This is a genomic window from Pseudomonas agarici (genome assembly GCF_001543125.1).
GTDB classification, from domain to species: domain Bacteria; phylum Pseudomonadota; class Gammaproteobacteria; order Pseudomonadales; family Pseudomonadaceae; genus Aquipseudomonas; species Aquipseudomonas agarici.
The window spans coordinates 4,386,108-4,442,348 of record NZ_CP014135.1 but is presented as its reverse complement, the minus strand read 5'-3'; the positions used below and the strand labels follow the sequence as shown (position 1 = coordinate 4,442,348).

At 59.1% G+C, this 56,241-nt stretch carries 52 protein-coding genes and 1 pseudogene (2 of these 53 running past the window's edge); 24 read left to right on the top strand and 29 right to left on the bottom strand.

Annotation, left to right across the window (positions count from 1 at the left end):
• The 3 genes from AWM79_RS19540 to dnaB form a co-directional block, all read left to right on the top strand.
• Nucleotides 1-435 carry the 3' portion of a YybS family protein gene (locus AWM79_RS19540; protein WP_017133318.1) on the top strand. Its footprint begins 456 nt before the window's first position, so the window shows 435 of its 891 coding nt (coding positions 457-891); its start codon lies beyond the left edge, outside the window; the stop codon is at nucleotides 433-435.
• A gap of 19 nt (nucleotides 436-454) precedes the next feature.
• Nucleotides 455-901 carry a 50S ribosomal protein L9 gene (gene rplI / locus AWM79_RS19535; protein WP_017133317.1) on the top strand — a complete coding sequence of 149 codons (447 nt, stop codon included), beginning with the start codon at nucleotides 455-457 and terminating at the stop codon, nucleotides 899-901.
• A gap of 115 nt (nucleotides 902-1,016) precedes the next feature.
• Nucleotides 1,017-2,414, top strand: coding sequence for a replicative DNA helicase (gene dnaB, locus AWM79_RS19530; RefSeq protein WP_017125058.1), 1,398 nt, complete (start codon nucleotides 1,017-1,019; stop codon nucleotides 2,412-2,414).
• A 60-nt stretch (nucleotides 2,415-2,474) separates the two neighbouring features.
• Here dnaB and AWM79_RS19525 read toward each other — a convergent pair whose 3' ends face one another.
• Complete coding sequence (locus tag AWM79_RS19525; protein ID WP_156430132.1) at nucleotides 2,475-6,134, bottom strand: dermonecrotic toxin domain-containing protein; 3,660 nt, start codon at nucleotides 6,132-6,134, stop codon at nucleotides 2,475-2,477.
• Nucleotides 6,135-6,310: 176 nt separating this feature from the next.
• Between AWM79_RS19525 and AWM79_RS19520 the strand changes: the two genes are divergently transcribed.
• On the top strand, nucleotides 6,311-8,608 hold the full coding sequence (locus tag AWM79_RS19520; protein WP_060784020.1) for a YgiQ family radical SAM protein: 2,298 nt from the start codon (nucleotides 6,311-6,313) through the stop codon (nucleotides 8,606-8,608).
• Nucleotides 8,609-8,732: 124 nt separating this feature from the next.
• On the opposite strand, the gene AWM79_RS19515 is transcribed toward AWM79_RS19520, so the two are convergent.
• Genes AWM79_RS19515 through AWM79_RS19505 form a run of 3 tightly spaced genes read right to left on the bottom strand, consistent with a single transcriptional unit; the run spans nucleotide 8,733 to nucleotide 11,004 of the window.
• Entirely contained in the window at nucleotides 8,733-9,644 is a 912-nt protein-coding gene (locus AWM79_RS19515) for a hypothetical protein (protein ID WP_060783576.1), read from the bottom strand.
• On the bottom strand, nucleotides 9,641-10,093 hold the full coding sequence (locus AWM79_RS19510; RefSeq protein WP_060783575.1) for a hypothetical protein: 453 nt from the start codon (nucleotides 10,091-10,093) through the stop codon (nucleotides 9,641-9,643). Before AWM79_RS19510 ends, AWM79_RS19515 begins: the two co-directional genes overlap by 4 nt.
• Nucleotides 10,093-11,004: an Ssp4 family T6SS effector gene (locus AWM79_RS19505; RefSeq protein ID WP_060783574.1), complete on the bottom strand. Its 912-nt coding sequence runs from the start codon at nucleotides 11,002-11,004 to the stop codon at nucleotides 10,093-10,095. The genes AWM79_RS19510 and AWM79_RS19505 overlap by 1 nt, the downstream gene beginning before the upstream one ends.
• A gap of 190 nt (nucleotides 11,005-11,194) precedes the next feature.
• Between AWM79_RS19505 and AWM79_RS19500 the strand changes: the two genes are divergently transcribed.
• Nucleotides 11,195-11,683: an Hcp family type VI secretion system effector gene (locus tag AWM79_RS19500; RefSeq protein ID WP_060783573.1), complete on the top strand. Its 489-nt coding sequence runs from the start codon at nucleotides 11,195-11,197 to the stop codon at nucleotides 11,681-11,683.
• A 132-nt stretch (nucleotides 11,684-11,815) separates the two neighbouring features.
• A complete protein-coding gene (locus AWM79_RS19495) occupies nucleotides 11,816-12,409 on the top strand; it encodes a hypothetical protein (RefSeq protein ID WP_060783572.1) in 594 nt (197 codons plus the stop codon).
• 1,480 nt (nucleotides 12,410-13,889) lie between these two features.
• On the opposite strand, the gene AWM79_RS25330 is transcribed toward AWM79_RS19495, so the two are convergent.
• The gene (locus AWM79_RS25330; RefSeq protein WP_167375436.1) at nucleotides 13,890-14,063 is read right to left on the bottom strand and encodes a hypothetical protein; all 174 of its coding nucleotides are present in this window, start codon (nucleotides 14,061-14,063) and stop codon (nucleotides 13,890-13,892) included.
• A gap of 504 nt (nucleotides 14,064-14,567) precedes the next feature.
• Here AWM79_RS25330 and azu point away from each other — a divergent pair.
• Complete coding sequence (gene azu, locus AWM79_RS19485) at nucleotides 14,568-15,011, top strand: azurin (RefSeq protein WP_060783570.1); 444 nt, start codon at nucleotides 14,568-14,570, stop codon at nucleotides 15,009-15,011.
• Nucleotides 15,012-15,047: 36 nt separating this feature from the next.
• Here azu and AWM79_RS24560 read toward each other — a convergent pair whose 3' ends face one another.
• The 5 genes from AWM79_RS24560 to AWM79_RS19460 form a co-directional block, all read right to left on the bottom strand.
• Entirely contained in the window at nucleotides 15,048-15,284 is a 237-nt protein-coding gene (locus tag AWM79_RS24560; protein WP_244159576.1) for a hypothetical protein, read from the bottom strand.
• Between the two features lie 49 nt (nucleotides 15,285-15,333).
• The gene (locus tag AWM79_RS19475; protein WP_060783568.1) at nucleotides 15,334-16,356 is read right to left on the bottom strand and encodes a DUF1338 domain-containing protein; all 1,023 of its coding nucleotides are present in this window, start codon (nucleotides 16,354-16,356) and stop codon (nucleotides 15,334-15,336) included.
• A 178-nt stretch (nucleotides 16,357-16,534) separates the two neighbouring features.
• On the bottom strand, nucleotides 16,535-17,362 hold the full coding sequence (gene nadE / locus AWM79_RS19470) for an ammonia-dependent NAD(+) synthetase (protein WP_060783567.1): 828 nt from the start codon (nucleotides 17,360-17,362) through the stop codon (nucleotides 16,535-16,537).
• A 36-nt stretch (nucleotides 17,363-17,398) separates the two neighbouring features.
• Entirely contained in the window at nucleotides 17,399-18,598 is a 1,200-nt protein-coding gene (gene pncB / locus AWM79_RS19465; RefSeq protein WP_060783566.1) for a nicotinate phosphoribosyltransferase, read from the bottom strand.
• Nucleotides 18,599-18,720: 122 nt separating this feature from the next.
• The gene (locus AWM79_RS19460) at nucleotides 18,721-19,626 is read right to left on the bottom strand and encodes a LysR substrate-binding domain-containing protein (protein WP_060783565.1); all 906 of its coding nucleotides are present in this window, start codon (nucleotides 19,624-19,626) and stop codon (nucleotides 18,721-18,723) included.
• A 162-nt stretch (nucleotides 19,627-19,788) separates the two neighbouring features.
• Between AWM79_RS19460 and amaB the strand changes: the two genes are divergently transcribed.
• The 8 genes from amaB (at nucleotide 19,789) to AWM79_RS19420 (ending at nucleotide 29,634) form a co-directional block, all read left to right on the top strand.
• A complete protein-coding gene (amaB, locus tag AWM79_RS19455) occupies nucleotides 19,789-21,279 on the top strand; it encodes an L-piperidine-6-carboxylate dehydrogenase (protein ID WP_060783564.1) in 1,491 nt (496 codons plus the stop codon).
• 81 nt (nucleotides 21,280-21,360) lie between these two features.
• Nucleotides 21,361-22,644 carry an L-pipecolate oxidase gene (gene amaA, locus AWM79_RS19450; protein WP_060783563.1) on the top strand — a complete coding sequence of 428 codons (1,284 nt, stop codon included), beginning with the start codon at nucleotides 21,361-21,363 and terminating at the stop codon, nucleotides 22,642-22,644.
• Nucleotides 22,645-23,005: 361 nt separating this feature from the next.
• Nucleotides 23,006-24,139, top strand: a complete 1,134-nt coding sequence (locus AWM79_RS19445) for a branched-chain amino acid ABC transporter substrate-binding protein (RefSeq protein WP_017130232.1) — start codon at nucleotides 23,006-23,008, stop codon at nucleotides 24,137-24,139.
• A 179-nt stretch (nucleotides 24,140-24,318) separates the two neighbouring features.
• Nucleotides 24,319-25,233: an ABC transporter permease subunit gene (locus tag AWM79_RS19440; protein WP_017130231.1), complete on the top strand. Its 915-nt coding sequence runs from the start codon at nucleotides 24,319-24,321 to the stop codon at nucleotides 25,231-25,233.
• Nucleotides 25,234-25,236: 3 nt separating this feature from the next.
• The gene (livM, locus tag AWM79_RS19435; RefSeq protein WP_017130230.1) at nucleotides 25,237-26,520 is read left to right on the top strand and encodes a high-affinity branched-chain amino acid ABC transporter permease LivM; all 1,284 of its coding nucleotides are present in this window, start codon (nucleotides 25,237-25,239) and stop codon (nucleotides 26,518-26,520) included.
• On the top strand, nucleotides 26,517-27,392 hold the full coding sequence (locus AWM79_RS19430) for an ABC transporter ATP-binding protein (RefSeq protein ID WP_017130229.1): 876 nt from the start codon (nucleotides 26,517-26,519) through the stop codon (nucleotides 27,390-27,392). The genes livM and AWM79_RS19430 overlap by 4 nt, the downstream gene beginning before the upstream one ends.
• Entirely contained in the window at nucleotides 27,389-28,105 is a 717-nt protein-coding gene (locus tag AWM79_RS19425; protein ID WP_017130228.1) for an ABC transporter ATP-binding protein, read from the top strand. Before AWM79_RS19430 ends, AWM79_RS19425 begins: the two co-directional genes overlap by 4 nt.
• Nucleotides 28,106-28,869: 764 nt before the next feature.
• On the top strand, nucleotides 28,870-29,634 hold the full coding sequence (locus AWM79_RS19420) for an SDR family oxidoreductase (RefSeq protein ID WP_060783562.1): 765 nt from the start codon (nucleotides 28,870-28,872) through the stop codon (nucleotides 29,632-29,634).
• Nucleotides 29,635-29,652: 18 nt separating this feature from the next.
• Here the strand turns inward: AWM79_RS19420 and AWM79_RS19415 are convergent, their stop codons facing one another.
• The 4 genes from AWM79_RS19415 to AWM79_RS19400 all read right to left on the bottom strand — a co-directional run bounded on the left by AWM79_RS19415 (nucleotide 29,653) and on the right by AWM79_RS19400 (nucleotide 33,646).
• Nucleotides 29,653-30,786, bottom strand: a complete 1,134-nt coding sequence (locus AWM79_RS19415; protein WP_060783561.1) for an AGE family epimerase/isomerase — start codon at nucleotides 30,784-30,786, stop codon at nucleotides 29,653-29,655.
• Nucleotides 30,787-31,061: 275 nt separating this feature from the next.
• On the bottom strand, nucleotides 31,062-32,132 hold the full coding sequence (locus AWM79_RS19410; RefSeq protein WP_081503006.1) for a heparin lyase I family protein: 1,071 nt from the start codon (nucleotides 32,130-32,132) through the stop codon (nucleotides 31,062-31,064).
• Nucleotides 32,133-32,344: 212 nt separating this feature from the next.
• Complete coding sequence (locus AWM79_RS19405; RefSeq protein WP_017130224.1) at nucleotides 32,345-32,977, bottom strand: TetR family transcriptional regulator; 633 nt, start codon at nucleotides 32,975-32,977, stop codon at nucleotides 32,345-32,347.
• Between the two features lie 165 nt (nucleotides 32,978-33,142).
• Complete coding sequence (locus AWM79_RS19400; protein WP_060783560.1) at nucleotides 33,143-33,646, bottom strand: hypothetical protein; 504 nt, start codon at nucleotides 33,644-33,646, stop codon at nucleotides 33,143-33,145.
• A gap of 360 nt (nucleotides 33,647-34,006) precedes the next feature.
• Between AWM79_RS19400 and AWM79_RS19395 the strand changes: the two genes are divergently transcribed.
• Nucleotides 34,007-36,076: an AsmA family protein gene (locus tag AWM79_RS19395; protein WP_060783559.1), complete on the top strand. Its 2,070-nt coding sequence runs from the start codon at nucleotides 34,007-34,009 to the stop codon at nucleotides 36,074-36,076.
• Between the two features lie 127 nt (nucleotides 36,077-36,203).
• On the opposite strand, the gene AWM79_RS19390 is transcribed toward AWM79_RS19395, so the two are convergent.
• Entirely contained in the window at nucleotides 36,204-36,734 is a 531-nt protein-coding gene (locus AWM79_RS19390; protein ID WP_017130221.1) for a ferritin-like domain-containing protein, read from the bottom strand.
• Nucleotides 36,735-37,011: 277 nt separating this feature from the next.
• On the opposite strand from AWM79_RS19390, the gene AWM79_RS19385 reads away from it, so the two are divergent.
• From AWM79_RS19385 to AWM79_RS19375, 3 genes are all read left to right on the top strand, one after another.
• Nucleotides 37,012-37,902 carry an esterase/lipase family protein gene (locus tag AWM79_RS19385; RefSeq protein WP_060783558.1) on the top strand — a complete coding sequence of 297 codons (891 nt, stop codon included), beginning with the start codon at nucleotides 37,012-37,014 and terminating at the stop codon, nucleotides 37,900-37,902.
• Nucleotides 37,903-38,108: 206 nt separating this feature from the next.
• A complete protein-coding gene (locus AWM79_RS19380; protein WP_017130219.1) occupies nucleotides 38,109-38,405 on the top strand; it encodes a PsiF family protein in 297 nt (98 codons plus the stop codon).
• 235 nt (nucleotides 38,406-38,640) lie between these two features.
• Nucleotides 38,641-39,651, top strand: coding sequence for an AI-2E family transporter (locus AWM79_RS19375; RefSeq protein WP_017130218.1), 1,011 nt, complete (start codon nucleotides 38,641-38,643; stop codon nucleotides 39,649-39,651).
• Nucleotides 39,652-39,733: 82 nt separating this feature from the next.
• Here the strand turns inward: AWM79_RS19375 and AWM79_RS19370 are convergent, their stop codons facing one another.
• On the bottom strand, nucleotides 39,734-40,999 hold the full coding sequence (locus AWM79_RS19370) for an Hsp70 family protein (RefSeq protein WP_060783557.1): 1,266 nt from the start codon (nucleotides 40,997-40,999) through the stop codon (nucleotides 39,734-39,736).
• 299 nt (nucleotides 41,000-41,298) lie between these two features.
• Here AWM79_RS19370 and AWM79_RS19365 point away from each other — a divergent pair, with 299 nt between their 5' ends.
• Together AWM79_RS19365 and AWM79_RS19360 are read left to right on the top strand one after the other, a co-directional pair.
• Entirely contained in the window at nucleotides 41,299-42,255 is a 957-nt protein-coding gene (locus AWM79_RS19365; protein ID WP_017130216.1) for a DnaJ C-terminal domain-containing protein, read from the top strand.
• Between the two features lie 2 nt (nucleotides 42,256-42,257).
• Nucleotides 42,258-42,563 carry a chaperone modulator CbpM gene (locus AWM79_RS19360; RefSeq protein WP_017130215.1) on the top strand — a complete coding sequence of 102 codons (306 nt, stop codon included), beginning with the start codon at nucleotides 42,258-42,260 and terminating at the stop codon, nucleotides 42,561-42,563.
• Nucleotides 42,564-42,633: 70 nt separating this feature from the next.
• Here AWM79_RS19360 and AWM79_RS19355 read toward each other — a convergent pair whose 3' ends face one another.
• Together AWM79_RS19355 and AWM79_RS19350 are read right to left on the bottom strand one after the other, a co-directional pair.
• On the bottom strand, nucleotides 42,634-43,779 hold the full coding sequence (locus tag AWM79_RS19355) for a sensor histidine kinase (protein WP_060783556.1): 1,146 nt from the start codon (nucleotides 43,777-43,779) through the stop codon (nucleotides 42,634-42,636).
• Between the two features lie 187 nt (nucleotides 43,780-43,966).
• Nucleotides 43,967-44,491 (bottom strand): GNAT family N-acetyltransferase, encoded by a 525-nt coding sequence (locus AWM79_RS19350; RefSeq protein ID WP_017130213.1) that lies wholly within the window; start codon nucleotides 44,489-44,491, stop codon nucleotides 43,967-43,969.
• A 224-nt stretch (nucleotides 44,492-44,715) separates the two neighbouring features.
• Here AWM79_RS19350 and AWM79_RS19345 point away from each other — a divergent pair, with 224 nt between their 5' ends.
• Nucleotides 44,716-44,949, top strand: coding sequence for a hypothetical protein (locus AWM79_RS19345; RefSeq protein WP_017130211.1), 234 nt, complete (start codon nucleotides 44,716-44,718; stop codon nucleotides 44,947-44,949).
• Nucleotides 44,950-44,996: 47 nt separating this feature from the next.
• A complete protein-coding gene (locus AWM79_RS19340) occupies nucleotides 44,997-45,248 on the top strand; it encodes a hypothetical protein (protein WP_017130210.1) in 252 nt (83 codons plus the stop codon).
• A 158-nt stretch (nucleotides 45,249-45,406) separates the two neighbouring features.
• Here AWM79_RS19340 and AWM79_RS19335 read toward each other — a convergent pair whose 3' ends face one another.
• From AWM79_RS19335 to AWM79_RS19290, 11 genes and pseudogenes are all read right to left on the bottom strand, one after another.
• Nucleotides 45,407-45,940 (bottom strand): GNAT family N-acetyltransferase, encoded by a 534-nt coding sequence (locus AWM79_RS19335; RefSeq protein WP_060783555.1) that lies wholly within the window; start codon nucleotides 45,938-45,940, stop codon nucleotides 45,407-45,409.
• A 217-nt stretch (nucleotides 45,941-46,157) separates the two neighbouring features.
• A complete protein-coding gene (locus tag AWM79_RS19330) occupies nucleotides 46,158-47,168 on the bottom strand; it encodes a FecCD family ABC transporter permease (RefSeq protein ID WP_026012990.1) in 1,011 nt (336 codons plus the stop codon).
• Complete coding sequence (locus tag AWM79_RS19325; protein ID WP_017130207.1) at nucleotides 47,165-48,115, bottom strand: ABC transporter substrate-binding protein; 951 nt, start codon at nucleotides 48,113-48,115, stop codon at nucleotides 47,165-47,167. Before AWM79_RS19325 ends, AWM79_RS19330 begins: the two co-directional genes overlap by 4 nt.
• On the bottom strand, nucleotides 48,112-48,900 hold the full coding sequence (locus AWM79_RS19320) for an ABC transporter ATP-binding protein (RefSeq protein ID WP_017130206.1): 789 nt from the start codon (nucleotides 48,898-48,900) through the stop codon (nucleotides 48,112-48,114). Before AWM79_RS19320 ends, AWM79_RS19325 begins: the two co-directional genes overlap by 4 nt.
• A gap of 10 nt (nucleotides 48,901-48,910) precedes the next feature.
• Entirely contained in the window at nucleotides 48,911-51,031 is a 2,121-nt protein-coding gene (locus AWM79_RS19315; protein ID WP_017130205.1) for a TonB-dependent receptor, read from the bottom strand.
• A 291-nt stretch (nucleotides 51,032-51,322) separates the two neighbouring features.
• A complete protein-coding gene (locus tag AWM79_RS19310) occupies nucleotides 51,323-51,808 on the bottom strand; it encodes a copper chaperone PCu(A)C (protein WP_017130204.1) in 486 nt (161 codons plus the stop codon).
• A 52-nt stretch (nucleotides 51,809-51,860) separates the two neighbouring features.
• The gene (locus AWM79_RS19305; RefSeq protein WP_026012989.1) at nucleotides 51,861-52,265 is read right to left on the bottom strand and encodes a DUF2946 domain-containing protein; all 405 of its coding nucleotides are present in this window, start codon (nucleotides 52,263-52,265) and stop codon (nucleotides 51,861-51,863) included.
• Between the two features lie 181 nt (nucleotides 52,266-52,446).
• Nucleotides 52,447-52,635: pseudogene (locus AWM79_RS25115) on the bottom strand (transcriptional regulator); the annotation flags it as partial.
• Between the two features lie 2 nt (nucleotides 52,636-52,637).
• Nucleotides 52,638-53,360 carry a cobalt-precorrin-6A reductase gene (locus AWM79_RS19300; protein WP_017130201.1) on the bottom strand — a complete coding sequence of 241 codons (723 nt, stop codon included), beginning with the start codon at nucleotides 53,358-53,360 and terminating at the stop codon, nucleotides 52,638-52,640.
• The gene (locus AWM79_RS19295; protein ID WP_017130200.1) at nucleotides 53,357-54,454 is read right to left on the bottom strand and encodes a cobalt-precorrin-5B (C(1))-methyltransferase; all 1,098 of its coding nucleotides are present in this window, start codon (nucleotides 54,452-54,454) and stop codon (nucleotides 53,357-53,359) included. The genes AWM79_RS19300 and AWM79_RS19295 overlap by 4 nt, the downstream gene beginning before the upstream one ends.
• Nucleotides 54,447-55,658: a bifunctional cobalt-precorrin-7 (C(5))-methyltransferase/cobalt-precorrin-6B (C(15))-methyltransferase gene (locus AWM79_RS19290; RefSeq protein WP_017130199.1), complete on the bottom strand. Its 1,212-nt coding sequence runs from the start codon at nucleotides 55,656-55,658 to the stop codon at nucleotides 54,447-54,449. Before AWM79_RS19290 ends, AWM79_RS19295 begins: the two co-directional genes overlap by 8 nt.
• A gap of 117 nt (nucleotides 55,659-55,775) precedes the next feature.
• On the opposite strand from AWM79_RS19290, the gene cobG reads away from it, so the two are divergent.
• Nucleotides 55,776-56,241, top strand: partial view of a precorrin-3B synthase gene (cobG, locus tag AWM79_RS19285; protein WP_039792104.1) — the 5' portion only. It continues 944 nt past the right edge of the window; 466 of the gene's 1,410 nt are visible here — the first part of the coding sequence; its start codon is at nucleotides 55,776-55,778; its stop codon lies off the right edge, out of view.

The window sequence follows — 56,241 nt, the reverse complement described above, 5'->3', positions numbered from 1 at the left end:
CTGATGATCGTTTCGACAGCCATTTCGTTGCAGGTCTTTAGCGTGCTGTGCCTGATTCTTGGGCGCTATTGGCAGGCGTTGTTGTATAACCCCGGTGGTTTCGGGCGCGAGTTTCGCGCTATCCGACTGCCCAAGAGCGTGGCGTTGTCGCTGCTGGCCGTCATGTGTGTCGCTCCGTTTTTTGGGTTACATGCACTGATTTTGTTGCCGTTGTGCGGCGTGCCGCTGATCTTCGCCGGGCTGGCCCTGATTCATGGGTTGGTGGCGCAGAAACGACTGACCACTTTCTGGTTGGTGGGAATATACGTGACGTTGTTGCCTTTCATGCACTTGCTCGGTCCGTTGCTCGTGGTCCTGGCCATTGTCGACAGCCTGATTGATTTTCGCGGTCGTCTCGCGTCGAAAGACGCCGATAACGCGAACGGTGAAGGTTAAAAGTTAAGAGGATTTCCACATGCAACTGATCCTTCTGGAAAAAATCGCCAACCTGGGCAACCTGGGCGATAAGGTAAATGTTAAGGCTGGTTACGGTCGTAACTACCTGCTGCCTTTCGGCAAAGCCACCGCTGCGACTGCTGCCAACCTGGCTGCGTTCGAGGAGCGTCGTGCCGAGCTGGAAAAAGCCGCGGCGGACAAGAAAGCTTCGGCTCAATCGCGCGCCGCTCAACTGGCTGAACTGGAAGTGACCATCACTGCCACCGCCGGTGACGAAGGCAAGCTGTTCGGTTCGATCGGCACCCACGACATCGCCGATGCCCTGACCGCCTCTGGCGTTGAAGTGGCAAAAAGCGAAGTGCGCCTGCCGAACGGTACCATTCGCAACGTGGGCGAATTCGACGTGGCCGTGCACCTGCACGCCGAAGTCGAAGCAACCGTCCGCGTTGTTGTGGTGGCTGCTTAAGCGGCACTCAATCGTCTGGCGGCTTGCCCGCCAGGCGGTTAACATCGGGCACGACTCTGTTCATTCAGGTCGTGCCCTTTGTTTTTCTGCACTCACCATCTGATTTCAAGTGGCCATGAACGATATCTCCGCTCCCGAGCAATATGATCTGCAAACCGCCGCCCTGAAGGTGCCGCCGCATTCCATCGAGGCCGAACAGGCCGTGCTCGGTGGCCTGATGCTGGACAACAATGCCTGGGAACGTGTACTTGACCAGGTTTCGGATGGCGATTTCTATCGACATGACCACCGCCTGATTTTCCGTGCGATCGCCCGACTGGCCGATCAGAACATGCCGATCGACGTTGTGACCCTGGCCGAGCAATTGGACAAGGAAGGCCAGACCTCGCAGGTCGGTGGCCTGGGCTACCTTGGCGAACTGGCGAAAAACACCCCGTCGGTCGCCAACATCAAGGCCTACGCCGCAATCGTGCGCGAGCGTGCGACCCTGCGCCAATTGATCGGTATCAGCACGGAGATCGCCGACAGCGCCTTCAATCCCGAAGGCCGCACTGCCGCCGAGATCCTCGACGAGGCCGAGCGGCAGATCTTCCAGATCGCCGAAGCGCGTCCGAAGACCGGTGGCCCGGTGAGTGTCAACGACCTGCTGACCAAGGCCATCGACCGCATCGATACGCTGTTCAACACCGACAACGCCATCACCGGGCTGTCCACCGGCTATACCGACCTGGACGAGAAGACCAGCGGCCTGCAACCGGCGGACCTGATCATCGTCGCCGGCCGTCCGTCGATGGGCAAGACCACCTTTGCCATGAACCTGGTGGAAAACGCCGTGTTGCGCAGCGACAAAGCGGTGCTGGTGTACTCCCTTGAGATGCCCGGCGAGTCGTTGATCATGCGTATGCTTTCCTCGCTGGGGCGGATCGACCAGACCAAGGTTCGTGCCGGACGCTTGGAAGACGATGATTGGCCGCGCCTGACCTCGGCGGTCAACCTGCTCAATGATCGCAAGTTGTTCATCGACGATACCGCCGGCATCAGTCCCTCGGAAATGCGGGCGCGGACCCGACGCCTGGTACGCGAGCACGGCGATATCGCCCTGATCATGATCGACTATCTGCAACTGATGCAGATTCCCGGTTCCAGCGGCGATAACCGGACCAACGAAATTTCCGAGATTTCCCGCTCCCTCAAGGCCCTGGCCAAAGAGTTCAACTGCCCGGTGGTGGCCCTTTCCCAGCTCAACCGTTCCCTGGAGCAACGACCAAACAAGCGTCCGGTGAACTCCGACTTGCGCGAATCCGGAGCGATCGAGCAGGACGCCGACGTGATCATGTTCGTGTACCGCGATGAGGTCTATCACCCGGAAACCGAGCACAAGGGCATCGCCGAGATCATTATCGGCAAGCAGCGGAACGGGCCGATCGGCTTTATCCGGCTGGCCTTTATCGGCAAGTACACGCGCTTCGAAAATCTGGCACCGGGTAGCTATAACTTCGACGATGACGAGTAAAGGTTCCACGCCTCAATGGCTTGGCGCTAAAGTCTCCAGTATCTGAATCTGTCGCCGGTTCTAAAGGTCCGTCTCGGGCTCGGCGAATGTGCTACGAATCCCCTCTTCGGTATAACCGTAATTCCAACGCAATTCTTCATCGGCGGGAATGTCCCGAGTGGTGAAGAAAGCGCTGAGGAGGTACGATTCCAAACGATCCTTTGCAATCTCGACATCGACGGGAAATAGTGCTCCCTCGTATTCAAAAATGGAATTGATCCGCGAAATAATATTGTCTCCTGTCAGCACCAGCCGGTCCCATTTCGGCCTGCCGGTCGGAGGGTCGGGCAAGATATCGATCACAAACGGATCCTTGCGGGCACTGCTGACGTGAAACGGGATGAAGTTACCGCCATAGACTCCGATGGCTTCCCCGGCCTTCAAGGGCTTTCTGGCAACAACCATGGCTTGACCGATCATGCTTTGTTCCTGGGGAAACTTGGCATCTTCGGCGGTGAACGCCCGCACCAGTAGCTTCTCCTCGTAGAGCTTGGCGACCCCTTCATGGTTATCCCATCTCAAGTACGGCAGGATGTCCTGGGCCTGGTAATGTAGCCCCGATCCTGTGGGGTCACTCGTTCTCTGGATTCTCTTGATGCGCAACGGCCTGCCCAGCAGGTCCCGCAAGGGATAGCGACCATTGTTCACTCGGTCATATTCGCCCATTCTGTTGGGCTGGTGCTGATAGGATTTGATGGCTTTCATACGCTGTAGGTCTTCGTCAGTGAAGGGCTCGGGCTCAACGTATTCAAGTGCCGTCACCATGTTCGACTCACTTTCCGGCAGCTCGATCTTGCTCTGTACCGGGCCTGGAGCGCCGCCTTTCAAGCCGATGGCGGGGTTGATTTCCCAATGCCCGTCCCTCAGCCGCACCACCGGGCGATAACAGCGGAAAGGATTGCGAGCGTCGATCAGCTTCCAGCCGAAATCTGAAGACTCGACCTGAAAATAGCGCCCTCCCTCTTGGATGTAGTGTCGTGAAAAGGTGTCCTGATAGAGGCCTTCGCTTACGGGAGTGAGCTCGCTCGGTGGTGTTGCCAGCGCGAAGTGAGTGTCCAGTGCGTGGCCAGTCTGGTAAGGCCGCGAGGGTGGGGGGGCGGGAATTCGACGCATGACTGCCGGCGAGGTACTCAGTTGCCTGATTTTGTGAATCAACGCTTGTTTGAGGGCGCTGTTTCGATTGGGGCCTCTAAAGCCCAGATTGTCCAGCTCGGTTTCGGGGAGAGCTTGCCCGATGGCCGAATAAAGGTCGGTCGGTGCGAAGATTTGCAGGCTGTCGGTATCGTAGACCCGATAGCGTGAGCCTTCGCGCAGCAGGCGCTTGACGCTTGCAGCGGCGTGGTTCCCGACGGTGGCGGTGGGAGGTTCAGTTGGCGTGGCCGAATACGGTTCCAGGCGAACGTCGCCCGACCAGCCTGGCAGCGCTTCAAGTGTCTGCAGCACTAACTGGTCCGAGGCCGGATTGAATGTCGTGCGCAGATAAAGGCCTTCATGGACCCGGGCGGTGTCCACGTCCTGCATGAACAGCTCGGCTTCGTCTTTCAGGTAGGGCGGCAGGCTTTTCTGGCCCTGGATCTGCAGGGCCTCAGCAGGGTTGATGGATTTTGCCATAGCTTGGACATAGCTTTTGGGCAGGTCTGGAAAGTCCCGGCGGATCTGCTCAGGCAAGGGGCCTTCGACCTGTTCGCTCTGTTGATAAAGCTCCTCGAAGCGTTTCGATGCGGTTTTCCCGATGGTCCCGGAAGGAGTAGCACCGTCGTTGACGGGGGGGCTGGCATGCAGTTGTTGATGTTGGATTTGCCTGTCGAACTGGAAGCGTTTCAGCGTATCGAGCAATTGTGCCGGCGGCGATTGGTTATCACGATGAAGTTCAAGCAGCAGATTCGAATCGCTGGCGCTGGCGTGTAGGATCGGAGCCAGGTCTTCGGTGGGAGTGTCGGCGGCAATCGGTCCCAAGCGCCGGAGCCGTTTCAGTTCGCTCCAGTCCTGTGGGTTTTCGTGCAGGGTACGCCAGGCGCCGCTGCCGTTTTGCAGTAAAGGTGGTGAGTACGCCCAGGGGTCGTCGGGATGTCGAATGGACCACCCGGACGAGCTGCTATCAGGACCCACCTCATAGAGATGCCCGTCCAGAGACAGATAGTGCTTGCCTTGATAGTCGTACAGGCCCTGCTCATCGGGGAGCAGCGCTTCAGGCAGTTCAAAAGATTGGCGATAGGGCGCCAGGTCCGATTTCCACAAGCTAAACCGAGTGGGTGAGAGCTTCACGCGAATCAGTGAGTTGACGAAGCCGGCGGCCTTGATGGCGCCCGCGCTTGCCCCCATCAGGGCGACCTGTTCGGCGACGTCCATCAGGTAGTTAAGCGCTTCAACCTTATCATCGCGTCTCCAGGCCTCGAATCCCTGGTAGACCCCCTGGAGCAACTGTGCCCCCGTGAAGATCAGCAGAATGTCGCCTACTACGGGGATGAACGACGCGGCGAGGGTCAATGCCCCCAGGCCGGCGTTTTCGTACACCTGTAGCTGGCGTTGACGGGCTTGGCTGTCGATATCCGCCGTGGGCACGACGACCTCCCGCCCGTGCCGTTCGCTCTGTTGTACGCGCCGGTCGCGAAGGCTCTGGAATACGTCGCCGCTGATGGGTTGCAGCGCCAGCCAAAGTGGCGGGGGCAGTGGAATCGGGCCAGACGGTGGTCTCCATTTTTGCCGCATGGCTTGTCTGATCAACTGATTGAGCAATTGTCCCCGATCACTGATCGGTAGGAATCGCGAAAAGAAGCGCTGGTAGCTGCGTGATAACAGCCTGTGGATTAACTCGTCTTCGAAATCCTCGAGTGAGTCGTAGCGTGCCAAGGGGGCGATAGGATCCTGCGGTATGTAGACGATGCACGGATGCGTTCCATCGTTGGCGTCCAAGCCGATAACCAACACCTCACTGACATCCAGATCGAGGAATTCGAGCAACGAGCAGGGTTGAGTATTGCGCCTGACGACATAACGGGCATTCAGTACGTCGAGCAATACTCGGTAGCAGTCCGTCGAGATCTTTTTTTGCAGGATAGCCATGTGTATCGCCACGGCAAAGGCGTCCTTGTAGCTTTTGATCAGGAGGTCTTGAGTGCTGCTTTCGATATCGTCATCGGCTGGGTCGGCTACCCTGAGAACGGACCGAAGGTGAGCCTGATAAAGTCCACCGAAGTCAAGACGGCGGCAGACCAGAGCGAACTCCTCGGGTTTGATCCGGGTTTTGCTGTTTCGATCTCCAGCGGTCAGGTAAATCCCTGAGCCCGCGCCGTAGATGTCGATGCCGGTGAGCGCTTCTTCGAAGTTGCGCAGGCTGGCGGACAAAAGTGTTTGTTCGGTGGTTTGGCCCTGAACCGAGATCAATCCGAAGAAATAGTCGTTTTTGCGCACGTGAACGAAGGTCGCCCGCTCGACATCGAGGGTGAGTCGGAAATTGACGGCGATGACCTGTTCCAGCAGTGGCTTGACGAAGTGCGCGGGCGATAGCAGTTTTGCCATCATCTGCTGGACCTCATGCTGGGAATTGAAACTGGCCAGCAGGTTCTGGCGCAAGGCGCTGCGTTGCTCGCGGGAGGCATCGAGCAGCCATGCCGGCAAATGTTCTTTGATCACGTGGAAATGAGTCTGTGCGTCGGGGAGCGGGAGAGAGGATGGAGTCATGACGGAGGCCTTGCCGGTTCGTTGAGGCATCAGCTAACGCCAAGACGCCTGTGCGATGGCGCTAGATAGTTGTCGGCCCGCACTCGGGGGTGGGTGCAGGTAAAACCGTCAGGCTTGATCAAAATTTGTGCTATATTCCGCGCCCGCGAATTTTCATCTCGACACCGGTCATCGCCATGCAAGCAGCCAAGCCGTTATTTGACTATCCCAAGTACTGGGCCGAATGTTTCGGGCCAGCGCCCTTTCTGCCCATGAGTCGGGAAGAGATGGATCAGCTTGGCTGGGATTCCTGCGACATCATCATCGTCACCGGTGACGCCTACGTTGACCATCCGTCCTTCGGCATGGCGATCATCGGTCGGCTGCTGGAGTCCCAGGGGTTTCGCGTGGGGATCATTGCCCAGCCGAACTGGCAGTCCAAGGATGACTTCATGAAGCTCGGCGAGCCGAACCTGTTCTTCGGAGTCGCGGCCGGCAACATGGACTCGATGATCAACCGCTACACCGCCGACAAGAAAATTCGCTCCGACGATGCCTATACGCCGGGCGGCCTGGCCGGCAAGCGTCCGGATCGCGCCAGCCTGGTCTATAGCCAGCGCTGTAAGGAGGCCTACAAGCATGTGCCGATCGTGCTCGGCGGTATCGAGGCTTCGTTGCGTCGGATCGCCCACTACGATTACTGGCAGGACCGTGTGCGCAACTCGATCCTGATCGACGCCTGCGCCGACATCCTGCTTTATGGCAACGCCGAGCGGGCGATTGTCGAAGTGGCCCAGCGCCTGTCCTACGGCCACAAGATCGAAGACATCACCGATGTGCGCGGCACCGCGTTCATTCGTCGCGACACGCCGCAAGGCTGGTACGAAATCGACTCCACGCGCATCGACCGTCCAGGCAAGATCGACAAGATCATCAACCCCTACGTCAATACCCAGGACACCCAGGCTTGTGCGATCGAGCAGGAAAAAGGGCCGGTGGAGGATCCGCAGGAAGCCAAGGTGGTGCAAATCCTCGCCAGCCCGAAGATGACCCGCGACAAGACCGTGATCCGTTTGCCGTCAGTGGAAAAGGTCCGCAACGACGCCGTGCTCTATGCCCACGCCAACCGTGTGCTGCACTTGGAAACCAATCCGGGTAACGCCCGTGCGCTGGTGCAAAAGCATGGCGAAGTGGATGTCTGGTTCAACCCGCCACCCATCCCGATGACCACCGAAGAGATGGACTACGTGTTCGGCATGCCGTACCAGCGGGTCCCGCATCCGGTGTATGGCAAGGAAAAGATCCCAGCCTACGACATGATCCGTTTCTCGGTGAACATCATGCGTGGCTGCTTCGGCGGTTGTACTTTCTGCTCGATCACCGAGCACGAAGGACGGATTATCCAGAACCGCTCCGAAGAGTCGATCATTCGCGAGATCGAGGAGATTCGCGACAAAGTCCCAGGTTTTACCGGGGTGATTTCCGACCTCGGCGGCCCGACCGCGAACATGTACCGCATTGCCTGCAAGAGCCCGCAAATCGAATCCGCGTGCCGCAAGCCGTCGTGTGTGTTCCCCGGTATCTGCCCGAACCTGAATACCGATCACTCGTCGCTGATCCAGCTCTATCGCAGCGCCCGTGCGTTGCCAGGGGTGAAAAAGATCCTGATCGCCTCCGGCCTGCGCTATGACCTGGCGGTCGAGTCACCGGAATATGTCAAAGAGCTGGTGACCCATCACGTCGGTGGGTACCTGAAGATCGCCCCGGAACACACCGAGGAAGGTCCGCTCAACCAGATGATGAAGCCGGGCATCGGCAGCTATGACAAGTTCAAGCGCATGTTCGAGAAGTACTCCAAGGAAGCAGGGAAAGAGCAGTACCTGATTCCCTACTTTATCGCCGCCCATCCAGGCACCACCGACGAAGACATGATGAACCTGGCGCTGTGGCTCAAGGGCAACGGTTTTCGCGCCGATCAGGTGCAGGCCTTCTACCCGTCGCCGATGGCCAGTGCCACGGCCATGTACCATTCGGGCAAGAACCCGTTGCGCAAGGTTACCTACAAGAGTGAGGCGGTGACCATCGTCAAGAGCGAAGAGCAGCGCCGGTTGCACAAGGCGTTCCTGCGCTACCACGATCCGAAGGGCTGGCCGATGCTGCGCGAAGCGTTACTGCGCATGGGGCGTGGCGACCTGATCGGGCCGGGCAAGCAGCAGTTGATCCCACTGCACCAGCCGGCGACCGACAGCTACCAGAGCGCCCGCCGGAAGAATTCGACGCCGGCTGGCAGTCACAAGGTGGCGAAAGAAACCACCACCAAGATCCTCACCCAGCACACCGGCTTGCCGCCGCGTGCCAGCGACGGTGGCAATGCTTGGGACAAGCGCGAACAGGCCAAGGCCGCCGCGTTCGCCCGCAACAAGCAAGCCGCCAAGGAGCGAGCCGACGCGGCCAAGGGCAAGAAGCCGGCGCGCAAACCGGTGGTGCCGCGCTGAAATCACGCGGCGCCCAGTGGCTCCTCGATACCCGCCACCAGCCTCCTAAGCCCGGCGCAAGCCGCGCTTAGGAGGCTGGTTGGAAATTTCACGAACATCCCCGCCGTACTTGATGACGCAGCCGTCAGCTTTCCTTTCGTTTCGCGGGACTGAGCAACTGTCTTTCAAGCAGCGTCAGTCGTCGACGGACTCTATCTCTGACCAGCATGACGCTGATTGCCCGACGATATTTTCGGCTGCTGATCACCCACAGGCCCAGCACGCAAACACCCAGGGCAAGTAGTGCTACAAGGGTGTATCGGGTCTCCTGCAGCAGCATGAGATTGATGGAAAAGCTGGCAATTAACGATAGAAACAAAATCCATACCGGCCAAATGTGCCCCCTGAACTGTAAGAAACAACACCATGAGAGCACAAGGACAGTGGCCGCTTGGCCACTGAGAATAAATTCGAGTTCCTGAAGATTAAAAGCAAAAAACTGAGGCAGTAAAAGGGGTATCGCAATAACGAGTGAGAGGATCGCCGATAGGCAGACGAGCCCCAAAACCCAGGTAAACCGGGTGATATAGGGCACGAAGGCCATATATTCCGCTAATTTCAGCTCTACAAGTTGCTCGGTTTTTCGTTGCCGTGCCCTGGTGAGGGCCGCGCATGCGGCCATGGCCCGGCTAAAACGCCGGCTGCCCAATAAACCGAGTCCCAGTGCGCCGCCGAGCAGGCTAAATAGGCCGAGCCAGCGATTGCCCTCAAGAAAACCAGTAAAAACTGCTATTACCAGGCCGTTCAGGCCGGTAAAGGTAATCAATAGCTTCTTCGTCTCGACGGTGATAAAGCAGCTGCCGAGAAAGATGACCACGCTCAATAAAACAGAGAGGCGATTGATATCGCGCCATCCCAACGTAGAAAATTTTTCCAGGAATGCTTGAGTCACCAGAACGCCGCATATCCAGGCAATGACTAAGGTGGAAAACGTGGTGATAATGACAGGAAGAAATCTTAAAGCATGGCGGGTTCTTAAAAGTATAAATACATTCATGATTTTGCATGCCCTGCGCAGCGCTGGTGATGGCGCCATAGACGCAACTTTACGACATCCCGTCTCATTGCACGCTGGGATGTGCTATTGAGCAACAGCAACCCCAGAAGAGGCGTGACCAGGCCGAGTATATAAAGAACAGGCGGAGCGCCGTACAGCAGTGTTGGCAAGTTCAGTAACAGACAGCTAACCAATACCGCGACTTTAAACCAAACCCAGTGAACATGCCCCCACAGGATCGCGCTTTCGGCAAAAGAAAAGGCCATTACCACGGCGACGCCCCCGAGAACGACAACCGTGGATTGCACTCCAACAGGGGCTGATGGCAAGTAGGTCAGCATCAGCAGCAGTGCGGTGAATACGATGGAGAAGCACCCCAGTATCACTCCAGCTCCCCCCGTAAAGCTGTAGCGCGAAAGAGCGAGCAGTGGATTGAACTCTTGTCTCATTATCTCGCCTCTTCATATAGGCCAATAGCCAAGGCATTCACATTTCCTGAAAAAGCACTCCCGGAAAAGCTTAGAGTAGCGGCGACAGAGTCTTTGATATGAATCATTGTTGATTGATTGATAGCATTCTCTGAAAAACTTTTTGGTAGTTCTTTGGTCGCTTGCTTCAGTTTTATAAGTTTCCGAGTTAAGCTAGGATTTTTGATCGCCAGTACATCCTTTGTCAACTTTGCCCGCTCCTGGCGACTCATGCCTTTCAATACTTGACGGAAATTTTTGTTGATTGCCAATTTTATAATTTCCGTCACTCTCAAAGTTGTATATCCCGAAGCCCCTGCTCCTAACAAAGAAATATCATCGAGAGCCGCCACCATCCCTTGATACCATTCCTTGCTATCGAGTCGGTCGTTAAGCTTTGGGTTCACTAACTCTATAGCCACTCTGGTACCTCCGATGAGACATTGAGCGGAACTGGCGCTAGCAGCGGAAAGGCCGATAAAAGCAATGATTGAACTGGCACCTGAAGTGAATGGAATCAACACACTCCCAGCTCTCACCACCACCCAACTGAGATATGCTGCCGAGCAGGCTAATCCCATGCTTACCAGCTCCGCGACTAAACGCGACTCTCGCGGCTGCGTCTCCAGCGCCCGCGCAAACTCCAACGGCGCCATGTACCTGGGAGCCTCACGCAATATCACCTTTTTCGGCACAATGCTGCAAATCACCTGGAACTCGCGCAACGTTACTACCGTGAAATCGCTTTCGATGTACACCACGCCAGCGCCCGCTATCGCCGGGTCCGCATCGATAGCGCGAAATAGGCGTGGCAGATCGACTTTGCCCTCTACGCGCTGCCGAGCGTTGCTGTGCGCCCCGGGAACACCGCTTTTCAATAATTCGGAAATCATCCCATCATTCCCTGACCTGTTATGACGGTCTGGGAGCATAAGCAGTCCAATCAGCGGAAAATGTAGGACTTGCGAGTTAATGAGGTGGGCACATTCCCTTTCGCTGTTCCGCGCCTTGATCCCGACAGCCCCCTGCGAAGACAGTACCTGCCAACGCCAGTTCGGCGTGGATCAACGACACGGAGTGTGTATGGCAACCGATATGTTTTTGAAGCTGGGCGATATCAAAGGTGAGTCCAAAGACCAGCAACACCGGGACGAGATCGAAATCCAATCGATTCAATGGGGCATGAACCAGTCCGGCTCCATGCACACGGGCAGCGGTGGCGGTTCCGGCAAGGTCAGTATCAACAACTTGTCCTTCAGTAAATCCATGGACAAGTCATCCCCCAATCTGATGGCGGCGTGCTCCAGTGGCAAGCACTTTCCCGAAGCGAGGCTCACCGTGCGCAAGGCCGGCGGCACCAGCCCGGTGGAATACCTGGTGATTACCCTCAAAGAAGTGATGGTGGCGTCCTATGGGACCAATGGCAATCAGGGTGGGGATATTTTGCATGAGGATATAGCGCTGAACTTCGCCAAGGTCGAAGTCAGCTACCAGCCGCAGAAAGCCGATGGTGGCAAGGATGGCGGGGTCATCAAGTATGGCTGGAATATTCGTGAGAACGTGAAGATTTGAACGAATCGCCCATTTTTTTCCTCGACAGTGAGCACCATCTGCCAGTCAAGCCAGTACTGATGATGTGCTTTAGTCATTTTTGTTTTTTGAAAAACATATGCAGTACTTTTTTATCAAGGAGCGAAAGTCACCATGCAGCAAAACCCTTATGCAACACCCGTTGCTGAACTGTCTGAGAGTCATGCCGAAACGCCCAGTTTTTTTGTTGTTTCCTGCTCGAAGCTCATCATCATGAATATGGGGACACTGGGTTATTATAGTTTTTATTGTTACTATAAAAACTGGAAAAACTACAAGCAGGCCTCGGGTGCTGCTATCTATCCGTTAGCTCGGGCTTTTTTTTCGATAATCTACATTTTTCCGTTGCTTTCCCTGATTCATGCGAAGTTGAAAAGCCAAGGTGATAAGCCACTGTGCCCGCCTTACTTGCTGGCATCGCTGATAATCGTATTGGGTTTTTCCGAGATGCTGTCTGAGTGGCTATTTAGCATGCCGTTCAGCACGGCGATGAGGTACGGCGTAATAGGCGCTCAGATCGGCTGGCTTATCTTCGTACAGCGAATGATCAATCGGGCTGAAGGCGATCCCGAAGGTAAAGGCAATTCTCGCCTGACACCGCTGAACTATTTTGGGGTCTGTGTTGGCCTGACCCTGTGGGTGCTGATAATTTACGCGATCACTGTATTACTGATGAACGGTGAGCTGCCATTCGGCATCAGATTGTAGGGCGGGTTTAGGAGCCGTGGTGTTCAATCGCTCGTAACTAACGGCGAGTGAGCGAGGATTGTTCGTGTGGCCGATGATCACATACGACCCTGCGTGGGCTCTACGGGCTGGCGTTGTTGCTCCCCTTGTAAGGGTTGTTGTTTCTCAACAGCCAAGGCCAGCGGGACATGCGCGGAAAACTGGTACAAGTCCGCCATCAACGCCAGCGCCTGCGCCGCTCCTTGTCGAGCGGCGATAGGGTGCTCAAACGGAGGCTTCCAACTCCGAGCACGCGCTGCCGGTCAAGCCCGTAAGCCTCGTTCTTTTTCAAGGTGGGTGTCAGATCAAGTCGAGACTTTTACAAAAATATGAGGTTAAAGGGATGAATGTGTTGTCCATGTTGTCAGCTGGTGACAAATGTCGGTTTTTACCTATATTGATTCTCTTACTTCTGATCGCTATCCTCTCGTGGCTCAGCAGTGCTTTTCTGATCCAGGATTTTGCCAGTCGAGTGCTATTTCTAGGCAAGTATAATTCTATTCTAATAAGCTTGGTTTTAAGTATTTTATTGGTTTTTTTCGCATGCCTGGCTAGTCGAATATTGATGGGGCGTGTCGTGTTGTTTTTTATCCTGCAATGTTTATTGCCGGCTACCATCTTGACCTTTATCGGCGGCAATCGGCTGCTCTGCTCCTTGACTATATTTCTGGGGGTTCTCGGATTATTTGTAATGGGTCGACGACGTTGTTTGCAAGCTATTCATGTTTTGGGCGCGTCCAATCACCAGCCTGATTCGATTATCCTCTCGTTGAGATTGAATCACTATATGTGGTGGCAGCCGTATGCGGCGCGGTACGGGTTGATTCACATAGGTGTATTGATGTTTGCAACATTTTCATTGACAATGACTGGCTTGGCGTTGATGAACTATTACCTACTTCCATATAGTTATATGCTGTTTACTTGTGTTGGGGCGGTCCTCTTGATGTGCGGGTCCTTCTTTTTCTCGATTCGAGGAAACTTCAAAGGCACTTGGGTATTGTTTTTTATATTGATATTTTGCCTGTTTTCCTGTCTGCCATTGATATTGGAGTTTCGGCACAGGATTTTGGCACTGTTGAGTCTTGTATTTCCAACGGTCGGTTTGTATTGGATGAGTACTCGCCGATACCAGCGAGGCCTCAAGGTTTTGGCGGTAGCTCGACGAGTTCGTCTAAGGCTCGAGGCATTGGAGGCAGCCATTCTTAAAACCTGAGCCTAACCCGCCTTTTTTGTGCGTCCTTGCGCACCACGCCCTCAAACTGGCGCGATTCTGCTGTCGCGCTTGGCTGAGCGAGTACAACCCACGCCGAAGGCGCAGGACTTACCGGATGGCAGTTTGCGCGCTTCGGTTCAAGTCCTGGCTCGCAGCGGGTATGCCGAGTCGATCCATATCGTGTCGCGGGCTTTACCTGACTCTCACAAGGCTGCACACACAAGTCCGGTTCTGACAGGGACGACCTCAAGCGTCCGGTGCCTGCTCTTTTTCTTCGCTATCTTCAACGGTGGTGCTTTCTGCTTCGGGGTTCAGCAACGCGTCGGCCTCGGCTTTCTTGCGTTGCAGTTTTTCCTCTTTCTTCTGTTCCTTGGCCAGGTCTCGTTGACGTTTGGCGAAGGAGTAATTGGGTTTGGCCATGGGCGATCCTCTGGGGTCGAAGGTGAGGTTGAGCGGCGCATATTCTGCCTGTGTTCGTCACGCAGCACACGTAACAATGACACGGGCGTCAGCAGGCTCAGTCTCCAGAGTAAAGGTTGGCCGACCAGGCTCCAAGCTTTAAAGCGCATGTACTGGCGTTTCACAGGTGCCGCAGGCACCACAAGCGTAGGCGGCGAGCAAGCTGTACAGCAGGCTGTTGGAAGGCATGGCAGAGGCTCCGATAGATAACAATGGACTAAGTTCTGTACGAAATGTATCCACGCTCGCCCATGCGGCGTTGAAAGCCGGCTCGGCTCGCAAACATTTGGTACAAGCCCTAATCTTAGGTTCCGTCGGTTCGTCTGGCTGGTTGATTGTATCCATCGAGGCGATAGCCTGGGATTGTATACAATCTATTGAGTCAGATCATGGAAAGCCTGGGTGTTTTTTGCCAGTCTTCCCGTTTGATCCGTTGATTTTCATACCCTGCCTTGGAGATTTATTATGTTCGCCAAATTCGTTGCAGTGTCTTTGTTGACTCTGGTCAGTGGCCAATTGTTGGCTGCGCAGTGCTCGGCCACTGTCGATTCCACCGATCAGATGTCCTTCAATACCAAGGAAATCACGATCGACAAAAGCTGCAAGACATTCACTGTGAACCTGACCCATTCCGGCAGCATGCCGAAGAATGTCATGGGCCATAACCTGGTGTTGAGCAAGACCTCCGACATGGCTGGTATCGCCACCGACGGCATAGCCGCCGGGATCGACAAGAATTATCTGAAAGACGGCGACGACCGTATCATCGCCCACACCAAGATCATCGGCGCTGGCGAGAAGGATTCGGTGAGCTTTGAGGTGTCGAAACTGACCGAGGGCGAATACGGGTTCTTCTGCTCGTTCCCTGGCCATATCTCGATGATGAAAGGCACCGTCACGGTCAAGTAACGGCCTTTGCCGCACCTGATCCCGCGCTGTGCGGGATCAGGATTGATCGCTCCTTCTCAGCTCCAGGCGAATCTTGCTTCCCTCCAGCTCCTGGCGGCTGAATACGCCACCAAGCTGTTTGCGCTTGTAGTCATTGCTAAGCACCTGCCATTGCTCGTCGACGCTGTAGCAATTCAGGGTTTTCTGTGGCTCGACACCTATCGGCGCCTCCTGTTCTTGCCAGTCGCAGAGGCCGCGATAGTGTTTTTCCCCTGACAACGGTAAGCCCGACACGCCCGCGCGCAGGGCGATGGCGCCGCTGCGTTGGATGCAGGCAGTTGCTTCAAGCTTTCGAGGCCGTCATCTTGAAAATGCCCTGGGCGTTGCTGCTGTCGAAGTTCAAGTCGAGCCGGTTGGTTTGCGGATCGATCCGGCGCTGGATAAATTCGACGAAGGAGCCTGGGACTGAATGCTCGCGGTACTGGCCTTGGGCGTCGATCAGTCCGCGGCTGACCGTACAGGCACGGTAGGCCGTCTGCATTACCCGGCCTGAAGCTGAGACTTCGATGCTGTCCTTCATCGGGCGCTGGCGTTGCTGCTGTTGCGCTACGGTGGCCTCCAGGTCGGCGACGCGGTCGGTGAGGTGGTTGAAGCTATTGCCTTCGGTGGCGATCCAGGCCATTTCCGCGCTTTCGGCGAGCAGGACTTGGTAGTCCGCCTGGTGTACCGCGCCGTGTTGCCGGCCAAAGGCCCGGTACAGCGCCGGCAGCAGGACCCGGGCTTCGGCCAGGTGACAATGGCGGGTCAGGCGCAGGCGCTGGAGAATGCTCAGATGTTCAGTCTGTAGCGGATCACGGCTGGAGGCGAGCACACGTGCGACGGCGTTCTGAAAGGTTTCGCTGAAGCGCCCCGGATGCAGTTCGGAGACAAAGAACTGGGCGATATCCTCGGGTAGGTCCATCTGGCGATAGCCCCAGCCAGTCATGCCTAGCCTGGTCAGTGGATAGGTCCGGACATCGGTGAAGCCCAGGGGCTCCAACAGTCGCGAGAAAGCCAGGCGCCCGCGTGGCAACTCACCGTTCTCGCTCCAGTCGACAGTGCGGATTGCTCCGTGGTCGAACACGACCTTGCGCCCGTCTTCGGCTTGTTCTTCCACATAGTCGCGGCCATCGGGCACGGCTTCCACCAGTTTGTGGAACAGGCACAGATTCAGGGCTTCGGCCAACCAGACCCGATGCAGGGCGTCGTCGCTATGGGAAAAGTCATGCAGTGCCAGCGGTACCTCGACATGTTTTTCCAGCCACCGGGCGGCGGGTTGGCCGAGCACGGAAGCGACAAGGGCGAACAGGCCTTCGAAGGAGGACATGGGCGGGACTCAGGCGGCAAAAATAAGTCTCTATGAAACCCTCCCAATGGGAGCCGGGCAAGCGAAAAAAAATGCTGGGTTCATTCCGTTTTGTCGGGTTCAAGCGTGAGCGTGCAAATCCGATGTGGCGAGCGGGCAAGCCTGCTCGCCACCCATGTCCATCCGGCGCCGGGAACCCCTACGGCGCGAACGGCATCTCGCGCTTGTGGTGAGTCTTTTGGTAGGTCCTGCAGATGATATCGAAGGCTTCCTGGCGTACTGCTTCACCGTGCAGGAAGGCGTCGATCTCGGCATAGGTCACGCCATGGGACACTTCATCCGGCTTACCCGGCGACAGGTCTTCGAGATCGGCGGTAGGTATCTTTTCCACCAACGATTCAGGTGCCCCGAAGCTGCGGGCAATCGCTCGGACCTGATTTTTTACCAGACCGCTGAGGGGCGCCAGGTCGCAGGCGCCGTCGCCGAATTTGGTGAAGAAGCCCATCACTGCTTCCGCTGCATGGTCGGTGCCGATGACCAAGCCATTGGCGGCGCCGGCGATGGTGTATTGCGCGACCATGCGCATACGCGCCTTGGTGTTGCCCAGCACGAAATCTCGCGAGACCGCCGCCTTGCCTTCAAAGGCAGCGACTTCGCCGGCCAGCGACTTGACCGCTGGGCCGATGTTTACGGTATGGCGCTCGTCAGGGTCGATGAAGTTCACCGACGCGGTGGCGTCGTGTTCGTCGAACTGGGTTTCATAGGGCAGGCGCACCGCGATAAAACGGTACTGCGCATCGCCAGTGCTCTCACGCAGTTCACGCATGGCGCGCTGGGCCAGCAAGCCGGCGGTCAGGGAGTCGACGCCACCGCTGATACCTAGCACCAGGGTCTTGAGACCCGAGTTGCGTAAGCAATTGTGAATAAAGGCGATGCGCCGGGTCACCTCGGCCTCAAGGGCTGCGTGGTTGGCGAACGGCGGTTGGACCTTGAGCTGTTCCGCAATCTGGCGCTGTACGGCGTGCATGATTCACTCCTCACGTAACATTCAATCGAAAACAGATTAATCGGTCACTTGAAACACGTGGCGCAGGTAAGCAACGAAGTTCGGATCCTTGCACTGGGCCTTGCCCGGCTGATCGGAAATCTTCGCTACGGGCTGGCCGTTGCAGGCAGTCATTTTAAGCACGATGCTCATCGGCTCCACTCCGGGAATGTCACAGGTGAGGTGGGTGCCGATGCCGAAGCTGACATTGATCCGACCGCGCAGGGCGCGGAATATCTCCAGGGCCTTGGGCAGGCTGAGGCTGTCGGAGAACACCAGGGTCTTGGTCATGGGGTCGATGCCCAGTTGGTGATAACGGGCTATGCATTTTTCACTCCAATGCACCGGGTCTCCGGAATCGTGACGCAAGCCGTCGAACAGCTTGGCGAAATACAGGTCGAAATCCCGCAGAAAAGCGTCCGTGGTGATGCAATCGGTCAAGGCGATACCCAGTAGGCCGCGGTACTCGCGGACCCAGCAATCGAGCGCGGCGATCTGGCTGTCGATCAGCCGGGGGCCGAGTTGCTGGTGGGCCATGATCCATTCATGGGCCATGGTGCCTAAGGGTTTCATGGCGAACTCGCGGGCCAGGTGTACGTTGCTGGTGCCGACGAAACGTCCAGGGAAGTCATGTTTGAGCACACTGATGACCTCCTCCTGGACCCGGTAGGAGAAACGTCGGCGGGTGCCAAAGTCGGCGACCGACAGCTCGGCCAGTTCGTCGGCGGCGGCGTTGGCGTTCAGCCAGTCGAATTTGCGATACAACTGCTCGCGGGCCTGGCTCAGCAGGGTTTCCTGATGGCGACAGCGGTTGCGCACCTCACTGACGATCGCCAGTAGCGGCACTTCGAACAGGATCACATGCAGCCAAGGCCCGCGCAGGCGAATGAACAGCTCGCCGTTTTCGATCCCGGTATGCACGTAGCGCAGGTTGAAGCGGAACAGGCCGAGAAAGCGCAGGAAGTCCGGCTTGAGGAAGCTGATGCGCTCCAGGAAGCTCAACTGATCGGCACTCAGGCTCAACTCTGCCAGGCACTCGATCTGATAACGGATTTGCGTCAGGTATGGGCGTAGGTCCTCGCTGTTACGGCAACGAAAATCCCATTCGACTTCGACGTTCGGGTAGTTGTGCAGCACCGCCTGCATCATAGTCAGCTTGTAGAAGTCGGTGTCGAGCAGGTTCTGCACGATGCGATCGCCGAAGGCCTTATCGCTCATAACGAGTATCTCCATGCCAGTTGCCGCTGACGGCGTTCTGGCAGTGTTTAAGTGAATGCTGCTAGTGGCGCATACCCGTGGGCCGTTTTACCAGCAATTTTTGTCGAGATATCGACGAGGGATCAGGTGTGAAGGGGAGGGGCTATTTGCTCCAGCATCCAGCGCACGAAATTTCGCACCTTCGGTACGTCTGCCGAATGCTCTGGGTACGCCAGATAATAGGCGTCGTGGCTGGGCATCGCATGCTGCCAGGGAATGACCAGACTGCCGTCGGCCAGCTCCTCTTCCACCAGGAATCGCGGCAGCAAGGCCACGCCACAGCCGACCTGCGCCGCGCGAATGCACATATAGAAGGTTTCGAAGCGCGGCCCGTGGTAGCTGTGCTCGGTCTGGCAATCCTGGCTTTGGAACCAGTCATGCCAGGCCTGGGGGCGTGAAGCGTTCTGCAGCAGGACCAGGTCACTCAACTGCCTCGGGTCGACGAACGGCTTGTCCGGCAGGCTTGAGGGCGCGCATACCGGCACCAGTTCTTCGCTGAATAGCTTCACGCACTCGGTGCCTGGGCGCGAGCCCGGACCGAAATAGAACGCCAGGTCGCTACGGCCTTGCAGGAGGTCGTCGGCTTCCTGCTCGTTGCACAGGTCCAGGTGAATGTGCGGGTGGCGCAGGCGCCAACCCTTGAGCCGTGGCACTAGCCAGCGAGCGCCGAAGGTCGAAGGCGTGGACACGCGCAGGACTTCGGTTTCGCCGCCGTGGGAGCGCAGGTAATGCGTCGATATTTCCACCTGGGTCAGGATTTTGCGGACTTCAATCAGGTACAGATCGCCCGCTGGCGTCAGTTGCAGGCGCCGTCGAACCCGGCGGAACAGCAGGTGCTGGAGCAACGCCTCAAGCTGCGCGATCTGTTTACTGACGGCGCTCTGGGTTAGGTTCAGCTCTTGTGCCGCACGGGTGAAGCTCAAATGGCGGCAGACGGCCTCGAAACATTGCAGGGCGGTGATCGAGGGCAGGTGTCTTTTATTCAGCATAAACGGGCCTTTTTTCCTGTTGCTTGCGCTGCATGAATAAACGGAATGATATCTCGCCTAAAGGTCGTTTGTTGGCAAGTCTCGGCACCGCTACAACTAGTGGTTCGAAATGCCGCGTTTTTCGGCTGAAGACTTCCGCTTTCCGTTTGAAGGAGTGACCCCATGGTTGCCGCATTGCTTGATCGTCTTGGTGTGGACCCGGCGCTGTACCAGCAGGGCAAGCAGCCCGTGCATTCGCCTATCGACGGCGGTCGCATCGCCTGCGTGAGCTGGGAAGGTCCGGCCGAAGTAGAACAGCAGGTCAGCCGTGCCGAACACGCTTTCGAGGCCTGGCGCAACGTGCCGGCCCCGCGTCGCGGCGAGCTGGTGCGCCAGTTCGGCGAGGTACTGCGTCAATACAAGGCCGAGCTGGGCGAGTTGGTGTCTTGGGAGGCCGGTAAGATTACCCAGGAAGGCCTGGGTGAAGTGCAGGAAATGATCGATATCTGCGACTTCGCAGTCGGTCTGTCGCGCCAGCTCTACGGATTGACCATCGCTTCCGAGCGCCCGGGCCATCATATGCGCGAGTCCTGGCATCCGTTGGGGGTGGTCGGGGTGATCAGTGCCTTCAACTTCCCGGTTGCGGTCTGGGCCTGGAACACTGCGTTGGCGCTGGTTTGCGGCAACGCGGTGATCTGGAAACCGTCGGAAAAGACCCCGTTGACTGCGCTGGCCTGCCAGGCGCTGTTGGCGCGCGTGTTGAAAAACTTCGACGACGCCCCGGAGTATCTCAGCCAGCTCATCATCGGTGGGCGCGATGCTGGCGAAGCGTTGGTCGATGACCCGCGTGTGGCGCTGATCAGCGCCACCGGCAGCACTCGCATGGGGCGCGAGGTGGCCCCGAAGGTCGCCGCCCGTTTTGGTCGCTGCATCCTCGAACTGGGTGGCAACAACGCGATGATCCTCGGTCCGAGCGCCGATCTGGATATGGCGGTGCGCGCCATTTTGTTCAGCGCCGTCGGCACCGCGGGTCAGCGCTGCACCACATTGCGTCGACTGATTGCCCATGAATCGATCAAGGATGAGATCGTCAGCCGTCTCAAGGCGGCGTATTCCAAGATACGCATCGGCCACCCGCTGGAAGGCAACCTGGTCGGTCCGCTGATCGATAAGCACAGCTACGAGGCCATGCAAGATGCCCTTGAGCAGGCCTTGAGCGAGGGCGGTCGGGTATTTGGCGGCAAGCGCCAGTTGGCAGATCAGTTTGCCAATGCCTATTACGTTTCACCGGCTATCGTCGAGATGCCGGAGCAGAGCGAAGTGGTCTGCAGCGAGACCTTCGCACCAATCCTATATGTGATCGGCTACAGCGACTTCGCCGAAGCCCTGCGTCTGAACAATGCGGTGCCACAAGGTCTGTCGTCGTGCATCTTCACCACCGACGTGCGTGAGGCCGAGCAGTTCATGTCGGCGGTGGGCAGCGATTGCGGGATCGCCAACGTCAATATCGGCCCGAGCGGCGCGGAAATCGGTGGGGCGTTCGGCGGTGAGAAGGAAACCGGCGGAGGGCGCGAGTCCGGTTCGGATGCGTGGCGTGGCTACATGCGTCGCCAGACCAATACCGTCAACTACTCGCTGGAGCTGCCGTTGGCCCAGGGCATTACCTTCGACTGACGGAGGAGCAAGACCGGCCCTCGCCACACGATGAAGCAAGTTTGGAATGGGCCGTTTGGGTTTCATTTTCGGAGTCTGGCGATGCCGTTACGCGAAGAGTGTCTATGGGAAAAACTGACGCCGCAGCGACCCGAAGCGGCGCGTTTTGAGGGCGAGTTGAGTGTCGATGTCTGCGTGATCGGCGCCGGTATCACCGGCCTGTCCGCGGCGATCCATCTGTTGGAACAAGGCAAGAGCGTCTGTGTGCTCGAAGCCCATCGTACCGGCCATGGCGGTTCCGGGCGCAATGTCGGATTGGTCAATGCCGGGATGTGGATTCCCCCGGACGAGATCGAGGCCGGTTTCGGCGAAGCCGTGGGCAGCCAGCTCAATCGCATGCTCGGCGGCGCCCCGGCGTTGGTGTTCAGTTTGATCGACAAATATGCCATCGATTGCCAGATGCGCCGTGAAGGCACCTTGCACATGGCCCACAATGCCCGTGGCGAGGCCGATCTGCGCCGCCGCGAAGAGCAATGGAAACGTCGTGGCGCCCCCGTGGAACTGCTGATCGGCAGCGCTTGCGCAACCGCTATCGGGACCAAAAAGATCGCTTGCGCCTTACTCGACCGGCGTGCCGGCACCCTCAATCCCATGGCCTACACCTCGGGCCTGGCCAAGGCCGCCGCCGGACTCGGTGCGCTATTGTTCGATCATTCAGCGGTCACCCGACTGGAACGTCAGGGGCTGCGCTGGTCCGTGTGCACGGCTGCCGGGGCGGTCAGCGCCGAGCAGGTGGTCATGGCCTCTAACGCCTACACTGAAGGGGAGTGGACCGAACTGCGACGCAATTTCTTTCCCGGCTACTACTATCAGGTTGCGTCCAGTCCGCTGACCGAGGAGGCCGCGCGGCAGATCCTGCCGGGAGGGCAGGGTGCTTGGGATACCCGCCAGGTGCTCAGCAGCATCCGACGCGATGCCGACGGTCGGCTGCTCCTGGGCAGCCTCGGCAATGGCAACCGCAAACCCGCCTGGTTCCTGCGCACTTGGGCCGATCGAGTGCAACAGCACTATTTTCCCTACCTGAAAAAGGTCGATTGGGAATACACCTGGACTGGCTGTATCGCTTTTACCCCCGATCACCTGATGCGCCTGTTCGAGCCGGCGCCTGGTTTAGTGGCCGTCACCGGCTATAACGGTCGCGGTGTCACCACCGGAACGGTGGTCGGCAGGGCCTTCGCCGATTACCTGTGTAACGGAAATCCACTGGCCTTGCCGATTCCCTTCGGACCAACGCGTCCGGTCCCGGCGGCGGGGCTGCGCAGTTGCCTGTACGAGGCCGGATTTTCGCTGTATCACGCGGGGCAGTGTCTGCGAATTGTTATTTGATACAACAAAAGCGCCCATCCGGACGGCGCTTTTGCCCAATGCAGCTAGCCTGTAATGGTGCGCGATGTAGCAGTTGCGCACAGGGAATGTGCAGTTCGGTGACACGCGTTGTTACAGGGCGGTTGCACGCCTTTTCAGTTGCGTGGTTGCAGTAGTGGCACTTTGAAGTTGCACCTTTTTAAAAAAAGGTTTCACCTTCAGCGGTTTAGACGGTTGCACGTACCGGTAAAAAGCGCCCGAAACAGACCATAAAACAATAAGACAGCGACTTTTTGCAGAACAAAAAACCTATGGCACGCCCCTTGCTCTGAGCGTTCAGTGAAGTCGCAGTGCCAATCTAAAAAAATCGGAGCACCACCTCATGTCCCAGACGTTTTACAAGAAAGGCTTTGTAGCCCTCGCAGTGGCTGCTGCGTTGGGTGTTTCTGCGTTTGCTCGGGCGGATCTGAAGATCGGCGTAGCGGGGCCTATGACCGGTGCCAACGCCGCATTTGGCGAGCAGTACATGAAAGGTGCACAAGCGGCGGCCGATGTGATCAACGCGGCTGGCGGCGTCAACGGCGAGAAAATCGTGCTGGTCAAGGGCGATGACGCTTGCGAACCGAAACAGGCAGTGACGGTCGCCAAGAATTTGAGCAATCAGAAGGTGGCCGGCGTTGTCGGGCATTTCTGCTCTTCTTCGACTATCCCAGCGTCGGAAATCTACGACGAGGCTGGCATCATTGCCATTACTCCGGGCTCCACCAACCCGCAAGTGACCGAGCGCGGCCTGTCGGCTATGTTTCGTATGTGTGGGCGTGACGACCAGCAGGGTATCGTCGCCGGTGACTACATCGTCGATATACTCAAGGGCAAGAAAGTCGCGGTCATCCATGACAAGGACACCTATGGCCAAGGTCTGGCCGATGCCACCAAGGCTCAATTGATCAAGCGCGGCGTGACCCCGGTGATCTACGAGGGTCTGACCCGTGGCGAGAAGGACTTCAGCGCCCTGGTCACCAAGATTCGTGCGGCCGGTGCCGACGTGGTCTACTTCGGTGGCTTACATCCGGAAGCCGGCCCCCTGGTCAAGCAACTGCGCACCGAAGGCCTGAAGAACGTCAAGTTCATGTCCGATGACGGTATTGTGACCGACGAGCTGGTGACTACCGCCGGTGGCCCGCAATACGTCGACGGTGTGCTGATGACCTTCGGTGCCGACCCACGCCTGTTGCCCGACAGCAAGGCGGTCGTTGAGCAATTTCGCAAGGCCGGTACCGAGCCTGAAGGTTACACGCTGTACGCCTATGCTTCGATTCAGACACTGGCTGCCGGCTTCAACGGCGCCAAATCGAACAAGGGCGAAGACGCGGCCAAATGGTTGAAGGCCAATCCAGTCAAGACCGTGATGGGTGAGAAGGCCTGGGATGGCAAGGGCGACCTGAAGGTCTCCGACTACGTGGTTTACCAGTGGGACGCGAGCGGCAAATACCATCAGTTGGAAAAACAGAAGTGACATGAAAGCCCGAACCGGCCAGCACTTTTGGACACTGGTCGGTCGTCATGCGTGTCCGTGCAGTAGCAGTACCTGTCTTTTCTCGTAGAACTGCACATGGCTGTACCGCGGCGGCGGTTGAACCCCGGTCCGTCGCGATGCGCTTCTGTACAGTCTCTCCAAATGCGTGAGATTGCGTTATGGATGGTATTTTCCTGCAGCAACTGGTTAACGGTCTGACCCTCGGGTCGGTCTATGGCCTGATCGCTATCGGCTACACAATGGTCTATGGCATCATCGGCATGATCAACTTCGCCCATGGCGAGGTTTATATGATTTCCGCCTACCTCGCGGCAATCAGTCTGGCTCTGCTGGCTTACTTCGGGATTGAATCCTTCCCGCTGCTGATGCTCGGTACCTTGATCTTCACCATCGTCGTCACCGGCGTGTATGGCTGGACCATCGAGCGCATCGCCTACAAACCGCTGCGCAACTCTACCCGCCTGGCCCCGCTGATCAGCGCCATCGGTATTTCGCTGATCCTGCAGAACTACGCACAGATCGCCCAGGGCCCGAAACAGCAAGGGGTTCCGACGCTGCTCACCGGCGCCTGGCGCATCGACATCGGCACCGGCTTCGTGCAACTGACCTACACCAAGGTCTTTATCCTGATCGCCGCTTTTTTTGGCATGGGCCTGCTGACCTACGTCATCAAATACACCAAGCTTGGCCGCATGTGCCGCGCCACCCAGCAAGACCGCAAGATGGCCTCGATTTTGGGGATCAACACCGATCGTGTGATCTCGTATGTATTCGTCATCGGCGCGGCGATGGCCGCCTTGGCCGGGGTGCTGATCACCCTGAACTACGGCACCTTCGATTTCTACGCCGGCTTCGTCATCGGCATCAAGGCGTTTACCGCTGCGGTACTCGGCGGGATCGGCTCGCTGCCGGGCGCGATGCTTGGCGGGGTGATCCTGGGGATCTCCGAGTCGCTGTTCTCCGGCTTGGTCAACTCGGACTACAAGGACGTCTTCAGCTTTTCGCTGCTCGTTCTCGTCCTGGTCTTTCGGCCCCAAGGCCTGCTCGGCCGTCCTCTTGTGTCGAAGGTATAAGCGATGTCTTCAAGCACTAAAAAAACCATTGATCTCAAAAGAAGCCTGACTGACGCGATCCTGGCCGGTCTGGTCGCCCTGATTGTGTTCGGCCCGATTGTCGGCGTGGTCCTCGACGGCTACGGTTTCAACCTCGAGGCCACTCGGGTGGCCTGGATTGTCGCTATCGTCATGCTGGGCCGCTTTGCCTTGAGCCTGTTCCTGCAGACGCCCAAGGGATTGCGCATTCTCGCCGGTTTCGAAAGCAGCGGCTCGGGCGTGCATGTGCTGGCGCCGGACTACAAGTCGCGCCTGCGCTGGATGGTCCCCCTGGTGATAGTCATCGCCGTGGTGTTCCCGTTCTTCTCCAACTCCTACCTGCTGGGCGTGGTCATTCTCGGCTTGATCTACGTGCTGCTGGGACTGGGACTGAACATCGTGGTGGGCCTCGCGGGTTTGCTCGACCTCGGTTATGTGGCGTTCTACGCCATCGGTGCCTACGGACTGGCACTGGGTTATCAATACCTGGGGCTGGGTTTCTGGACGGTATTGCCGCTGGCCGCGATCGCCGCCGCATTGGCCGGTTGCATCCTCGGCTTCCCGGTATTGCGTCTGCACGGCGACTACCTGGCCATTGTGACCCTGGGTTTCGGCGAGATTATCCGCTTGATACTCAACAATTGGCTGTCGCTGACCGGTGGCCCGAACGGCATGCCCGCGCCGCTGCCCACCTTCTTCGGTCTCGAGTTGGGCAAACGGGCCAAGGATGGCGGTGTCCCGTTCCATGAGTTTTTCGGCATTGCCTACAATCCGGACGTGAAGTACTACTTCATCTACGCGGTGCTGTTCCTGGTGGTGCTGGCGGTGCTGTACATCAAGCATCGCCTGGTCAAGATGCCGGTCGGGCGTGCCTGGGAAGCCCTGCGCGAAGACGAGATCGCCTGCCGCTCGATGGGTCTCAATCACGTACTGGTCAAGCTGTCGGCGTTCACCATTGGCGCCTCGACGGCCGGTCTGGCGGGGGTGTTCTTTGCCACTTACCAAGGCTTCGTCAACCCGACCTCGTTCACATTCTTCGAATCGGCACTGATCCTTGCCATCGTGGTCCTCGGCGGCATGGGCTCGACCATCGGCGTGGTGATTGCGGCCTTTGTGCTGACGGTGGCCCCGGAGCTGTTGCGTGGTTTCGCGGAATACCGTGTGCTGTTGTTCGGCGTGTTGATGGTGTTGATGATGATCTGGCGCCCGCGCGGCCTGATTCGGATCAGCCGTACCGGGGTGACCCCGCGTAAAGGAGTAGCGCCATGAGCGAAGTCGTCCTCTCGGTCGAGAAACTGATGATGCACTTCGGCGGCATCAAGGCATTGAGCGATGTCAGCCTCAAAGTCCAGCGCAACTCGATCTTTGCCCTGATCGGCCCCAATGGAGCCGGCAAGACCACAGTGTTCAACTGCCTGACCGGGTTCTACAAGGCCTCTGGCGGCAAGATCGAACTCAATGTCCGGGGCGAGCAAACCAACGTTATTCAGTTATTGGGCGAATCGTTCCAACCGCTCGATTTCGTCTCGCCGAAAGCCTTCCTCAGGCGCCTGTACTACAAGATGTTCGGTGGCACCCACTTGGTGAACCGTGCCGGTCTGGCGCGGACCTTCCAGAACATTCGCCTGTTCAAGGAAATGTCGGTGTTGGAAAATCTGCTGGTGGCCCAGCACATGTGGGTCAACCGCAACATGCTGGCGGGCATCCTCAACACCCAGGGTTACCGCAAGGCCGAGAGCGATGCTCTGGATACGGCGTTCTACTGGTTGGAAGTGGTCGACCTGGCGGAGTGCGCCAACCGTCTGGCGGGCGAGCTGTCCTACGGTCAGCAACGCCGTCTGGAAATCGCCCGAGCCATGTGTACCCGGCCACAGATCATCTGCCTCGACGAACCGGCCGCCGGCCTCAACCCTCAAGAAACCGAAGCGCTGAGCGCGATGATCCGGCTGCTGCGCGACGAGCACGATCTGACCGTGGTGCTGATCGAACACGACATGGGCATGGTAATGAGCATTTCCGACCACATCGTGGTGTTGGACCACGGCATCGTCATTGCGCAGGGCGGGCCCGATGCCATCCGCAATGACCCGAAAGTGATTGCGGCCTATCTGGGCGCCGATGAAGAGGAAGTGGTGCTATGAGCCAACCCATCCTCGAATTGAAGGATCTCGATGTGTTCTACGGGCCGATCCAGGCCCTGAAGAAAGTCTCGCTGCACATCAACGAAGGCGAGACGGTCAGCCTGATAGGCTCCAACGGTGCCGGTAAATCGACGTTGCTGATGTCGATCTTCGGCCAGCCGCGGGCGGCGGACGGGCAGATCATCTACCAGGGCGTGGACATCACCCACAAGTCTTCGCACTACATTGCCTCCCACGGCATTGCCCAGTCACCGGAAGGCCGGCGGGTGTTTCCCGATATGAGCGTGGAAGAGAACCTGCTGATGGGCACCATCCCGATTGGCGATCAGTACGCCAAGCAAGACATGCAGCGCATGTTCCAATTGTTTCCGCGTCTCGAAGAGCGGCGCACCCAGCGGGCCATGACCATGTCCGGCGGCGAGCAGCAAATGCTCGCCATCGCCCGTGCGCTGATGAGCCGGCCGAAACTGCTGTTGCTTGATGAGCCGAGTCTGGGCCTGGCGCCGATCGTGGTGAAGCAGATCTTCGCCACCCTACGAGAATTGGCCAAGACCGGCATGACCATCTTCCTGGTGGAGCAGAATGCCAACCATGCCCTCAAGCTGTCGGATCGGGCGTATGTGATGGTCAACGGGCAGATCCGCCTCAGTGGCAGCGGCCAGGAGCTGTTGGTCAACGAGGAGGTGCGTAACGCTTATCTGGGCGGGCATTGATTGGCCTGTTTTGCGCTGCAACGATGAAAACCCGAAACGCCTCGCGATCCTTGGATCCGGGGCGTTTTTCATATCCATGGCGGCGGCGCGAAATTGTGGACAACCCAATTGGAAACCTCCTGAAACGCGACATAAAATCGTCGCAAATAGTTGTTTTGTCACAGGTTTGAGTTGTCCCCGTTTGCTGTGGAGGTGGCTGTGGGTAACATGGGAGTAGCTCGCTGCAGGCCTTTGAAATCGTGGCTTGTAGCGTGTTGTGTGTTTTTTGATCAGTGATTTCTCCGCAAGTCTTCAAGGTATTTGTCAACAGATTTGTTACGGTTGAGTCAGTATCGAAAACCCCAGACAAACCTGTGGATAACTCTGTGGGCAAACTCTGGAAAGACCGCCGTGAGCAGCGTAGTTGCTGGCCTGGAGCCATCTCTATGAAGTCGGCTGGATGAGCTGCTCCGGCGAGCAGTGCATACGAGGTTGTCCGGGGTCAAGCGAAAAACTTTTGAAACAAAGCTGCGAGCCTTGTGGACAGGGGGTTCAACGCTTTTCGACTTGCCCCCAGAGACTGTGGACGAGACTGTGGATAAGGTGCGCACACCGGACGCGAAGGCCCGGCCCGTCTGTCTTGATGGTGATTGAGTGTTTTTTGTACAGGCGCGGCGGCGTCAATGTCGACAACGCACACAGTTGCCGGCCTTTCTTAGGCCGGGCATGCTGGGCAACAAACGAATTTACTTGCGGCTGTAACCGCGTCGAGCAAGGAGAACACTATGACATCCACGTTGTTCATTACGGGCGCCACTTCAGGTTTTGGCGAGGCTTGTGCCCGTCGTTTTGCCGAGGCCGGCTGGAAGTTGGTGCTGACCGGCCGTCGCGAAGAGCGCCTCAACGCTCTATGCGCCGAGCTTTCCCGGCAGACCGAAGTACACGGCCTGGTGCTTGACGTGCGTGACCGCAGGGCTATGGAAACTGCAATCGCCAACCTGCCGCCGAGTTTCAGCAAGCTGCGCGGGCTGATCAACAACGCCGGTCTGGCCCTTGGCGTGGAGCCGGCACCCCAGTGCGACCTGGACGACTGGGACACCATGGTCGACACCAATATCAAGGGCCTGATGTACAGCACCCGCCTGCTGTTGCCGCGGCTGATCGCCCATGGTCGTGGCGCCGGGATCATCAATCTGGGGTCGGTTGCCGGCAACTATCCCTATCCGGGCAGCCATGTGTATGGTGCGAGCAAGGCCTTCGTCAAACAGTTTTCTCTGAACCTGCGTTGCGACCTGCGGGGCACGGGCGTGCGAGTGACCAATATCGAGCCGGGGTTGTGTGAAAGTGAGTTCTCGCTGGTGCGCTTCGGCGGTGATCAGGCGCGGTATGATGCGACCTACGCCGGGGCCGAACCGATTCAACCGAAGGATATCGCCGACACCCTCTTCTGGGTACTTAACACGCCGGCCCACATCAATATCAACAGCCTGGAGCTGATGCCGGTGAGCCAGACCTGGGCCGGGTTTGCCATCGAGCGCGACAAGAGCTGATCACTGGACCTGTGGCAATCAGCGCAGATAGTCTGCCAGGCCGTACAGGCAAGTCGCCAGATGATAAGGCGTGGTCGACGGCATGTCCTCGCGGCTGACCACGCCCGTGGCGTCCAGGCACTCATGCCAGCCACCCTCGTGCATGAAGCGTTGTTGCAGGCTCTGGAGCTGACGCCGCAGGCGTACCGAGTTATCCACACGCATGGTCAGAGCGCGCAGGTATTCGGCTTGGGCCCAGATCCTCTGGGTGCGGTCATGCGCGCTGCCGTCGATGGCGAGCATGGCGCTGACCGCGCCGGTCCGTGGATCGACACCCGTGCGCTCGGCATATTCGAAGCCGCGCTGCATGGTGGCATGCAGGGCTGTCCCGCGCATCAGTGGCGAGGACTCCAGGAGGAACAACCATTCGAACTGATGGCCGGGCTCGAACCAGTTATCCACGGCGCCCAACGGTTTTTCCAGCATCACGCCGTGTTGGTGATCGATAAAGTTTTTTTGCAGGGCACTGGTCAAGGTGATCAGATCGTGTTGCACGCGGGCATCGTCGCGTGCCGATAGCGTGGCTAGAAATGCCTCGGCCAGGTGCATCAGCGGGTTCTGCAACGGTCCACTGCCCAGGGGAGCCCAGTCGCGGTCCAGGCTCGCCTCATACAATCCGTCACCGCTGGCGAAACGCACGGCGATCGCGTCCAGGGCGGCGTCGAGCACCGACGCCACCTCTGGCTCGCGAACTTTGGCCCAGTAGTGGGCGCAGGCGAAGAGAATGAACGCGTGGGTGTAGAGGTCCTTGCGAGCGTCCAGCGCCGCGCCTTGCGGATCGATACTGTAGAACCAGCCGCCATGCTCGGCATCATGGAAATACCGCTGCAGGGAGCGCAACAGCGCGGCGGCGCGACCGGCGGCGTCGGGGAAGGCGCTGTCGCCGATCAGGCTGGAGAACAGGTATAGCTGACGTGCGCAAGCCATGGCGCGATAACGCCGCACCGGCAACGGTTGCCCCGTGGCGTCCAACGCTTCATAGGGCAACGCCAACTCGCCATTCCAGCCAGGGCCCTGCCACAGAGGCACGATCACCTGACGAAAGTGCTGTTGCAGTGCGTCGGACAGGGCAGTCAGTGCAGATTGGGAGGTGGAGCTGGAAACATCGGGCATCGTCTGGCGTCGTCAGAGCAAGGGCGTTTGTGCGACATGGTAACAGGCAGGCCGCTGTTGTGTCAGATAGGCCGTTGCTTGCGTCATGGCGCACGAGCTTACCCGTGACAGCGCCTAAACCGTACAAGCCACTACACCTCGGTCGTCCGCGAAGCCCCCTGGCCGTGTACGAACTGTGTTCGAAGGAAGGCCAGGTCGACCCTCGATGCTGCCTGGGCGAGCGCAGCGTCGGTCGGATATGAGCTCAAGCGATGTGGTACTGTCCCAATACGTCTTTATCCTTTTGCCACACTGAAACCCGAAAACAGGCTCGTTGCCGGTTTGTGATCGCCTTCGTTGCGATACTGGCCGAATTTGGCATACGAATCGCTACTGTGGGTATCGAACATGGTGGAGATGCCTTTCTTGTCGAAGACGTTCTCGCCGTTCTTCGTCACCGAGATTTCCCCATTGCCAATGCCGCGTTTGAAGTCGATCTGAAAGTCTGCCCACTTGCCGACATCTTTTGCCGCATCTCCTGGCTTGCCGATGTTGAACACTTTCGACGGTGCGTTGCTGTCTTGGCTGGTCTTCAGATGCAACTGGTATTGGCCATTCTTGGTGGTCAACCAAGCGCGCGGGCTGGGTTTGGCGTTGTTGTGGTCGAGTACCTGAAAGAAAGTGCCATCATTGTTAGACTCACGCTTCATGCCGAACTTGAAGCTGTATGGCTGCCCTTCCTGAAGCTTGGTGCCGTCCTTGATTTCGGCGCGGGGGCTGGTGGAGTGCTCGGTATAATGGCCTTTATTGAAGTCAACCTTGATCACATTGCCACGTTCTGGATCGTGGGCCATGCCAATTTTGTCTTCCGCGGATTTCTGCACACTCAATTGGTTGCCCAGTGAGTGCTCGGAGAAATTGCCATTCGCTGGGCTGCCCGGACCGCCTGGGTGATTCTGAGGCGCGCCAGTCGGGTGTGACTGGCTGTCGATAGGGGAGTGCCCCGAGGCGCCATTACCCTTTCCACCACCGGTCACTGCGCTGTTCGACGGCTCGTCGGAGGCGTCCGATTGGCCTTTCATCAACGTGCTCAATCGCTGAAGCATGTCCTGAATCAGCGTCATCAATTGCGTCAGGGGATCACTCTGATTGTCTGGGCCCGCCATGGCGTTGTTATGCGGTTGTTGTAGGAAATTGTGATGGCTGCCGAAATTGACCGGCGAGTTTTGCATGTGCGAGTGAAAGGAAATCGGCGAATTGCCAGTACCAGTACCAGCGCCTGATTGAGTGTTTGAAGGCGTAAGGTGCTGTGTGCTGGGCGGCAACTCGAGTGCAATGGTACGGATAAGCGAATTGATCGACGTCATGGTCTCGTCCTATCGTTGAGAAGTACAAACCGCCGACGTGACAGTGGGCAGCCCTCAGAAGACTGAGTGGCGATTGCAGTGGCTCGGTTCCAAATAGAAATACAGGTAGGAACGTTGCGCGGCGTGTCAGGCTCTGTCCGAAATGTAGCTGCGCTCGCCCACGCGGTGTTGAAAGCCCGGTTTACCGGTGATGCACCGCGTCTTGTGCTGGATTACTCGGTGCTGCCGAGTCCCTGCCAGTGTTTCAAGCCGATAAAGATGAAGCGCAATTGTTGGGTAATCTTGGCTTGCGGCGTCAGGTGTTCGGGCAGCGGTTCGAGCGGCGGGTCGATGATTTCCGGCAAGGTGGCGAACACGCTCTTGACGACCAGGTCGGCTATCACCGCCAGGCCGGGAGCATCCAAGTGCCGCAACTTGGGCATCAGGGTCAGGTCGGCGGCCAGATCGGAGCTGATGTGTTCGCGCAAGGTGGCGATGGCCTGGCGTACCCGCAATGAGCCGCCGTACTGCTCGCGAGCGAGAAACAGGAATTGTGAACGGTTCATCGCCACGACATCGAGGAAGATCCTTATCGAGGCATCAATGATTCCGCCCATGATGAATTCGTTGTGGCGAACCAGGCGGATGGTTTCCCGGAAGGTCTGGCCGACTTCGCAGACCAGCGCCAGCCCGAGCTGGTCCATATCGTCGAAATGTCGGTAGAAGCCGGTCGGCACGATGCCGGCGGTTTTCGCCACTTCCCTCAGGCTGAGGCCACCAAACCCGCGTCCACCCTCCATCAGTTGGCGCGCGGCGTCCATCAGGGCATGTCGGGTTTGTTGTTTCTGTTCGGCGCGAGGCAGCATCGAGAGAGGGGTCTTTCCGCAGGACAAGAGCGCAGCACTCTAGCAAATCAGCTTTGCCTGCGTCGAATGCGGTGGAGCAACAAGCGCGTGATGCGATGAGGCGGGGTTCCAGAAATGCCAAAGCCCGATCCAGGAGATCGGGCTTTGTTCCAGGCCAGCATGGGTTTAGCTCAAGGACTGATGACGTTCGGCCAGGCGATCGGCACCGCCTTCGACGATCAGGCCCTTGTCTCTCAGGCGATCATTACCACCTTCGGCGAGCGTTTGGCCTTTCTGGTTTTGCGGGGTCCGGTCACTGCCATCGGCGGCCAGGGAACGGATTTGTGGGGCCCGGTCGGAGGTGTCGTCCGAAGCCTGCAGACGACCTTGTGGAGTCCGTGCCGAACCATCGGCGGCCAGGATCTGACCTTTCTGGTTTTGTGGGGTGCGGTCACTGCCATCGGCGGCCAGGGAACGGATTTGTGGAGCCCGGTCGGAGGTGTCGTCGGAAGCCTGGAAGCGGTCCTGCGGAGTCCGTGCCGAACCATCGGCAGCCAGGGTGTTGAGCGACTGGCTGACAGTGCCGTGGCTGCTTTGAGCTTGTGGCGTGGCTTGTTCGCGGGCCGGCAAGGCATAGGCGTTGGCAGCGAGGACGGCAAGGGTAAGGCTGAGTAGGAATTGGCGTTTCATGATCGGTTGCTCCGTGAGAAAGCTATAAAGTGGGTACGAAGCCAATGCTACTCTTGCAAAATCGATATGAAAGTTCATAAAGACAATGGTAATAATCAACGGAATTGATTGTTCTACCCCGACCCCTCTAGATCGGGGCTTTCCGAGCGTTACCCTGTGTTTTGTATTGGGTATTTTCTACCCACACCTAGGTCGTGAGAGGGTATTTACGGGGAAAATTTGCCTTGCCAGGCAGTTTCGGTGACTCCGAATTTGTCGATTAATGGCCTTTTGCATTAAACCTTGGCGGGTGTTCGTCAGTCGTAAAGGTATTGTGCATCGCTTTTTTGGACGTTCAGTTGTCATTAGGAGCCCCGTGCAATGACGCACACTCGAAAAATCCTCGCCTGGACCAGCGCCAGCCTTGTCCTGCTGCTGGCGGTGCTGGTGGCGATCATCGCGTTCTTCGATTGGAACCGGGTCAAGCCGCTGATCAATGCCAAGGTTTCCACTATTTTGCATAGGCCATTTGCTATCAATGGCAATCTGGCAGTGCGTTGGCAACGTGAGCCGGATGAGGGCGGCTGGCGGGCTTGGCTGCCCTGGCCCCATGTGATTGCCGAAGAGCTCACACTGGGCAATCCGGATTGGTCGAAGAACCGGCAGATGGTCGAACTCAAGCGCGTCGAGTTGCGGTTTGCGCCATTGTTGCTGCTGACGCGCCAACTGGTGATTCCGCGGATTGACCTGACCGCGCCAAATGCCAGTCTTGAGCGCCTGGCCGATGGTCGCGCCAATTGGACCTTCCAGTTCGACCCCACGGATCCGAATGAGCCACCGTCCGACTGGAGGGTGGATATCGGCGCCATCGGCTTTGACAAGGGGCATGTGAGCCTGGATGACCAAAGCCTGGACACCCGGCTTGACCTGCTGATCGATCCGTTGGGCAAGCCTGTTCCATTCAGCGATATCGTTGGCGACAGCGTGGCGAAGAAGGCCATGGAAAAGGGCGCTACGCCGCTGGATTATGCATTCGCGCTGAAGGTCAAGGGCCAGTACCATGGCCAGAACCTCGCAGGCTCCGGCAAAATCGGCGGCCTGTTGGCGTTGCAGGACGCAACCAGGCCCTTCCCGGTGCAGGCTGACGTAAAAATCGCCGATACCCGCATTGCCGTTGCCGGCACCCTGACCGACCCGCGCAATCTGGGCGCCCTGGACCTGCGCCTGACACTGGCCGGTAACAGCCTGGGCAATCTCTATCCGCTGACCGGGGTGACCTTGCCGGACTCACCGGCTTATGAAACTGATGGCCATCTGATTGCCCGACTCCATGAGCCGACAGGGGCGACCTTCACCTACGAGAAATTCAACGGCAAGATCGGCAGCAGCGACATTCATGGCGACCTGTCTTATGTCGCCAGTCAGCCGCGTCCCAAGCTTAGTGGGATGCTGGTATCCAACCAACTGCTGATGACCGATCTGGCTCCGCTGATCGGCGCGGACTCCAATGCCAAGCAGAAAGCCCGTGGCGGCGAAAGTCGCCAGCCCGCGGACAAGGCCCTGCCGGTAGAAGTGTTTCGTACCGAGCGCTGGCGTGATATGGATGCCGATGTGGCGTTCACCGGCAAACGTATTGTCCACAGCGCGGAGTTGCCCTTCACTGATCTTTACACCCACTTAGTGCTGACTGACGGCGAACTGAGCCTGGAGCCCCTGCGGTTCGGTGTGGCGGGCGGCAAGCTCGATGCGCAAATCCGCCTCAATGGCCGTACAGCGCCGATGCAGGGCCGGGCCAGGTTGACCGCGCGCAACTTCAAGCTCAAGCAGTTGTTCCCGACCTTCGAGCCAATGAAGACCAGTTTTGGCGAGCTCAACGGCGATGCGGACATCAGTGGCACCGGCAATTCGGTGGCCGAGCTACTGGGCACCTCCAATGGCGAGCTGAAAATGTTGGTCAACGATGGTGCGATTAGCCGGGGGCTGATGGAGATCGCCGGGCTTAATGTCGGCAACTACGTGGTTGGCAAGATCTTCGGCGACAAGGAGGTCAAGATCAACTGTGCGGCTGCGGACCTGGGGATCAAGGGCGGGTTGGCGACTACCCGGCTGTTTGTCTTCGATACCGAGAACGCGATCATCTATATCGATGGCACGGCCAATTTCGCCGATGAGCAACTGGACCTGAAGATCAGCCCCGAGTCCAAGGGCTTACGCTTGTTGTCCTTGCGTTCGCCTTTATATGTGCGCGGCAAGTTCATCAAACCCGATGCCGGTGTGCAGGCGTTACCCCTGTTGTTGCGGGGCGCGGGCATGGTTGCCCTGGGGGTGATCGCCGGTCCGGCGGCGGGGCTGCTGGCGCTGGTGGCGCCGAGTGGCGATGTGCCCAACCAGTGTGCGCCGTTGTTGGAGCAGATGCAGTCGGGCAAGGCGCCCAAGACCGTCAGCCATTGAGGGGTTGCCTCAACCTGCCGAGGCTTGTGGGAGTGGGTTTGCCCGCGAATGGAATACCGCGTTTTTCAGGTCTGGCGCCACCGTTTTTCGTCGCGATGCCGCCCAGATCGAGCTCCCACAGGGTGTGTCAAAGGTCCTTCAGGATATCCGCCATGTCATCGGCATGTTCTTCTTCCTGGGCGAGGATGTCCTCGAAGATCCGCCGCGTGGTCGGGTCCTGGTCACCGATGAATTGGATGATCTCGCGGTAGCTGTCCACCGCGATCCGCTCGGCCACCAGGTCTTCATAGACCATTTCCTTGAGGGTCTTGCCGGCCACGTATTGGGCATGGGAGTGCTGGGACAGCAGATCCGGATTGAACTCCGGCTCGCCACCCAGTTGTACGATGCGTTCGGCCAGGCGGTCGGCATGAGCCAGTTCCTGGTTGGCGTGTTCGAGAAATTCGTCGGCGGCGACGCTGGCCTTGAGGCCGGTGGCCATGAAGTAGTGGCGTTTGTAGCGCAGGGTACAGACCAGCTCGGTGGCCAGTGATTCATTGAGCAGCCGCAGGATCTCGTCGCGGTCTGCGTTGTAGCCTTCGGTGACCGCTCCGTTTTCGACATTCTTACGGGCGCGCTCGCGAAGAGTGGTTACATCGGACAGGTGCATGTCGCTCATCTCGATCTCCTGACTAATCTGGTTAGGTACCTCGCTCTGTCGGCGAGGTCGCTACCTGGTTGTGAGTCCCGACTGAGGGAAAAAGTTTTATCCAATTGGCTATTGGGGAAATCCTGGCGGCGCTCACGCCGATTGCGATAAGCCTGATCGTGGTGGGCGCGCTGGGGTTGAAATAAACAGCGGTGTCGCGTCGCTGTCATCTTCAATGCCAATGCTGGGGGTCTGACTGGCTCGTCGAAGCCAGCCTCCACTTCTTCTATCGTCATGGTAATCATCGATGTCGCAGGAACTTGCCACGCGTTATCCGTTGATATTGGTGCCGGGTATGCTCGGGTTTGTCCGTCTGGTGTGGTTTCCCTATTGGTACGGCATTGCCCCCGCGTTGCGCGGCGGCGGTGCGCAGGTGTTCGCTGTCCTGGTGTCGCCATTGCACTCCAACGAAGTGCGCGGCGAGCAGTTGCTGTTGCGGATCGAGCAAATTCGCCGCGAGACGGGGGCCGACAAGGTCAACCTGATCGGCCACAGCCAAGGCTCGCTGACCGCCCGTTATGCGGCAGCCAGACGGCCCGAGTGGGTGGCGTCCGTGACCTCGGTGGCGGGTCCCAATCATGGCTCGGAACTGGCCGATCATTTTCAGCGACACTATCGACCGACGAGCATTCGGGGGCGCCTGCTGACCCTGGTATTTTGCGCCGTCGCACGGATCATGACCTGGTTGGAAACCGGCTACCGCGGGCCGCGCCTGCCAATGGACCTGGTCGCGTCCCATCACTCATTGACCAGCGACGGTGTGGCACTGTTCAATCGGCAATACCCGCAAGGATTACCGGATATCTGGGGCGGACAAGGGCCTGAGTCGGTCAATGGAGTACGTTATTATTCCTGGTCCGGCACCTTGCAACCGGGCATTACCGATCGTGGGCGCAACCTGTTCGACGGCACGAACCGCAGTTGCCGGTTGTTCGCCAGGACCTTTATCCGCGAAGCAGGGCAGTGCGATGGCATGGTCGGGCGCTACAGCTCGCACTTGGGAACGGTGATTGGCGATGACTATCCCCTCGACCATTTCGATATCGTCAACCAGTCATTGGGCTTGGTGGGCAAGGGCGCCGCGCCGATCCGCCTGTTTGTCGAGCATGCCCGGCGCCTGAAGGAGGCGGGGCTGTAGCACTGGGCCAATTGCTGGGCAGCCCTCGGCCTCGATCTACTGTCGCTATGCGGAGTTTGAGCCAGGCGGCCAGGTCGTGCCCCAGCGACATACCTGGCTTTCGCCCGAAAACCTTTCGCACAGAGCTGCGGATGGAGATGTAACCGTGTTTGTCTACACTGCTTCAGAGACCGTGCCTATCGGCGCGGTAACAAGGAGAAAACTCCATGAAGACACTGCGTATTCTTTTGTTGATGGTAGGCCTGCTTTTGTGTTCCCAGGGTTTTGCTGCCACCGCCGCGCAACAGGCCCAGCAGGATAAGATGAAGTCTTGTAACGCCGACGCCACTGCTAAGGCGCTCAAGGGCGATGAGCGCAAGACCTTCATGAGCAACTGCCTGAAAGCCGCCAAGCCCGCTACCCAGCAGGACAAGATGAAAACCTGCAATAGCGATGCGACCGCCAAGGCGCTCAAGGGCGATGAACGCAAGGCCTTCATGAGCACCTGCCTCAAGAACAAGTGATCCGGCCCGGTGAGGTCGGCGCCTGGAGACTTTGAGGTATTTCCCGTCGAGCCAGGAAATTGCCGCACTGCGGGCTGTCTCTTTGGTTATGATCCGGCGCGATAGTGGCGTTTGGTTACTATCGGTCTTTGACGCTCCGCGACTCCTTCCACGGTGCGTCCGTCGCCCCCCTAGTTCTGCCGGTGGAACGCTGGCAGACTGCTTATCCTTTGGCTGCATTTTGTTTTGAGGCTGTATGTCAGCGTTTTCCCAGCGTTACGTAGTCTTGGCCAGTTTGATCATCGTCTTCGGTGGGTTGCTGCTGGTATTGCCGTTGAAGTTGCTACCGAGCCTGCTGGCCGGCCTGCTGGTGTTCGAACTGGTCAATATGCTCACTCCCAAGCTTGAGCACCTGATTGCCGGACGGCGCGCGCGTTGGCTGGCGGTGGCCTTGCTGGGAACGTTGATCGTCAGTGTGTTGAGCCTGATCTTTGCCGGGGCCATTAGTTTTCTGTTGCATGAGGCGGAAAATCCCGGTGCCTCTCTGGGTAAGTTCATGCTCGTGGTGGACAAGGCTCGTGGGCAGTTGCCTCCGGTCATCGACGCCTACCTGCCGGCCAGCGCCGCGGAATTCCAAGTGGCTATCGGGCAATGGCTGAGCAAGCACCTGAGCGAATTGCAACTGGTGGGCAAGGACGCGGCGCATATGTTCGTGACCCTGCTGATCGGCATGGTGTTGGGAGCTATCGTGGCCCTGCAGCACGTCTCGGATGTCAGCCAGCGTAAACCCTTGGCCGCCGCCCTGTTCGACCGCCTGCGCCTGCTGGTGCAGGCGTTTCGCAATATTGTCTTTGCGCAGATCAAAATTTCCGCACTTAATACCTTCTTCACCGCGATCTTCCTGGCAGTGGTCCTGCCGCTGTGCGGGATCAAGCTGCCGCTGACCAAGACCCTGATCGTGCTGACCTTCCTGCTGGGGCTGTTGCCGGTGATCGGGAACCTGATGTCCAACACCCTGATCACTATCGTCGGCCTGTCGCTGTCGATCTGGGTGGCGGTGGCAGCGCTGGGTTACCTGATGTTTATCCACAAGCTGGAGTACTTCCTCAATGCGCGGATCGTCGGTGGGCAGATCCGTGCCAAGTCGTGGGAGTTGCTCTTGGCAATGCTGGTGTTCGAGGCCGCGTTCGGCCTGCCGGGGGTAGTGGCGGGGCCGATTTATTATGCGTATCTCAAGAGCGAGTTGAGGTTGGTCGAGCTGGTCTGAGTCCACGCCTGAGCCCCCGCATGAACTTTGGCCTCGCCTGGCAAGCGCAGGCTGGCCGGCGAAGAACGATAACGCGCGATGGTCAGCCGTAACGCTTGCGTGCGTCGATCGCCAGGCCGCTGCCGATACTGCCGAAGATATTGCCTTCCACATGCCGGGCATTTGCCAGCATGGCCGAGATGCTCTGGCGCAGTGCCGGAATCCCGCTCGAGCCGCCGGTGAAGAACACCGTATCGACCTGTTCGACGCTCACGCCGGCATCATCGAGCAAACGAGTGACACTGTTGCCAATACCCTCCAGCAGGTTGCCGATGGCCGATTCGAACACTGCCTGACTCAGCTCCACGCTCAACCCCGGTTCGATACGATCCAGCGCTACGTGGCGGTTTTTGGCGCGGGTCAGTTGGATCTTGGTTTCCTCCACTTCCATCGCCAGCCAGTGCCCGGCGCGTTGCTCTATCAGCTTGAAGAGGCGGTCGATGCCGCCGGTGTCCTCTATGTCGTAGCGCATGCTACCCAGGGCCAACTGGGACTTCTGCGAGTACACCGAGTTGATGGTGTGCCAGGTCGCCAGGTTCATGTGGTGACTGGTGGGCATGTAGGCACCGCTTTTCATCCGGCTGCCATAGCCGAACAGCGGCATCACGCCTTGCAGGCTCAGTTGTTTGTCGAAGTCGGTCCCGCCGACATGCACGCCACCGGTGGCGAGGATATCGTCGTGGCGATTATCCAGGCGACGGCGTTCCGGCGACAGGCGCACCAGCGAGAAGTCGGAGGTTCCGCCGCCGATATCGACGATCAATACCAGCTCCTCGCGCTCGATGGTCGACTCGTAGTCGAAGGCCGCCGCAATCGGTTCGTACTGAAAGGACACGTCCTTGAAGCCAATCTTCTTCGCCACTTCCACCAGGGTATCTTCGGCTTCCTGATCGGCGACCGGATCCTCGTCGACGAAAAATACCGGACGGCCCAGTACCACGTGTTCGAATTCACGACCGGCGGTTGTTTCCAGGCGACTTTTCAATTGGCCGATAAACAACCCGAGCAGATCCTTGAAAGGCAGGGCGGTGCCCAGCACGCTGGTGTCATGCTTGATCAGCTTGGACCCCAGCAGGCTCTTGAGCGAGCGCATCAGCCGGCCCTCGTAGCCTTCCAGGTACTCGTGCAGCGCCAGCCGTCCGTAGACCGGGCGGCGTTCCTCGATATTGAAAAAGACCACCGAAGGCAGGGTGACGTTATCATCCTCCAGCGCGATAAGCGTTTCCATCCCGGGGCGCAGCCAGCCGACAGTGGAGTTGGAGGTGCCGAAGTCGATACCGCAGGCACGGGCCGCAGAGGCGTTTTTCATGTCGTTCGAGCTCCGGTTAAAAACGGCCGCGCAGTGTATGTCAGTCGAGCGCGGAATCGAAGGCCGACTATCCGCTAAATCGTGCGTTGCCGACTTGAAAGACGAACCATCACCCCCAAACTTGCTGTCATTGGTTCGACTTGTGTCACGGCGATGAGCGGAAATCGCCCGCACGGCCGATAAACTTTTAACGCACCGCCCAGTCACAGTCTTGAGATCGGTCAATCCTTGCTGCGCCGAAAAGCGCATGCTGTGTGCTGCCGGGCGGCGCGATATCGATAACGCAGGGTGATCCTTAGATGGACTTCAAAGATTATTACAAGATCCTGGATGTTGAGCCGACGGCGGACGACAAGACCATCAAGGCCGCATACCGCAAGTTGGCGCGCAAGTACCACCCGGATGTCAGTAAGGAAAAGGACGCCGAGGCGAAATTCAAGGATGCTTCCGAAGCCTATGAAGCGCTGAAAAGCGCCGACAAGCGCGCCGAGTACGACGATTTGCGCAAATACGGCCAGCATGGCCAGCCGTTCCAGGGGCCACCGGGCTGGCAGGGGCGTGGCGCGAGTGGCGGCTTTGGCGGCGGTGCGGGTGGTGGTGACTTCTCGGACTTCTTCAGTACGATCTTCGGCTCGCGCGGTGCCGGTTTCAGTAGCGGACAATCGGGCCGCAGCGCCGGTCGTCGAGGGCAAGACGTGGAAATGGAACTACCGATCTTCCTGGAAGAGAGCCTGACCAACGAGTCGAAAAAGGTCACCTTCCAGGTGCCGCAGTACAACGCGGCTGGCCAGCATGTGAGCAACAGCAGCAAGAGCCTGAACGTGAAGATTCCGGCGGGCGTGACCGATGGCGAGCGTATCCGCCTCAAGGGGCAGGGCGCGCCGGGACTCGGTGGTGGGGTCAATGGCGACCTATACTTGACCATTCGCTTCACTCCCCACCCGAAATTCGATGTCGAAGGTGAGAACCTGATCATCACCTTGCCGTTGGCACCGTGGGAGCTGGCACTGGGAACCGAAGTGGCGGTGCCGACCCTGACCGGCAAGATCAACCTGAAGATCCCGCAGGGCAGCCAGAACGGCCAGCGCCTGCGCGCCAAGGGCCATGGCCTGCTGAACAAGGCCGGCCAGCGGGGTTATCTGTTCGTGCAACTCAAGACGGTCATGCCCAAACAGAGCGACGATGCCGTAAAAGCCTTGTGGCGGGAACTGGCGAAGAAGGCGGCATTCGACCCGAGAGAACAATGGAGTAGCTGATCATGAGCCCTGCCCTGAACGTTCAACTGGATATGCAAGCCTTCTGCGAGGCGTCCGAGCTATCGGCGGCGTATGTGATCGAAATCGTCGAACACGGTATTCTTGAACCTCAGGGCCGCTCACCGCAGGCCTGGCGCTTTCTTGAGCATGAGCTGATCATTGCCCGGCGTGCGGCGAAACTGCGCCGCGATCTTGAGTTGGAATGGCAAGGCGTCGCCCTGGCCCTGGAACTGCTGGGCGAGGTCCGCGAGCTGCGTGCGGAAAACCGCATGCTCCGACAGCGCCTGGAGCGTCTGGTCGAGGCCTAGTGGCTCGTGTGATCTCTGTACGAAATGCATCTGCGCTGGCCCGTATCGACGCCACAAGCCCGACGCTCGCTTAGGATACGGCACGTGATACTCGCGGTAGCACGATCCTGAATCGTGTGCCCTCTTCCTCGCTGGAGCTGACCTCGATACTGCCCCGATGGGCGCTCACCACTTCCTTGACGATAAACAAGCCCAGGCCCAGGCTGGTCGAGGCGCCCGTTTGCCCGAGTTCCTCTGCGGCGTTGCGCACCAGCGGATCGAAGATCGTCGCCAGGGCTTGGGCGGGAATCGGCAGGCCGAAGTTGTGTATGGACAAGCTGACGCTGTCGTCATCACCGATCAGGGTCAAGGTCACCTTGCGCTGGCTGGCGCCGTGCTGGAGGGCATTGCCGATCAGGTTCTGCAGCATCTGTTCGATCCTGCCCCGATCCCAGACTCCATGTACATTGCCTTTGACCTTGAGGCTCGGACGACAGTCCGGCTGTCCGGCCCAGGCTTCGTTGAGTGCGGCTTTGGCCGCGCTCACCAGGTCCATCGGCGCGGGATCTATCGGCAACGGACTGCCCAGGCGGCTGCGCACCAATTCCAGCAAGTCGTTGACCATGGTGCCCATATGATGGGCGCTGCGCTTGATGTTTTTCACATAGCCCATGGCCAGCTCATTGAGCGGGATCTTGCGTACTAGCATTTCCGTGGACATGGCCACCGCCTGCAACGGTGCACGCAGGTCGTGACCGAGAATGGCCAGGAAGATGTCCCGCGAGCGGTTGACCTGTTCGGCATAGGCGGCAGTTGACTCGGCCAGGGCTTCGTCGATGGCTTCGTTGAAGCGAATCATGTCCTGGAGGTAGGTCAGGTCCGGCGCAGACAGACTGCCGACCCAGCGATGGATCACACAGGCACGCAGGTGACGGAACTCAGACGTCATCTGCACCAGGTCGAAACCGACGTTATGCCGTAGTTCGCCGTGGCTGGCGGCGGCGATATCGAGGCTGGGACTGTTCTCCGGACCTTCACCCTTGGCCTTGGCGGTTTGTTCACGGGTGCTTTGGGTGGTCTGCATATCCCGCGCGGCCGCCAGCAGGATTGATTTGGCGTGATCGCGCAAGGCGATCCGCCCCATGCTGTCTGCTGCGGGCGTCAGGGTTTTGGCAAACTGCTCCCAGTCATCGACGAGTGTGTCAACGTGTTGCACGATAAAATCAGACAAGCGCATGACCGATACCTTGATGAACAGTGCAAAAAAGGCTGGGCGTGTTGCATCTTAGCCGCTAATCGCTGCCCTGCCTGCGGCTGGAACCAGGGAATACCTTCACCCCATCGGCCTCGATCTGCCTTGAGCGCGCCGAAGGTGGCTTCGACAATTCGATCTGGGGTAGATGGGGTCGGGTATTGGCCATGAATCATTCTAGTGTCTTGTAGTAAATAGTGGTCGCCTGATGGCGCCCGTCCGGTGTCGTGCAGTAGTTTGGCAGTTCACCGACGCGGCTGTAGCCCAGTGCGCTGTAGAACGCCTCGGCGTCGGAACCGGTTTGGGTATCGAGGTACAGCAGGCCGCGCTTATGTTGCCTTGCCGCCTGCTCCAGGGCCTGCATCAGTTGCTGGCCGAGGCCATGGCGACGCGCCTCGCTGCGCACCAGCAGTTTCTGTACCTCGGCCCGGTTCAACCCGTTGGGCTTTAGGCACAGGCTCAGTTGCACGCTGGCCTGTACCTGTTTGTTACGCACCACCACCCAGAGCAACAGGCTGCCATCCCGCAGGGCAGCCTGCACGCTGTCGAAGTAGACGTGCGCCTGGAGAGCGTCGAGATCGGCCATGAATCCCACGCTGGCGCCGTGCCCCACGGCATCGAGCAATAGCTCGATCAAACCTTGACGGTAATGCGCAAAGCTTTCGTTATTGACGCGACGCAGTTGGGTGGTACTCATCGGCGGATCATTCCGTGTTGGCGGCGGGCGGTTCCGTGCCCGGATTCAGGCAGAGTTGCATGACGGTCAGGTCGAGCCGGCAGCCGAACTTGACGCTCACCTTTCAAGTGCTCCGACTCGTTTGTACCTGTCATTTCTGACAGTAGACGGCTGATCTTTCGAAGGCTTAATGTGCTGTTGAGTGCAGTTTGTTTCATCACGTTTGTATTCAAAGGAGCTATGTCATGGGTGTTATCACGATCACCGATGCGAGCGGTGACAGAGAAGTCTTGCAGCCTGAACTGGCGGTAGTTGCGAAATTCAGTAAGAGCAGGGTCAATAGTCGCCACCAACCCAATCCCAGCTCGAAGATGAACACCATCCTCGATAAGGTAGCGGGCACTTATACGGGCCAGGTCGTTTTTTTTAAAAGTAACGAGTCTGGTAAAAGAGCTTGGCAGCTCCCTCGCAGCGTTTGACTGTAGGTTTACCAGTACACAAACTATCAATGAGAGGGGTGTGAATCATGACTCGTTCAGATTTTTCAATTTATATTGACGCGACCATCAATGAGGCGGCGCAGAACCTCATCGATAAAGGCGATACGTCGGATGATATCGCATTCGGCAAATTGAGCTTTCTGCTGGCCTTGCGGCGAGCAGTCGACAAGAAGGCGACAGCACAGGATCTCGGCTTGCTCGGCGCGATCAACGACAGTTTGCAGCAATTGAGCATATTACCTGCGTCGAAAACCATGCTTTCCGATCTGCAAGACTGAACAAGTGACGGGTGACCCGATGGTAGCTGTCGCCCGTCCTTGAAGTCGACATCGGCGGTTTCGCAACAACAGCAGTGAGAACCGACCTGGATCGTTCGATCTCGCCGGGCTGGATCTGTTTATTGACGCGTCGCGGTTGGGCGGCGTTCATTGGCGGATCAGTCCATGTTGGCGACGGGCGGTTCCGTGCCCGGATTCAGGCAGAGTTGCATGAAGGTCAGGTCGAGCCAGCGACCAAACTTGACGCCCACCTGAGGCATTTGTCCGGTGCTCGTAAAGCCCAGGCGTGCATGCAAGCGAATAGAGGCGGCGTTAGCGCTTTCGATCGCGGCGACCATGATGTGCTTGCCGTCATCCCTGGCGCGCTCGATCAGCGCTGCCATCAATTGTGGGCCAAGACCGTTGCCACGCTGGTCGTTGCGCACGTACACCGAATGCTCGACGGTGTGACGGAAGCCCTCGAAGGGCCGCCAGTCACCGTAGGAGGCATAGCCGAGCACACCGTCGGTGGCATCGACGACCACCAGGATCGGATAGGCCTGGGCCTGGCGGGCGCTGAACCAGGCCTGGCGATTGTCCAGGTCGACCGGTTGTTCGTTCCAGATCGCGGTGGTGTTGACCACCGCGTCGTTGTAGATGTCGCGAATGGCCGGCAGGTCGGCCTGCCGGGCGTCGCGGATAACGTAGGACATGAAGGGCCTCAGGCAATCGGTTGATGGACGGTGACCAGCGCAACGGTGAACATCAGCGGTTGGTCTTTTTCGCCGGGTAGATTCATGGCTTGCGATTATCGTCAGAACGCTACGGGTTAGATCCTAACAGCCTGCGCGCGCTCGGTTGCCCTATTTTTCCGCTACCTTGGTGGCCGAGGTGGGCTCGTCGGGGGCCGCAGTCGCGGGGGTGTGGCGCTTAGCGGCGGCGCATCAGTCCGATAAAAAACAAGCCGCCAATGGCCGCCGTCGCCACGCCGATCGGCAAGTCTTCTGGCGCGATCAGGGTCCGCGCCGCGACATCGACCCAAACCAGGAACACGCTGCCTAACAGCGCCGACACCGGCAGCAGCCGTCGATGCTCGGCACCGACAAGGCGTCGTGCGATGTGCGGCACCATCAACCCGACAAAACCGATGGAGCCGCTGATAGCAACCAGCACGCCGGTCATCAGCGAGGCGATCAGGAAGACCCTCAAACGTACATTGCGCACGTTCAGGCCAAGGGTCACGGCGGTCTGCTCGCCGGCCATCAGCGCATTCAGCGAACGGGCCATGCTGACCAGCAGGAACAGCCCCAGCAGCACGATCACCGTCGGAATCGGCAGCAGTTCCCAGCGGGCCAGACCCAGTCCGCCGAGCATCCAGAACAGCACAGCGGAACTGGCCCGGTGGTCGCCGAGAAACAGCAGCAGATTGGCGATCGCCATCATCACGAAGGACACCGCCACGCCGCACAGCAGCAAGCGGTCGCTGTCCAGTCGGCCTCGTCGGCTGGCAATGGCGAGCACCGCCAGCATGCTGCCTAAGGCGCCGAGAAAAGCGGCGATGGGTAAGGTCAGTAGGCCGACGATTTCACCGACATGCAGCACCACGATCACCGCGCCGAGGGTAGCGCCCGAGGTCACGCCCAGCAGGTGCGGGTCGGCCAGCGGGTTGCGGGTAACGGCTTGCAGCACCGCGCCGATCAAGGCCAGCCCGGCGCCGACCAGGGTGCCGAGCAGCAGGCGCGGGATACGGATCAGCCAGACAATATGCTCCTGCCCGGCGCTCCAGTCGACCGTGCCCGTGCCCAGCAGTTTGTACAGCAGGATCCGCCACACCACCTCCACTGGCACTTGCGCGGGGCCGAAGCCCAGCGATACCACGCAGGACACCAGCAACAGTGTACCCAGCGCGAGCAACAGCAGGGGGTAGCGGTGGCTCATCATTGTGAGTGGAAACCCTTGGCAAGAGTTTCGATGGCTTTGACGTTATCGATCCCCGGTGTCGCCTCGACATAGGGAATGACGATAAAGCGCTTGTGGCGAATTGCATCCACCGACTGCAAGGCCGGATGGGTTTCCAGAAAGTGTCGTTTCTGCTCGGCGCTGACCTCGCCGTAGTCGACGATGACGATCACCTGCGGGTTCTTCTCGACCACGCTTTCCCAGTTGACCCGGGTCCAGCTGGCGTCGACATCCTCCAGCACATTGCGCCCTCCCGCGGTCTCGATCAGCGCCTGGGGCATAGCCAGGCGGCCGGAGGTCATGGCGCGGTCTTCGCCGCTGTCGTAGAGAAACACCCGTGGGCGCTCGGCGGGCAGGTTCTTGCGCACCGCCGCGACCCTGGCCCGCATCTGGCTGATCAGGGTTTCGGCGCGGTCCTGGACGTCGAATATCTCGCCCAGGTTACGCAGGTCGTTATAGGTGTCGTCGAGGCTGGCACTTGGGCGCTTCATCATGAAGGCACAGGACTCGGTCAACTCGTAGACATTGATGCCCAGCGGCGCCAGGGTCTGCGGTGTGAGGTCGCCGCCGACGCGCATGCCGTAGTTCCAGCCGGCGAAGAAGAAGTCGACGTTGGCGTTGAGCAGGGTCTCCACGGACGGGTACTTGGCCGCCAGTTCCGGCAGGCCGTCGAGGCTCGTGGCCATTTGCGGGGGCAGCGCTTTCCAGCCGCTGACTCCGCTGTAGCCGGCCATCCGCGCCTTGAGGCCGAGGGCGAGCATCATCTGCGTCATATTGATGTCATGGCTGACCGCGTGTTTCGGCGCCTCGTTGAAGGTCACTTCGCGGTTGCAGCTCTGGAGGGTCAATGGGTAGTGGCTGGACTCGGCCAGGGTGGTCATGGAAGCGAGCAGGGAACCGAGGCAAAGCGCCAGAGGCCATAACTTCATGGTTGGGTTATCCAGGTGATTCGTGGGTAGCCGCGCAGGGGGTGACTATCGATCAGGGCCTCGACGCCGAACACGCTGCGCAACAGATCCTCGGTCAGCACGTCTTCGGGCGTGCCGCTGGCGACGATACGACCGTGGTTGATCACATACAATCGGTCGCAGAACGCCGCTGCCAGATTGAGATCGTGGATGCTCGCCAGGGTGCCGATCTTCAGGCGCTTGACCAGGGTTAGCAGCTCCAGTTGGTAACGCGGATCGAGGTGATTGGTCGGCTCATCGAGGATCAGCAGTCGGGGTTGCTGGGCCAGGGCACGGGCGAGGATCACTCGCTGTTTTTCGCCCCCGGACAGGGTGGCGAACTCATGGTCTTCGAAGCCCAATAGGCCGACCGACTCCAGGCATTGGCGAATCAGTTGGCGGTCCAATTCGCTGTCACCGTCGAACAGCTTCTTGTGGGGGGTGCGGCCCATGGCAACCACTTCTTCGACGCTCAGGCCAAAGGCATCGGGGAACTCCTGGAGCACCACGGCGATGCGCTGGGCGCACCAGCGGGGTGACTGTTTCCAGACGTTCTGGTGTTCGAGCAGGACCTCGCCGCTCTCCGGCCGGCTGAAGCGATAGGCACACTTGAGCAGGCTGGTCTTGCCACTGCCGTTGGGGCCGATCAGGCCGACGAACTCACCCGCCGCCACCCGCAGGTTGGCCTCACGCAGTTGGAACTGGTGATGGCAGTGGTTCTGGCCCAGGGGTGTCCAGGCCAGGTCGACGAGGGTCAGTGAGGTCATTTGGCGCTCATCAGAAGGTGTAGTCCGCCGTCACGAAGAACGAGCGCGGCTGTCCCATGATCCATTGTTGGCCGTCATTGTATTGGCTTTGGGCGTACTGGCGGTCGAACAAATTGTTCAGTTGCAGGCCCAGCGTGGTGTTGCGTAAAGCCTTCCATGACACATTGGCATCGACCACGGTGTAGCTCGGCAATTGGGCGGTATTGGCCAGGTCGGCATAACGCGCATCGACATAACGCACGCCGGCGCCTGCTTTGACATCGTCGCTGAGTGCCTTGTTCAGCCAGAGGTTGGCGGTGCGGCGGGGCACATCGGCAGGTCGGTTGCCTTTGTAGGACACGACGGTGCCGCCGAGCGACTGGTCAAAGTCATCGTATTGTGCCCGGAGAACCGATGCGTTGGCCTGCAACTGCCAGTCGTGCGTCAATTTCAGGTCGAGGCTGACTTCCAGTCCATCGGACGATTGCTGGCCCACCTGCAACTGGTTCTGCGCATTGCGTGGGTCGGTAGTGAGCAGCTTTTTCTTGACGATGTGATAGGCCGCCAGGGTCCATTCGCCGCGTTGGTCCCAGAACATCTGCTTGAGGCCGATTTCGCTCTGCTTGGCGGTCGACAGGTCAAACTTCTGATTGTTTGGACTGAGGGAAATCAAGCCGCTCACACCATCGGTGCTGGTCGCGTATTGGCCGTAGAGCGAAGTGTCGGGTGTTATGGCGTACACCAGGCCGACTTTCCAGTTGCTACCGGTCAGCGACTTGGCACTTTCGCTGCCATTGACCAGGTTGTCGCGATCTATATGCACGAAGTCGCGACGGACACCGGTCACCAGGGACCACTGCTCGTTGAGTAGCGTGCGGTTTTCGGCAAACGCCGAGAATTGGCGGGTGCTGCTGCTGTATTGGCTGCGAAACGGGCTGGCGCTCTCGAACACGCCGGGTGTCGGGTGGTTGATGTCGATGGGTTGCCCGCCGCTCGACACATCATCGAACGGCGAGTTGCTGGCCACGTTGAAGCGGATGCGATTGACGTCGATGCCCGTCAACGTCTGGCTGTCCAGGCCGAACAGGCTGTGTTTGAAGGTGAAGGTCTGGCGGTCGCCGATCTGTTCCTGGTAATGGCGGATGCCCAGGTAGCTTTGTCTGAGCAGTTGCTGACTGCTTTGATCGAAGTCGTAGCGCTCCGCGTTCTGCCAGCGACGCTGGGCCTTGAGGTAATAGAGCTCGTTGTTGGCACTGAGGTTGTCGTAGATCTGCCATTCGCTGCTCAGGCGCGTCCACTGGTCGTTGTAATGCTGTTTGTCGTTGCCGACGTTGTAGTTCTTGTCTCGCAGGCTTTGCCGGTAGTGGCCTTGGATCAAGGGGGTGCCGAAATTGTTCATCGGCTGTTGGTCGCCGTAGTCGTGGGCGAGAGTGACGACCAGGTTGTCGTTGGCCTGCCAGCGCAGGGCGGCGCTGACGAAGTCGCTGGCGGAGTCGCCACGGTCGATCCAGCCGTTTCCGCGTAGGCGATTAATGTTGATGCGGTAGCTCAGTTGGTCGGTCAGCGAACCGCCGCTGTCGAACGCCTGCTGTTGCTGGTCGTAGGCGCCATAGCCGAGGCGCAGGTGGTTTTCGATAGCGCCGTTGAACGGTTTTTTCGGGATCGTGTTGATCACTGCGCCGGTCGCGCCTTCGCCATAGAGCACGGACGCTGGGCCGCGCAGAACATCGACACGTTCCACGGACCAAGTGTCGACCGGGAAGGTTACGGTACCGGCACCGACATACATCCGGGTGCCGTCATATAACTGCATCACCGAGTTCTGCCCGGTAAAGCCACGGGCCTGCAGCGAGGTGCCGCCATCGCCGGGCGTACCTGTGCGGCTCAGGCCGGTGCTGCGCGACACCGCGTCCTGTACGCTGCTATCGCCGCGCTCGCGGATACGCTCCCCAGTGAGACTTTCGGTGCTGGCGGGTGTCTCAAGCGCCGTCAAACCCAAGCGCGAACCCGCCGTGGTGGGGGTCTTCAGATCGACTTCGGCGGTATCGACGGCAGGCGCGGTAATGGTGCCGGTGGGCAGAAGCAGCGTGGCATTTGCCTGGGCAGGGTCGAATGCCAACAGGCAAAGGCCGGATACAAGGTACTTGTTCATCGGGCTGGTAAGTCGCTTATCCTCAAGGGGACCCGCAGCGCATGGCCACGGGTCGGGTATCTCGCATTATTGTTATATGATAACAATGTCTGCTTGCAAGATGATGCCCCAAAAGTTTATAGAACCCTCTATTTCGCGCATCTCGGCGCTTTCAGGATGAAGGTGAGGCCGATTCATGTTGGTGCTCGGGCAACCGGACAGCGCAGATGAGTTCCCGCAGTGGACAGGCGCGTTCCATCCTTCAAGCGAATGCGACACGGCACCGCGTCTGGCGTTCAATGGTTTGGCTGGTTATTGAGCGTGCCTGTGCGGCATGTCCGAGGCGTCGTTGGGTGCTTGCTTGTGTACCACCACTTCAACGGTGACGTCGCCAGCCTTTTCAAAGTGCAGGGTCAACGGGAAGTGTTTGCCGTCCTGCAGCGGGCTGCGGTCCTCGAGGTCGAGCAACATCACGTGGTAGGCCATGGGGGCGAACTTCACCTCGCCCTTGGCCGGTACCTCGACGCCCGGTACCTGCTGCATTTTCATCAGGTCCCCTTGCATCACATGTTCATGCAGTTCGGCTTTTTTTGCGATGGGGCTGTCGACGCTCACCAAGCGATCAGACGTCAGGCCTTGGTTTCGAATGATGAAATAAGCAGCCACGGTGGGGGCATTGGGCGGCAGTTCCTGAGACCAGGGATGATCGATCTGCAACTGACCGATGCTGAATTCATGGGCATTGGCAAAACCGACGGGCAACAGCAATGCGGCCAGCAGCAGGATATTCTTGAGCATGGGTGTTCTCCATAACAATTCAAAACACAAAAAAAGGGGGGCGAGGGCGAATTCAGACGACTGGAGAGGCGCGGGGATTGAGCGAGGGCCATTGTTGGCGAGGCGTCGGCGATTCGCCATGGAACGCGAGGTGGCCAAGGCCCGTTTCGAGTGGGGCGACTGCCAACTGGGGCATATGCCCCGGCAATACCACCAGCGGCGCGGCGCCGGAGCAGCACCAGCAATGCTGCATCGTCGAGTGATCGTGGTTCGGCGCAGTGTTCCGCTCCCATTTGCCGATGGCGATGGCCGCGAGTCGGGTGCCGCTGGCCGAGCAGAAACTGCCCCAGAGCAATTGTTCGGAGGTGGAGCGATCCGGTGATGAGGCCATGGCTGTGGAAATCGGCATGGCGAGCAGATTGAACAGCATTGCCAAACAGGCGATCCAGGTAGCTACCGCGAGCCGTTGTCGGGACATGGAAGGGCTTCCGCCAGAAGTGCCAAAGTGCTGGGTTATTTAGCCTGAATGTTCTTGATAAGTAAAAGCAGGCGCTGCGGTGAAAGGTCGCAAAGCTTTATAGGACCTGCCCTGTGAATGCTTCTGGGCAAGCGTAGCAGTACTTGGCGTGATGACTGGGGCGGCAGGCGTCGTTGGCGAGTCAAGCGGCGGGCGCGTTGTGCACCACGATATGGATGCCCGGCGCCGCGCGAATCGCGGCAAAGATCGCCGCCAGGTTATCCATGCTCGGATTGCCATTGGCGCACAGTCTGCGGTGCAGGCTTTTGCTGGGTTTATCGGCTTTCCCGGCAGGGCCTTCAAAGCCGACGTTTGACAAGCGAAGATCCTGATCTATTGAAAAGCAATCGCCAACGCCGCCAGTGTTTCCTCAAGCGTCGAGAACTCGCGTGTGGTGGCTGGTAGTACGGGGCGCTTGAGGATCAGCACCGGTAGTGAGCGTTCACGGGCCACTTGCAGCTTGGGTTCGGTGGCGCTGCTGCCGCTGTTCTTGCTGATCAGCACATCGATGGCGCGATGCTCGAACAGCGCTCGCTCATCCTCCAGGTGGAACGGGCCACGGGCGCCGATGACTTCACAGCGCTCGGTACCGGGATACTGGTCGAGGGCTCTCAGGGTCCAGAACTGTCCGGCGGGGATTTCGTCGAGGTGCTGCAGCGGCTCGCGCCCGAGGGTGAACAGTGGTCGCTTGAACGGTTTCAGCGCGTCGACCAGTTCGGCCCAGTCGGCGACTTCCCGCCAGTCGTCTCCGGGCTCCGCGACCCAGGCCGGGCGGCGCAGGGCCCAGCAGGCAATGCCGCTGATACCTGCCGCCACGACAGCATTGCGGCTGATCTGGGCAGCATAGGGATGAGTAGCGTCCAGCAGCAGGTCGATGCCTGCGTCGCGAATAAAGCGCGCCAGTCCCTCGGCCCCGCCATAACCGCCGACCCGCACCTGGCAGCGCAAGTCGCCGGGCACCCGGCCGATTCCCGCCAGGCTATAGATATGTTCCGGCCCCAGTGTACGGGCAATCGCCAGTGCTTCGCTCACACCCCCCAACAAGAGTATTTTCATGGGCAAGCCCCGGCATGGCCAACGATGCCACCTTGGCGATCGATGGCGAATACTTCGACCTGTACCTGGGCCGGCACCACCCGGCGGGCAACCTCCAGCGCATGCTGGCAGACCACGTTACCGAGGGCGATCCCGGCAGCATGGGCCATGGCGAGTGCCTGCTGGCTGGTATTGGCCTGGCGGATGGCCTCCTGCAAGGTGTCATCGGCGCCCTCCGCCGCCGCCCACTCAGCCAGTTGTGGCAGGTCGATGCTCGAATGGCGGCTGTGCAAGTCCATGTGCCCGCCCGCCAGCTTGCTAATCTTGCCGAAGCCGCCGCACAGGCTCAATTTATCCACGGGCACTTTGCGCACATGTTTGAGCACGGCGCCGACGAAGTCGCCCATTTCGATCAGGGCAATCTCCGGCAGGTTGTACACGCGACGCATGGTGTCTTCGCTGGCGTTGCCGGTGCAAGCGGCGATATGCAGGTAGCCGTTGGTCTTGGCCACATCGATGCCTTGATGGATCGAGGCGATATAGGCAGCGCAGGAGAATGGCCGGACAATGCCGCTGGTGCCGAGAATCGACAGCCCGCCGAGAATGCCCAGGCGCGGGTTCATGGTCTTCAGGGCCAGGGTTTCGCCGCCCTGAACATTGACCGTCACCGAAAACCCGCCGGCATAAGCGTGTTCGGTGGCGAGTTGGCGCAGATGGTCGCTGATCATCTTGCGCGGCACCGGGTTGATCGCCGGCTCGCCCACCGCCAGCACCAAGCCCGGGCGCGTCACGGTACCGACGCCGGCGCCCGCGTGAAAGCGCACGCCGGGTTCGGCGATCAGGCGCACCTGCGAATACAACAGGGCTCCGTGGGTCACATCCGGATCGTCGCCAGCATCCTTGAGGGTCCCGGCTTCGGCGCCGTCTTCGTGCAGGCGGCAGAACTCCAGGCGCATCTGCACCTGGTTGCCCTTGGGCAGGATGATTTGCACCGCATCGTGGCGCACGCCTGTCAGCAGCAGCCGCGCCGCCGCCAGCGAGGTGGCCGTGGCGCAACTGCCGGTGGTCAGGCCGCTGCGCAGGGGCGCGGGTCGTTCCGGGGTTTCGTCACGCATCGAGAGGCTTGACCCCATCGAGCAGGGTGATGGGCAGTGCCTGGCGCCAGGTATCGAAGTTCCCCAGGGGCTGGGCCTGGGCGATATGGATCCGGGTCAGTTCACCGCCATGGGTTTGCTGCCAGCTCATTAACCGCATCTCGCTTTGCAGGGTTACGGCATTGGCCACCAGGCGTCCGCCGGGCTTGAGTCGGGCCCAGCAAGTGTCCAGCACGCCGGGGTGAGTCACGCCGCCGCCGATAAAGATCGCGTCCGGCGGCTCCAGCTCTGCCAGAGCCTCGGGAGCGCTACCGCGCACCAGACGCAAGCCGGGCACGCCGAGGGTGGCGCAGTTGTGTTCGATCAGTTGCTGGCGACTCTCGTGCGCTTCGATGGCAATCGCCCGGCAACTGGGGTGAGCACGCATCCATTCGATGCCGATGGAGCCACTGCCGGCGCCGACATCCCACAGCAGATCTCCGGGCACGGGGGCGAGGCGGGCCAGAGTGATGGCGCGTACATCGCGTTTGGTCAACTGGCCGTCATGGCGGAACGCGGAGTCCGGCAGCCCGCCGATTCGCGACAGGCGCGGAGTGGTCGGGTCGGCCAGGCAGTCGATAGCCACCAGATTCAACTTGGCGATGGTTTGCTCTTGCCAGGCGTCGGCTAGCGTGTCGATGCGGCGCTCCAGCGGACCACCGAGGTGTTCCAGGACACTGAGGCGACTCGGTCCGAAACCGCGTGCGCGGAGCAAGGCGGCGATGGCGGCGGGACTTCGCTCGTCATTGCTCAGGACCAGCAGGCGTAGCCCCGAATACAGTTGCGCACTCAGGGCCGCCACCGGTCGTGCGACTACCGACAGGCACACCACGTCCTGCAAGGCCCAGCCCAGGCGAGCGGCGGCCAGTGAATAGGCAGAGGGCGCGGGCAACACCTGCATTTCCTCACGGTTCATCTGCCGCGACAGGCTGGCACCGACACCGAACAGCATCGGGTCGCCGCTCGCCAACACGCACACCGGAGTGCCGCGCAGGGCCAGTACCGGCGCAGTGGAGAATGGGCTTGGCCAGACCTGGCGTTCGCCACGCACACACACCGGCAGCAGATCGAGCTGGCGTTGCCCGCCGAAGATCCGCGAAGCGCCCAGCAGGGCGCGCCGGGCATTTTTGCCCAGACCACTGAAGCCGTCTTCACCGATGCCTACTACTGTCAGCCAAGGCGTCATCTAAAATCCTCAAAACACCGCTGTTCCGACGGGCAGTCTTTTCATGCCTTCGGACAAAGCAGGCATAATACCGCGCCTTGGACGGCAAAATGCCTTTCCCTTACTGTCGGTTGCCCCTTGAACGAACGCCCGCTTGCCAATGCTATCCGCCCCTCGGCGTGTCCGGGGTTGCTGCGCATCGTCCCGGCGCTGGATGGCGGTATCTGTCGGATCAAGCTGGCCGGAGGCGTTATCAGCGCCGCCCAGGCTCAGGCCGTGGCCCAAGCCGCCGAGCGTTATGCCCATGGGGTGATCGAGGCGACCAACCGGGGCAACCTGCAAATTCGCGGGATCGGCGAGCAGCATGCGGCCTTGATCGCGACCTTGCTGGAGGCCGGTCTCGGGCCTGACGCCGAGACGCCGGACCGCCGCGAAAGGAGCCATGAGAGCGTCAGAGGCTTCGCGGATGCGTCCGCCTCCTGCGGCTTGACGCAGGTTGCTGGCGCCGACGATGTGCGCAATCTGATGCTCAGTCCCAGTGCCGGTATCGACGCACAGATGCTGATCGATACTCGCCCGCTCGCCGCGCAGATTCTCGCCACGC

Coding starts and splice junctions, on each gene's coding strand:
- rplI (WP_017133317.1), top strand. CDS start 455: ATGCAACTGATCCTTCTGGAAAAAATCGCCAACCTGGGCAACCTGGGC.
- dnaB (WP_017125058.1), top strand. CDS start 1,017: ATGAACGATATCTCCGCTCCCGAGCAATATGATCTGCAAACCGCCGCC.
- AWM79_RS19525 (WP_156430132.1), bottom strand. CDS start 6,134: ATGACTCCATCCTCTCTCCCGCTCCCCGACGCACAGACTCATTTCCAC.
- AWM79_RS19520 (WP_060784020.1), top strand. CDS start 6,311: ATGCAAGCAGCCAAGCCGTTATTTGACTATCCCAAGTACTGGGCCGAA.
- AWM79_RS19515 (WP_060783576.1), bottom strand. CDS start 9,644: ATGAATGTATTTATACTTTTAAGAACCCGCCATGCTTTAAGATTTCTT.
- AWM79_RS19510 (WP_060783575.1), bottom strand. CDS start 10,093: ATGAGACAAGAGTTCAATCCACTGCTCGCTCTTTCGCGCTACAGCTTT.
- AWM79_RS19505 (WP_060783574.1), bottom strand. CDS start 11,004: ATGATTTCCGAATTATTGAAAAGCGGTGTTCCCGGGGCGCACAGCAAC.
- AWM79_RS19500 (WP_060783573.1), top strand. CDS start 11,195: ATGGCAACCGATATGTTTTTGAAGCTGGGCGATATCAAAGGTGAGTCC.
- AWM79_RS19495 (WP_060783572.1), top strand. CDS start 11,816: ATGCAGCAAAACCCTTATGCAACACCCGTTGCTGAACTGTCTGAGAGT.
- AWM79_RS25330 (WP_167375436.1), bottom strand. CDS start 14,063: ATGGCCAAACCCAATTACTCCTTCGCCAAACGTCAACGAGACCTGGCC.
- azu (WP_060783570.1), top strand. CDS start 14,568: ATGTTCGCCAAATTCGTTGCAGTGTCTTTGTTGACTCTGGTCAGTGGC.
- AWM79_RS19475 (WP_060783568.1), bottom strand. CDS start 16,356: ATGTCCTCCTTCGAAGGCCTGTTCGCCCTTGTCGCTTCCGTGCTCGGC.
- nadE (WP_060783567.1), bottom strand. CDS start 17,362: ATGCACGCCGTACAGCGCCAGATTGCGGAACAGCTCAAGGTCCAACCG.
- pncB (WP_060783566.1), bottom strand. CDS start 18,598: ATGAGCGATAAGGCCTTCGGCGATCGCATCGTGCAGAACCTGCTCGAC.
- AWM79_RS19460 (WP_060783565.1), bottom strand. CDS start 19,626: ATGCTGAATAAAAGACACCTGCCCTCGATCACCGCCCTGCAATGTTTC.
- amaB (WP_060783564.1), top strand. CDS start 19,789: ATGGTTGCCGCATTGCTTGATCGTCTTGGTGTGGACCCGGCGCTGTAC.
- amaA (WP_060783563.1), top strand. CDS start 21,361: ATGCCGTTACGCGAAGAGTGTCTATGGGAAAAACTGACGCCGCAGCGA.
- AWM79_RS19445 (WP_017130232.1), top strand. CDS start 23,006: ATGTCCCAGACGTTTTACAAGAAAGGCTTTGTAGCCCTCGCAGTGGCT.
- AWM79_RS19440 (WP_017130231.1), top strand. CDS start 24,319: ATGGATGGTATTTTCCTGCAGCAACTGGTTAACGGTCTGACCCTCGGG.
- livM (WP_017130230.1), top strand. CDS start 25,237: ATGTCTTCAAGCACTAAAAAAACCATTGATCTCAAAAGAAGCCTGACT.
- AWM79_RS19430 (WP_017130229.1), top strand. CDS start 26,517: ATGAGCGAAGTCGTCCTCTCGGTCGAGAAACTGATGATGCACTTCGGC.
- AWM79_RS19425 (WP_017130228.1), top strand. CDS start 27,389: ATGAGCCAACCCATCCTCGAATTGAAGGATCTCGATGTGTTCTACGGG.
- AWM79_RS19420 (WP_060783562.1), top strand. CDS start 28,870: ATGACATCCACGTTGTTCATTACGGGCGCCACTTCAGGTTTTGGCGAG.
- AWM79_RS19415 (WP_060783561.1), bottom strand. CDS start 30,786: ATGCCCGATGTTTCCAGCTCCACCTCCCAATCTGCACTGACTGCCCTG.
- AWM79_RS19410 (WP_081503006.1), bottom strand. CDS start 32,132: ATGACGTCGATCAATTCGCTTATCCGTACCATTGCACTCGAGTTGCCG.
- AWM79_RS19405 (WP_017130224.1), bottom strand. CDS start 32,977: ATGCTGCCTCGCGCCGAACAGAAACAACAAACCCGACATGCCCTGATG.
- AWM79_RS19400 (WP_060783560.1), bottom strand. CDS start 33,646: ATGAAACGCCAATTCCTACTCAGCCTTACCCTTGCCGTCCTCGCTGCC.
- AWM79_RS19395 (WP_060783559.1), top strand. CDS start 34,007: ATGACGCACACTCGAAAAATCCTCGCCTGGACCAGCGCCAGCCTTGTC.
- AWM79_RS19390 (WP_017130221.1), bottom strand. CDS start 36,734: ATGAGCGACATGCACCTGTCCGATGTAACCACTCTTCGCGAGCGCGCC.
- AWM79_RS19385 (WP_060783558.1), top strand. CDS start 37,012: ATGTCGCAGGAACTTGCCACGCGTTATCCGTTGATATTGGTGCCGGGT.
- AWM79_RS19380 (WP_017130219.1), top strand. CDS start 38,109: ATGAAGACACTGCGTATTCTTTTGTTGATGGTAGGCCTGCTTTTGTGT.
- AWM79_RS19375 (WP_017130218.1), top strand. CDS start 38,641: ATGTCAGCGTTTTCCCAGCGTTACGTAGTCTTGGCCAGTTTGATCATC.
- AWM79_RS19370 (WP_060783557.1), bottom strand. CDS start 40,999: ATGAAAAACGCCTCTGCGGCCCGTGCCTGCGGTATCGACTTCGGCACC.
- AWM79_RS19365 (WP_017130216.1), top strand. CDS start 41,299: ATGGACTTCAAAGATTATTACAAGATCCTGGATGTTGAGCCGACGGCG.
- AWM79_RS19360 (WP_017130215.1), top strand. CDS start 42,258: ATGAGCCCTGCCCTGAACGTTCAACTGGATATGCAAGCCTTCTGCGAG.
- AWM79_RS19355 (WP_060783556.1), bottom strand. CDS start 43,779: ATGCGCTTGTCTGATTTTATCGTGCAACACGTTGACACACTCGTCGAT.
- AWM79_RS19350 (WP_017130213.1), bottom strand. CDS start 44,491: ATGAGTACCACCCAACTGCGTCGCGTCAATAACGAAAGCTTTGCGCAT.
- AWM79_RS19345 (WP_017130211.1), top strand. CDS start 44,716: ATGGGTGTTATCACGATCACCGATGCGAGCGGTGACAGAGAAGTCTTG.
- AWM79_RS19340 (WP_017130210.1), top strand. CDS start 44,997: ATGACTCGTTCAGATTTTTCAATTTATATTGACGCGACCATCAATGAG.
- AWM79_RS19335 (WP_060783555.1), bottom strand. CDS start 45,940: ATGTCCTACGTTATCCGCGACGCCCGGCAGGCCGACCTGCCGGCCATT.
- AWM79_RS19330 (WP_026012990.1), bottom strand. CDS start 47,168: ATGATGAGCCACCGCTACCCCCTGCTGTTGCTCGCGCTGGGTACACTG.
- AWM79_RS19325 (WP_017130207.1), bottom strand. CDS start 48,115: ATGAAGTTATGGCCTCTGGCGCTTTGCCTCGGTTCCCTGCTCGCTTCC.
- AWM79_RS19320 (WP_017130206.1), bottom strand. CDS start 48,900: ATGACCTCACTGACCCTCGTCGACCTGGCCTGGACACCCCTGGGCCAG.
- AWM79_RS19315 (WP_017130205.1), bottom strand. CDS start 51,031: ATGAACAAGTACCTTGTATCCGGCCTTTGCCTGTTGGCATTCGACCCT.
- AWM79_RS19310 (WP_017130204.1), bottom strand. CDS start 51,808: ATGCTCAAGAATATCCTGCTGCTGGCCGCATTGCTGTTGCCCGTCGGT.
- AWM79_RS19305 (WP_026012989.1), bottom strand. CDS start 52,265: ATGTCCCGACAACGGCTCGCGGTAGCTACCTGGATCGCCTGTTTGGCA.
- AWM79_RS19300 (WP_017130201.1), bottom strand. CDS start 53,360: ATGAAAATACTCTTGTTGGGGGGTGTGAGCGAAGCACTGGCGATTGCC.
- AWM79_RS19295 (WP_017130200.1), bottom strand. CDS start 54,454: ATGCGTGACGAAACCCCGGAACGACCCGCGCCCCTGCGCAGCGGCCTG.
- AWM79_RS19290 (WP_017130199.1), bottom strand. CDS start 55,658: ATGACGCCTTGGCTGACAGTAGTAGGCATCGGTGAAGACGGCTTCAGT.